Raw genomic sequence first — 57,671 nt, 5'->3', positions numbered from 1 at the left:
TTTCACAGCCTGATTTGCGGCAGTAAAACTTATAAGAAAGATAGGAGGTAACGGAATGAATGAGCAGGTGCTTATCAATATGCTAAGTGAGCTGGATGCAGGTTCTCTTAATGAGAACTTTACCGATAAGGATGTAAGAAGAAAAGACGGCAACATCTTTAAAAGGGCATATTTTTATATCAGAGTTCTTGGAAGAAAAGAAGACCTTGCCGGTGACAGTATTCTTATGAAACATTGGGATGAATACATGGAAGCTGCCGAGGAACCTCTTAACCAGGAAGATAATGTGCAGGAGAATTCTTCGGAATGGGGTTTCCCCATTCATGTATTTAAAAGAGAAATCAAAAACATAGTAAAACTGGTATCGGCAATAATAGCAGCAATCCTTGTAATTGTTGGTCTTCTTCTTGTAATCATAAAAAGAAGAAAAGGTATAAAAGTCAGTCTAAAGAAAATGCAAATCAGCTATTAATAAAATCGAGGTACAAAGTGTGAAAAATACGGTGTATTTTTCGCACCCCCTTATTTACGCAGTATTGCAAGCTTGCTTGCAATATGCACGGGAGCCAAGTGTGAAAGAAAATTCAAATATGAAAGGGTGCCACATACAACTACTTTCACACGTTTAATTTGTGGCAGTATCCCAGGCTGGCCTGGGATATGTAAAGGGTATAAAACATGTTGGAAAAAGTGATAGAAATCATAGCAAAACAGCTTACGGTAGACGCAGGTACCATTACGGAGAATTCTTCCTTTAAAGAAGATTTGGGAGCAGATTCCCTGGAATTGTTTGAATTGATCATGGCAGTGGAAGAAGAATTTGACTTAGAAGTACCTTCTGAGGATTTAAATACCATGGAAACTGTTAGTGACTTACTGACCTATTTAAAAAATAAGGGCGTGGAGTAAATGGAAAGAAAAATAGCATTATACACAGAAGTCTGTGATCTGCTTCATATAAAGTACCCTATTATTCAGGGAGGTATGGCCTGGGTGGCAGAACACAATCTGGCTGCCGGTGTATCGGAGGCAGGGGGACTTGGAATCATTGCCGCAGGTAATGCCACAGCAGATATTGTACGAAACGAGATCAGGCAGGTAAAAGAGAAAACCAGTAACCCCTTTGGTGTAAACATAATGCTTCTTAGTCCTCATGCGGAAGAAATTGCCCGGTTAGTAATAGAAGAAAAAGTGCCGGTGGTAACAACCGGTGCGGGAAATCCCGAAAAGTTTTTAAAGGATTGGAAGGCAGCGGGAATAACAGTGATACCCGTTGTTGCCTCCGTAGCTCTGGCTAAGAGAATGGAGCGAAGCGGAGCAGATGCACTTGTAGCAGAAGGCTGTGAAGCCGGAGGACATATCGGCGAATTGACGACTATGGCATTGATACCTCAGATAGCAGATGCTGTCTCCATTCCGGTTATAGCGGCCGGAGGAATCGGAGACGGCAGAGGCCTTGCTGCCATACTGATGCTTGGAGCCAAAGGTGCTCAGATTGGGACCCGGTTTGTGGTATCCCATGAGTCCATTGTACATGATAACTATAAAAAACGGATTATAAGCTCAAAAGATATTGATACCACTGTAACAGGGCGGTCTACGGGACATCCGGTAAGATCACTTCGCAATAACATGACCAGAAATTACCTCAAATTAGAAGAAGACGGAAAGAGTTTTGAAGAACTGGAGCTTCTCACACTTGGTTCCTTACGGAAGTCCGTAATGGAGGGTGATATAACCGATGGTTCTGTCATGGCGGGACAGATAGCGGGGCTTATCGCAAAGGAACAATCTTGCAAAGAAATCATAGAAGAAATGGTTTCAGAAGCAATAACTGTAATGCAAAAAGGATGGATTTAAGGATGGGAAAAACAGCCTTTCTATTCCCGGGGCAGGGTGCACAGTATGCCGGTATGGGAAAAGACTTTTATGATGACTTTCAAACCTCCAGAGAAATATATGACAAAGCCGAAGAATTACTTTCTATGGATATTAAAGGGCTTTGCTTTAACGAAAATATAAATCTGAACATAACAAGATACACACAGCCTGCTATGGCTGTCACCTGCCTTGCCATCCTGGCAAAAATAAAAGAGCTTGGCATGGATGCTGACTATTATGCCGGTCTTAGTCTTGGTGAATATCCGGCGGTCATTGCCTCCGGCGCCATATCCTTTGAGGAAGGAATTCCTCTTATAAAGGCCAGAGGAGAGCTGATGGAAAGTGCAGTTCCCGAAGGAAAGGGAGGAATGGCGGCGGTTCTGGGGCTTGATACAAAAGTAATAGAAGAGGTCCTTAAAAGAGCAGAAGGAACGGTTGCCGTTGCGAACTATAACTGTCCGGGGCAGACTGTCATATCAGGAGATAAGAAAGCAGTTGCGGAAGTATCCGAAGAGTTAATAAAGGCAGGGGCAAAAAGAGTCCTTTCCTTAAATGTAAGCGGTCCTTTTCATTCACCTATGCTAAAGGAAGCAGGAGAAAAACTGTCAGAAAGACTTAAGAGTGTAACGGTTAATGACCCGGTTATCCCCTATGTGACAAACATAAATGCCGGCATAATAAGAAACAGCGCTACCATTAAAGATATCCTTTCCCGCCAGGTATATTCTCCTGTAAGGTGGGAAGAAAGCGTCCGTACACTGTTAGATGAAGGAGTGGATCTTTTTGTGGAAATCGGTCCCGGTAAGACCTTGGCAGGATTTATCAGGAAGATAGATAAACAGGTTCTCACAGTTAATGTTGAAAAGACAGAGGACTTAAATAAACTGAAGGAGGTATTCTATGCTGGAAGGTAAAATTGCATTAGTAACCGGCGGAAGCCGGGGTATTGGAAAGGCCATAGCTTTAGCATTGGCGGAGAATGGTGCCACTGTTATTGTAAATTACTGCGGCTCAGAGGAAGCTGCAAAGCAGACAGTAAATGAAATTGTTACTAAGGGCGGAACAGCCTTTTTGTTAAAAGGGGATGTTTCAGATTCTGCAGAGGTAGATAAAATGTTTATCTACATAGCAGAGAACTTTAAAAGACTGGATATTCTAATAAATAATGCAGGAATTACAAGAGATAACCTGATTTTAAAAATGAGTGATAAAGAATTTGATCAGGTAATAGACTTAAATCTGCGTGGCGTTTTCTACTGCTTAAGACAGGCATCCCGTATGATGTTAAAGCAACGATACGGTAAAATCGTCAATATATCCTCTATTTCAGGTATACACGGTAATCCCGGGCAGGTAAACTACAGTGCGGCTAAGGCAGGTGTCATCGGTATGACTAAGACTCTTGCAAAAGAACTTGCATCCAGAAACATCAATGTTAATGCCATAGCTCCCGGTTATATCAATACCGATATGACGGCTAATCTGAAAGAGGAGTTTAAGAGCAAGGTATTGGAAGCCGTTCCGTTAAGAAGGTTTGGAGAAGGCAGTGATATAGCAGAAGCAGCAGTATTCTTAGCTTCTGATAAGGCCTCTTATATAACCGGTCAGGTATTATCCGTAGACGGCGGTATGGGAATTTAACAGTAAGACAGAGTGAAGGTGAATTTGGAGAGAAAGGATGCCACAGAAAAAAGCCTTCACATTCTTTATTTTTGTGGCAGTACTACAGACTGGTCTTAGGGCAGGCCTGCGGTATGTAATGGGTATAATAAATGAAAAAGCGCGTAGTTGTAACCGGAATGGGGATAATATCCCCCATCGGTAATAATGTAGAAGATTTTTGGCAGGGAATAAAAGAGCAAAGAATTCCCTTTGCTCCTATTACTTATTTTGATACCACGGAGTATAAAGTGAAATTAGCTGCCCAGGTAAAGGACTTTCATCCGGAGGATTACATGGATCCAAAGGCCGCCAAACGTATGGAGGATTTCTGTCAGTATGCGGTGGCAGCAGCTGGGGAGGCAATTAAAAATGCAGGGTTAGACCTTGAGAAAGAGGATACAACCAGAATCGGAGTGTGCGTAGGCTCTGGAATCGGAAGTCTCCAGGCAGTGGAAAGAGAGCATACGAAACTTCTTGAGAAAGGGCCTAAAAGGATAGCCCCTTTACTGGTTCCCTTGATGATATCCAATATGGCAGCCGGAAATGTAGCAATCCAGTACGGACTAAGGGGAAAGTGCACCAATGTAGTTACAGCCTGTGCCACAGGAACCCACTCTATCGGAGAGGCGATGCGTTATATCCAGTGTGATGAAGTGGATGTTTGTGTGGCGGGAGGTACGGAAGCAGCCATCAGCCCCATCGGAGTATCCGGCTTTTCGGCTCTGACTGCCATGACTACACAGACAGATCCAAAGAGAGCCTCTATCCCTTTTGATAAAGAAAGAAACGGATTTATAATGGGAGAAGGTGCAGGGGTTGTAGTGCTGGAATCCTATGAGCATGCAATTAACAGAGGAGCTACTATCCTGGCCGAAATAGCAGGTTACGGAGCTACCTGTGATGCGTTCCATATCACATCTCCTTCTGAAGATGGAGAAGGTGCGGCAAGAGCGATGCTGTTAGCTGTAAAAGAGGCAGGAATCAAAAAAGAAGAAGTGGATTATGTTAATGCACACGGAACCAGTACCCATCACAATGACCTTTATGAAACCAGGTCTATGAAGATGGCTTTTGGAGAACATGCTTATAATCTGGTTGTGAACTCTACTAAGTCCATGACAGGACATATGCTTGGTGCGGCAGGAGCCGTGGAATTCATTGTTTGCGTGAAATCCGTTATGGAAAACTATATCCATGCAACCGCAGGCTATGAGATTCCCGATGAAGAACTTGACTTAAATTATGCAAAGGACCCGGTGACGGACAGAGAGATAAACTATGCCATATCCAATTCCTTAGGTTTTGGCGGGCATAACGGAAGTATTTTGGTAAAGAAATATAGTGGGAGGTAACCTGTGAAAAAAGAAGAGATTCTTGAATTGATCAAAGCGGTTTCAGCAAGTAATATAACAGCCTTCCGCTACAAAGACAATGATGTGTCACTGGAGCTTGAATGTGAGAGAAACCTTAAAACAGAGGTTATTACCAATGTGAAGATGCCCTTACCAGAGGAAAGCAATTCGAAAATAGAGGAAGACTTACTGGTTATCAAGTCTCCTATGGTTGGTACCTTTTATACGGCGAAATCCGAAAAGAACGACCCTTACGTTCAGGTAGGTGACAGAGTAAAGAAGGGGCAGGCTGTGGGAATTATTGAAGCCATGAAGCTGATGAATGAAATAGAGTCGGAATATGACGGCATTGTCGAGAGGATTGAAGTACACAACAAGGATATGGTGGAATACGGTCAGGCACTGATATTCCTAAAGCCCCTGTAAAGGAGGGAAAGACTATCACATGTTAGATATCAATGAAATAAAGAAAATCATACCCCAAAGAAGTCCCTTTTTAATGGTTGACAGAATTGAAGAATTGGAACCCGGTAAACGTGCAATCGGGAAAAAATGTGTAAGCTACAATGAACCTTACTTTGAAGGACATTTTCCGGGGGAGCCGGTTATGCCGGGAGTTTTGATACTGGAGGCAATGGCCCAGGTAGGAGCGGTTGTCTGCTTGTCGCTGGAGGAAAATAAGGGTAAAAATGCTTACTTTGGCGGAGTGAATAAGGCAAGGTTTCGAAATAAGGTAATACCCGGTGATGTATTGACACTGGAGGTTGAGTTGATAAAAGGAAAGGGAAGTATAGGGGTAGCCTCTGCAAAGGCTTATGACGGTGACAAGGTATTTGCAGAAGCAGAACTTATATTTGCAATCAGCTAGGAAAGAGGTAGTGATGATAAATAAAATCTTAATTGCCAACAGAGGAGAAATCGCAGTACGGATTATACGTGCCTGCAGGGAAATGGGAGTATATTCTGTAGCTATATGCTCAGATATTGATAAGGACGCCCTCCATGCCCAATTGGCAGATGAAACCATCTGCATCGGGCCTGTATCCTCAAAAGACAGCTATCTGAAAATGGACAGAATCATAAGTGCAGCCTGTGCGGCAGGCGCAGATGCCATACATCCGGGTTTTGGCTTCTTATCAGAAAATGCCAGGTTCTCTGAACTTTGCAAAAAATGCGGTATCATTTTTATCGGACCTTCCGGAGAAATAATTGATAAGATGGGCAACAAGTCAGAAGCCAGAAGAACTATGATAGAAGCGGGAGTACCGGTGGTTCCGGGAACCAAAGAAGCGGTGGCTTCCGTGGAGGAAGGATTAAAAATCGCCGCAGACATAGGCTATCCGGTTATCATAAAGGCCAGCGCCGGAGGCGGCGGAAAGGGCATGCGTATTGTAAGGAAAGAAGAAGAGTTTGCAAAGCTCTTTGAAACAGCCGGACAGGAAGCAAAGAATTCCTTTGGAGATGACACCCTCTATATTGAAAAATATATTGAAGGGGCAAGACATATTGAATTTCAAATTCTGGCAGATAATTACGGCAAAGTTATACATCTTGGCGAGAGGGATTGCTCCCTTCAAAGAAGACATCAAAAGCTGATTGAGGAAGCACCGGCCCATCATGTGCCTCCGGAAATCAGAAAAGCTATGGGAGAAGCGGCGGTGAAGGCAGCTAAGACCGTAGGGTATCAGAATGCGGGAACCATAGAATTTATATTGGATAGCAGTAACAGGTTTTATTTTATAGAAATGAATACAAGAATTCAGGTAGAACATGGTATTACCGAGCTGGTAACAGGCATTGACCTGATAAAGGAACAGATTAAAATTGCTGAAGGCAGACCGCTTTTATTGTCCCAGGAAGATGTGGTAATGAAGGGGCATGCCATCGAGTGCAGAATTAATGCAGAAAATCCTATGAAAGATTTTATGCCCTGTCCCGGTACGGTTACTTCCCTTCATTTTCCCGGAGGCAATGGTGTGAGGATTGATTCTGCCCTTTATGCAGGCTATAAGATTCCCGCAGCCTATGATTCCCTCCTTGTTAAGTTGATGGTACACGATACCGACAGAGAGCAGGCTATACAGAAAATGCGTGGAGTGCTTGGTGAACTGGTAATCGAAGGAATTGACACAAACCTGGATTTTCTATATACGCTCATCAATCATGAAGATTTTAAAAATGGAAATACGGATACTGCCTTTGTAGAAAAGCTCCTGAAAGACAGGAAAGAAATGCCTAAGGCTATCTAAGAAAGAGGTCATCATGTTAAAGGAAATGTTTAAAAAAAATCTTGCAGACAGCAGTATGCAAAAAAAGCTTGCCCACCTTTACGATGCCCAGGTTCCGGAAGGACTTTTTGACAAATGCGATACGTGCAATGAAATTGTCTATCTGGAAGATGTAGTCCAAAACTTTTACATCTGTCCTGTGTGCGGTAATTATTTTCGCATTAGCCCCAGAACCAGGCTTAGTATGGTATTGGATACAGGAAGCTTTACCGAGTGGGATGTGAACCTTCCGGTAAGTGACCCTCTTTGCTTTCCGGGCTATCAGGAAAAATTAAATCATCTTCGTATGGCTACAGGGCTTGACGATGCTGTGGTGACAGGAAAAGGAACCATAGACGGAATGGAAGTAGCCATTGGAGTTATGGCTTCTACCTTTCTTATGGGCAGTATGGGAGAAACGGTGGGAGAAAAGATAACCCGCCTCATAGAAACAGCTACCGGGAGCAGGCTTCCGGTAATCCTTTTTTGCTGCTCAGGCGGTGCCAGGATGCAGGAGGGAATTGTATCTTTAATGCAGATGGCAAAGACTGCGGGAGCTATCAAAAAGCATGACGAAGCAGGGCTTTTATATATACCCGTGTTAACAGATCCAACAACCGGAGGAGTTATGGCAAGCTTTGCCATGCTTGGAGACATCATTCTGGCAGAACCCGGGGCATTGATCGGCTTTGCGGGGCCAAGGGTAATTGAGCAGACCATAGGACAAAAGCTGCCGGAAGGCTTTCAAAGTGCTGAGTTTTTATTGGAGCATGGATTTATTGATAAGGTAGTAAAACGGAATAAATTAAAACAAACCTTGTCTCTTCTTATCAAAAGTACGGAGAAGTCAAAATAAATACTGCTGATATGGAAAAGATAAAACAGGCACAAGATTCTGCATGAGTACGGTAGACTCCTGTGCCTGTATTTAGTAAAAGGATTAGAAGAAGGGAGCAGATTAGCATGGCAGCTGAACTGACAGCATGGGAACGTGTTGAAATTGCAAGAGGAAATGAACGGCCTACCAGCCTTGATTTTATCGGCGGTATTTTCAATAAATTCATAGAGCTTCACGGAGACAGGCAGGGAAGGGATGATGGAGCCGTCACCGGAGGAATCGCTGTGATAGAAGGAGAGTATGTCACAGTCATCGGCCTGCAAAAGGGACGTACTATAAAGGAAAATGCAAGAAGAAACTATGGGATGGCGAATCCTTCCGGCTACCGTAAGGCATTAAGACTGATGAAACAGGCAGAGAAATTTAACAGGCCCATCATCTGCTTTGTAGATACTCCGGGGGCCTATCCGGGAATAGAAGCGGAAGAAAAGGGACAGGGAGAGGCAATTGCCAGAAACCTGTTTGAAATGTCAGGGTTAAAGGTCCCCATTCTTAGTATCATAACAGGGGAAGGGGGCAGCGGCGGTGCGTTGGCTCTTGCAGTTGCCAATGAAGTATGGATGTTAGAAAATGCAGTCTATTCAATTCTTTCTCCGGAGGGTTTTGCGTCTATTCTTTGGAAGGACAGCAAAAGAGCGTCCGAAGCGGCAGAAGTTATGAAGATAACGGCACAGGATCTGATAAAATTAAAAATTATTGAAAAAATCATTCCGGAGGAAGAACCGGTTAATTTGACGAATATACAGAGCGTAACTGAAGCTTTAAGGCTTTCTATTCTCAATTTTCTCCATACTTATAAAGAAAAAAGCAGCGAGGAAATTACCTCACAAAGATATGAGAGATTTCGAAAAATGTAAGACAAAAAATAAATTTTCATCCTTACTTTTCCTGAATTTTTTATGTGTTCTTATTGCATACTAAAGATAAGGAAGGAGAAGTAAAAATGGATAATAAAATGAACAATCAGATAACCCATTTGTCCGGAAAAATGAAAGAAACTGCCGGTAAGATGGTTCACTCCGACCAGTTGGAGCTTAAGGGTAAGATTCAAACAATGGGGAGTGAAATCAGTGAAAAAGGGGAAGAAATAAAAGAAAAGGCTGCTAGTAAAGCCAACGAAATCATTGATAAAATTAAAAACGAGAGAGGAAGGTGATGATATGCCGGAAATCAGTAATATTATAATATGGATTATTTTGGGAGGTATATCCGGTTGGATTGCCAGTAAGATAATGAAAAAGGACAGCCAGATGGGTGCTGGGATGAATATTCTGGTGGGTATAGTAGGTGCCTTCATAGGAGGTTGGCTTGCCGGTATATTTGGATGGGGTCCTGCAACAGGCTTAAATATCTGGAGTTTTATTGTATCAATTGTTGGTGCGGTAATATTGCTCTTTATCATAAGTCTGTTTAAGCAAAAAGAATAGCAAACAGATGCAGGAAACAATATACGTAAGGTAGCAAAAACAGAAGGAGCCTTTCACAATAAATAATGTGAAAACTCCTTCTGTTTTTATAGTTCTTTATGTTCTATCGGATAGCTTGGTATAGCCTTTTAATTTGGACACGCTCTTATAAGCCGGGCGGATAATCTTACCGGCATTAATAAGCTCTTCCATGCGGTGGGCACTCCAGCCTGAAATTCTTGCAATAGCAAAGATAGGAGTATACAGCTCAAGCGGAAGGTCTAGCATGCTGTACACAAAACCGCTGTAAAAGTCTACATTGGCACTGACACCTTTATAAATCGGACGTTCCCTTGCAATAACTTCCGGAGCCAGCTTTTCAACCATATTGTAAAGCATATATTCCTTCTTGCGGCCTTTTTCCTCGGAAAGCTTTTCTACGAAGCTTTTAAATATTTCGGCTCTGGGGTCGGAAATGGAATAAACAGCATGCCCCATACCATAAATAAGACCGGACTTATCAAATGCATCTTTATTAATCAGAGAAGTCAGATAGCCCCGTACCTCATCTTCATCCTCCCAGTTCCTCAATGAGTTCTTCATGTCTTCAAACATCTGTATAACCTTAATATTTGCACCGCCGTGCTTAGGCCCTTTTAAGGAACCCAGGGAAGCAGCAACGGAGGAATACGTATCCGTGGCGGTTGAAGTTACTACGTGTGTAGTAAACGTGGAGTTATTACCGCCTCCGTGCTCTGCATGAAGCACCAGAGCAACATCCAGGATTTTTGCTTCTAAGGGAGTGTATTTGCTGTCCGGCCTTAGGAGATGAAGAATTAACTCCGCAGTAGAAAGATCAGGGTCAGGGGTGTGTATATACAGGCTTTGCCCGTCGTGATAGTGGCTGCATGCCTGATAGCCGTATACGGACAGCAGAGGGAATAAGGAAATAAGCTGAAGCGACTGCCGCAGTACATTGGGCAAGGAAATGTCATCAGCTTTATCATCATAGGAATACAGGGTAAGGACACTTCTTGCCAGCGTATTCATCATATCTTTACTGGGGGCCTTCATAATAATATCTCTTACAAAGGATGTGGGAAGAGAACGATATTCGCCAAGAAGTCTTTTAAAATTGCTAAGTTCTTCTTTCGTAGGAAGCGTACCAAATAACAGCAGGTATGTAACCTCCTCAAAGCCGAACCGGTTTTCTTCAATAAAACCCTGTACAATTTGTTTTACATCAATACCCCTGTAAAAAAGCTGCCCTTCACAAGGAATATATTCAGATTCTACGATCAGATGGGAACGTACTTCTGCAATTTCTGTCAGACCGGTTAACACACCCGCACCGCTCACATCCCTAAGCCCTCTTTTTACCTGATACTTGGAGTAAAGAGAGGGATCAATTACACTGTTTTGGGTACACAAATCGGAAAGTGCCAAAATTTCAGGTGTAATACTGGAAAAATCAATATTACTCATAACAGCCTCCTTTGGGTTATATTTTTTGTAGCACTATGTATTATTTTGCAGGATTAAGTATAATTTCAAATGAGTAAAAATCAGATTGAATTATGATGAAAAGATAATACATAGATAATAATATACATTCTAGCATAAAAAGGAAGATATCACAAGCAGGAACAGGTAAAAAATATTTACCTGCTATTTATAAATATACATCAATGAAGTGAAAAATAATAAGAAAAGGTCCTCCTGTCAAAAGGCAGGGGAATTTTTTTGACCAATCAGCACATCTGGATTGTCTGCCATATCAAAAAATTATGGGATTACTATTGAAACATAGATTACAAATCCAATGGATGCGGTAATGGTTCCAACTGGGAACCGGCTATCTCTATTCCATGACGAAAAAAGGTCTTGAAATAAAATATCTGCAATAGTTCTTATCTTTTGAACCAAAGCTGCAAAGAAGGAGAATGGTTCTGATTTGTTTCTCTTGGAGGAAAAGGTAAGATAGATAAATCTACATAGGAGGACAATATGGCATTAGCTACCTCAAGAAAGACCAGTAGTTACAAGGCGCCAGTGAGCACAGCATCAACTGCCTATAAGGAACCTACGAGCATCACTTCAACGGTAAGCAGCAGTAGGCCGAGCGGAAGTTCTACTCCCGGAACCAATCCTCCAAACAAAGTGGATACCACATTAAAGGAAGATAAGGCGTCCAATAAAGTTCTTGATGTATTTCAAACAAAAAGCTTGCAGCACTTAGTTTGCTATTTGTTCAAATGAGATTTGCATTGCATTTTTATGGCAAAGCAAGTATGATAGAGATGTAACCGCAGTAGGGTTCATCTCCCTGATTTATGGAAATATTAGCAGAGAATCAGGACTAAGTTTAAGCGGACAAGTTTAGAGATGAAAACAAGCGATTTATATGGATAAGGGATTGACAGGAGGTAGTATGTTATTAGATGATTATATTTATTTTAAGATAGGTAAGACGAAACATATTGCATTAATTGCTCATGATGGCAAGAAACAGGAACTGGTAAAATGGGCCGACAAGAACAAGGATATATTAAAGAACCATTTTCTTTGCGGTACCGGAACGACTGCAAGGCTGATATCCGAACAGACAGGATTGCCGGTAAAAGGCTATAACAGCGGCCCTCTGGGCGGTGACCAGCAGATAGGCTGCCGAATCGTAGAGGGTGGAATTGATTTTGTGATCTTTTTGTGGGATCCGCTGGAATCACAGCCCCATGACCCGGATGTAAAGGCACTTCTTCGTATAGCGGTTGTTTATGATATTCCAATTGCAAACAATCTGGCTACGGCGGATTTCCTTCTTGCATCGTCACTGATGAATGATGAGTATGACAGAAAGGTTGAGAATTTCAATAAGACCATGAAGGAAAGAATTGAGAAATTCTCCGAACCAAAATAAGGCAGAACAGAAATATCATTTTCCTTTGCCTTAGCAGAAAGGTGTGGTGGGAATGAAAAAGATTTGTTTTTTTGATACAAAACCTTATGATAAGACCTATTTTGATATGTATAAAGAAGCATTTGACTTCGAGATTGATTATTTCGAGCCGAAATTAAATGCGGATACTGCAATTATGGCCAGAGGCTATGAAGCAGTAGTTGCCTTTGTAAATGATACCATTGATGCAAAAACGATTGATATCCTTTATGAGGGAGGCGTAAGGCTTATTGCCATGCGCTGTGCAGGGTATAATAATGTTGATTTTAAGGCCGCTTTTGGAAAGGTACATGTTGTCAGGGTACCGGCCTATTCACCCTATGCGGTGGCAGAACATGCAATGGCTCTTTTGCTTACTTTAAACCGGAAGATACACAGGGCATATAACAGGACAAGGGAACATAATTTCAGCCTGAATGGTCTGACTGGATTTGATTTGCACGGGAAGACTATGGGAGTTATCGGAACGGGGAAGATCGGAAGAATCTTTATTGACATCTGTAAAGGCTTTGGGATGGAGATTTTGGCATATGACCTTTATCCCCAGACAGAATCGGGACTTCATTATGTGTCCTTACAGGAATTATGTGAACGTTCAGATGTTATATCACTGCATTGTCCCCTGACGAAGGAAACCTGGCATATGATTAATAAGAATACGCTGCAGTTAATGAAAAAGGGTGTTTTCCTTATTAATACTTCAAGAGGTGCCCTGATAAACAGCGAGGACCTGTTTCATGCCATAAAGGAAGAGCAGGTAGGAGGAGCTGTCCTTGATGTATACGAGGAAGAAACCGAATTCTTTTACGAGGATTTATCCGGTGAGATTATAAAGGATGATATCCTTTCAGGCTTAATCTCCATGCCCAATGTCATAGTAACTTCACATCAGGCCTTTTTAACAAAGGAAGCGCTAAGCAATATTGCGGAAATTACCTTTGAAAATCTAAAAGAGTACTTTAAAGGAACAGGTCTTGCCAATGAAATATGCTATCGTTGTACAAAGTTTGGAAATTGTGATAAGACAGATAAGAATCGTTGCTTCTAAGTCAAGGTTGTAATAGATTTTATTTTATGCTATAATTTAAGTGTTTTATAAGGACAAAGTGTGAAAAATACAATACATTTTTCACACCTCCTTATTTATGCAATATCGTGTAGATTGCAAACAATCTACTTGTTTGCGATATACATGGGAGTCAAGTATAAAAGAAAATGAATTTAAGGAGGTGTTTTACATGAAGTACGAGTGCCCTTGCGGTTATATTTACGATCCAGAGACAGGCGATCCCGATGGCGGTATTGCACCCGGAACTGCATGGGAGGATGTTCCCGAAGATTGGGTATGCCCTGTATGTGGTTTAAGCAAAGACTCATTTACACCGATTAACTAAATTGATATAATTAAAAGAGCCCTTGCTTTCTACAAGTACGTGCTCTTTTTTCAATGAGAGGAAAAGGAGAAGCGAATGAAAGAATTAAAAGGAACAAAAACAGAAGCAAATTTAAGAGCTGCCTTTGCAGGAGAATCAGAAGCAAGAAATAAGTATACTTATTATGCATCCAAGGCAAAAAAGGAAGGCTATGAACAAATTGCAGAACTCTTTTTAGAAACAGCCAATAATGAAAAGGAGCATGCTAAGATTTGGTTTAAGCTGCTTCATGACGGTATGCCGGATACAAAGGAAAACCTTGCAGATGCCGCTTCCGGTGAGAATTACGAGTGGACCCAGATGTATGCGGAATTTGCAAAGGAAGCAAAAGAAGAAGGCTTTGACCGTGTAGCCTGGTTATTTGAAAGCGTAGCAAAAATTGAAAAGGAACATGAAGAAAGATATAAAAAGCTTTTAGCCAATCTTGAAAATGGTCTGGTATTTTCAAAAGATGGAGATACCGTTTGGCAGTGTGCCAATTGCGGACATATACATATCGGCAAAAATGCACCGGAGAAATGTCCCGTCTGTGAACATCCCCAGGCTTATTTTAAAGTGTTGGCAACCAATTATTAAACAGCATCTGTTATGTGCCTGATGGGCAGAAAGGTTGGATTATATGAAAAAGGAACCAAGATTTTTTAAATGTAAGCACTGTGGAAATATAGTGACATTTTTTCATGAGTCAGGTGCGCCTTTAACCTGCTGCGGTGAAGTAATGCAGGAATTGATAGCCAATACAACGGAAGCGGCTACGGAAAAACATCTTCCTGTTGTAGAAAGGGAGGGTAATACAGTAACGGTTAGTGTCGGAAGTGTAGAGCATCCCATGACGGCGGAGCATTTTATTCAATGGATTTATCTGGAGACAACAAAGGGTTTACAGGCACGTTTCTTAAACCCTGGTGAGAAACCGGAAGCTGTTTTTGTATTATCGGATGAAGAACCGGTTGCGGCATATGAATACTGCAATCTTCACGGACTTTGGAAAACAGAAATATAATAAAGTTTTCATTAGACCGGCCTTTCGTATAAAGACGAAACGGCCGGTATTTTATATGCACTTTTGTAGTATAATGAATAGGTAAGATGGGATTGACTTTCCGGTATTTTTATGAAAATATTAGTATAGATAAGATTATTTTTGCATATAGAAGCAGGAAATGAGGTAAGTATGTTAAATAAACAGGATGTAAATTACATATCCCACGCCTTTGCTTTTTGGGATAAGTTAAATGAGGGAGAAAAAAGCCGCATATTAAACAGTACTTTTCCGGTGCAATATGAAAAGGGAGCCAGAGTGCACAGCGGCAGTAATGACTGCATCGGAATCCTGTTAATTAAAAAGGGGGAACTTAGGGTCTATATCCTTTCAGAGGAAGGAAAGGAAGTCACATTATTCCGGCTGAGGGATGACAATATCTGCATCCTGTCTGCCTCTTGTATATTGGAAAACATTACGTTTGATGTGCACATCGACGCAGAGTGTGACAGTGAAGTGCTTTTAGTAGATGCTTCTGCCTATCAGCAGGTATGTTTAAAAAATATTTATGCCGATAATTTTACCAATAAGCTGATTATAGATGCGTTTTCAGAGGTTATGTGGGCAATGGAGCAGATTCTGTTTATGAGCTTTGATAAGAGGCTTGCCATCTTTCTTCTGGACGAAACGGCAAGGAGCGGGTCTGATACCATAGAACTTACTCATGAGCAGATAGCAAAATATGTGGGCAGTGCCAGGGAAGTGGTCTCCAGGATGATGAAATATTTTGCAGAAGAAGGAATAGTAGAACTGTACAGAGGCGGTGTCAAAGTAATTGATAAAAAGAAATTAAGGGGACTGGTCCCTTAGCATAAAGAAGAAAAGAGAAAAGATTGCCGGTTGGGGCAATCTTTTTTGGGTAGTATATCAATTGACCAGGAGTTTTAAAAGGATTCATAGTCCTCTAAACTGCTCGTACACCTTTAAGCGAGTGCAGCGTCCAGAACCTGCCTGATGGCATCCTTTGAGGGAACTCCTTCATGGAACTTATCGGAATCCACATAAAAAGTGGGAACATAAAAATAATCGTATTTGTTCGCAATATCAGGATGCAGCTCCTCGTCAATAAATTGAATTTCGATATCCTTGTAAGCAGGATTTTCGTGGAATAATTCCTCCAAAAAGGAGTGTGCTCTTCGGCAGTGGGGGCACCAACTTGTCTCAAACATAATAACATGCTTCATGCTACGTACCTTCTTTCGTGTTAAGTATTGTACAATTTGTTTATATAATAGCTTAAATTTAATAAAATTATGTATTTGATTGTATACAATTAAAATGATATACTATACTATAGCATTTTTTATGAAATATGTAAATAAGAAAAGTGATTTTCAAGATTCAGTAACGCAATAGGCTTCTTTAACAGTTGACTATCCGGTACTTTAAAGCTAAAATGTTCCTAGGATGAAAGAAGGAGGAAAGAGTGAAAGATAAACTTTCACTCCCCCTGATTTTGTACGCGTGCTAAAGCACGCAGATGGGAGCCAAGTATGAAAAATACGGTGTATTTTTCACACCCCCTTATTTATGCAGTATCGTGCAGAGTGCAAGCAATCTACTGGCCAGCTTGCGATATGCATGGGAGCCAAGGTTGAAAGAAAATATAAATGATAGAAAGGATGCCGCAATACGATTCTTTCAACCTTTTTATTTGCGGCAGTACCGCAGGCATGCCTGCGGTATGCAATGGGTATAAAAATGAAAATAACAGAAATAGCAGCAGGAACCTATCAACTGTCCATTGATGTGGAAAATATATTGTTTGAAGGCTTATGGGAAATGCCAAATGGTGTTACCTTAAATTCATATATCATAAAGGGAGAAAAGACTGCCATAGTAGACGGCGTGTGCGGCTGGGACGGAGTTCCGGAGAGCCTTTTCTCCCTGCTTAAGGAGATGGATATTGAACCATCCTCTATTAAATATCTTGTTGTAAATCACGTAGAACCGGACCATTCCGGCTGGATAGAAGCATTCAAAAAGATAAACAGTGACTTTCAGATTCTTTGCAGTAAGAAGGGAAAAGAACTCTTAGGAGCGTTCTATGGTCTGACGGATAATATCACGGTAGTAGGAGATAAGGATTCCTTTGATTTGGGAGAGGGACATGTTTTAAGCTTTGCGGAGATTCCCAATGTTCATTGGCCGGATACCATTGCAACCTTTGACCAGTCAACGGGCGTTTTGTTCCCTTGTGATGCTTTTGGTTCCTTTGGAAAATGCGATGGAAGAATCTATGCGGAGGAATTCAGCGCGGAGGAATTAAAAGAATATGAGAAAGAGACCTTAAGGTATTATTCTAATATTGTAGCAACCTTCTCTCCGCAGGTTAAGACAGCCATCAAGAAAGTCAGGGAAATTCCAGCAAAACTTATAGCACCGGGACACGGACTGATCTGGAAGGATACAAAAGCAATAATTGATGCCTATGAGGCTTATGCCGATTATCAGAAAGGACCGGCCAGAGAAGAGATTGCATTTATCTGGGGTTCCATGTATGGGATGACGGAGCTTGCGGTAAAACATGCTCTTAAAGTACTTGAGAAAGAAGATATTACAGTACATGTTCATAGAGTACCGGAAGATTCCTGGGGAACGGTATTAGCCTCGGCCTGGACCGCAACAGGAATTATTCTTGCCATGCCCACCTATGAATTTAAGATGTTTCCGCCAATGAGTGCCGCACTGGAGGAATTAGGAAAGAAGAAGGTATTAAACCGCAAGGTATTCCGTTTCGGTTCTTACGGATGGTCAGGCGGAGCGGAAAGAGAATTAGCGGATATTACCACAAGGCTTAATATGGGCTGGGAGTTCTTAGAACCCGTTGAATTCGCAGGAACACCGGGGGAAGAAGATTTGCAAAAAATTGAGGTGCAGATAAAGGAACTTGTAAAGCAGGTAAAAGAAGCCGTAAAGAATAAGTAAGATAAAGCACATTGCAATATGTCAGCCTAAGCAGCAGAAAATGAGCTGTTAAGCTACATGGAGGTGGAAAGCTGGCTGCCGGGCAGCAATACTTATCGGCAGCCAGTTTTTTATAACCGCGCTATCATGAGATTAAAAAAAATCCAGGCTGAAAATTGCAGCTTAATTCCTTTAAAAATAATGTTAAGGGCCTCCTCCATGGCTTGGGAGGCTTTTAAACCATTCTCTATTAAAAAATCATAGTCAGTAAACATATCACTGATTCTTTCCAGCATAGCAGATAAAACCCCGAAATGGACCTCTTTCTTTATAATTCCTTCCTGGGCACCCTGCTCTAATAAATCTTTCAGTGCGGACAGCTTGAACTGTTTCAGGTTCTCAATTTCCTGCCACTTCATCTACTGTGAACTTTTTCAGACCGTACCGTTGGATAAGCTGTACTACGGTATCTAAAATTCTATCTTTCAACATTACACCTTCGCTTTCTGAAATGAATTTTTCTTAGTATCGACAGCTGCTAAAAATATACCAATACAGCTGACACCAATAAGCAGCAGCCATGACAGTCTTTCGGACACTCCCCATACAGCCCCTGTTACAACAGCACCGGCAAAGCTGCCGATATACTGAAAGGAGTTGAAAATACCATTACCGGTACCACGCAGTAAAGGGCCGATTGCAAAGGCAAGTGCTGCGGCTGGAGAGGTGAAGGCGCCGAGAATACTTAATGTTTTGGCACGGTGGCGGCCTTCTGCCATGCCTGCGACTCAGGAATAGCCGACGCCGATAATCGCTCCGCTTCCCTGTAAGGTGCGGGCGAGGATTAGTATGCCAAAGGGAATCTGGAAAATAGCCTGCATCAGGCCAAAAGCACCTATGGCCAGGCCTGTCAGAAAGGGAGTATAGCCGGTAAGACCCTGGCAGAGATGTCAATCAAAAAAGAAATAATCACAGCTATAGAAAACGTTTTTAATAAAATTAAGTGGAATAATGAGGAAATATGTTCTTGTTATACTGCTAAATGGTATACAAAAGCCTAATACATGAATGAAATGCACTATAAATGCACGAAGATGATTTATAATGCGCGAACTACATCAAAAATATGGTGTAAATATTGACATAAAAATGTTTTTATTATTGCCTTTCATAAGAAAGCATACTATAATTATATTAATGTATAAAATTTAATGCATCATAAAGGGAAAGGAAAGGAACTTACATGAAAAACTATTATCTGGACGGGAATGCCTATGTTCTGGAAGATTATCACAGACTTCCTCCATTTTCGAGTTTTCTTCCCGGGCTGGCCGGTATCAAGGGTATCCCCATGTGGGTCTATTATACCAACAGAGGACAGGGAGTAAACAGCTTTGGAATACATCACAAGAATAATGCCATTATGGAATTTAATCCAGCCAATACAGCTTATGAAAATACGGCAATAAAAGGTTTCCGTACCTTTATACGAAAAGGAAGTACTGTATATGAGCCTTTCTTTTCCGGCATAACAAAGGCAAAGCGTAAGTTCTGGATTCACCAGAACAGCTTTGAGATAGAAGAAACAGATGATGAGCAGGAGCTGAAAATCCATATAAAATATTACGTTCTTCCTTTGGAGGACATCGGAGCTCTGGTGCGAAAGGTGGAGATTACCAACCTTTCACAAAAAGAGCAAGAATTAGAGGTTTTAGACGGATTGCCTAAGATTATACCCTATGGCATGAAGAACAGCGAGTACAAGGAAATGTCCAACCTGTTAAAGAGCTGGTCCGATATAAAGAATATCGGGAATAATGTACCTTATTATTCCATGCGCTCCTCCAGTGATGATTCTGCGGAGGTTTCAGAGGTGGAAGGCGGCTATTATTACCTTACGGTCGCAGGAGGAGAGGTTGTTCCGGTAATCTACGATGCAGAAGCTATCTTTTCCTATGATACTACCTTTATGCAGCCGGTTCGGTTTTATGAAGAAGGAGTAGAAGGAGTGCTTGGGGAGGAACAATGCTTTGCCAATAAGATGCCCTGCGGGTTTACCCCTTTAAAGAAAAAGCTTGCAATAGGAGAAAGCTTTACTTTCCATACTATGATAGGATTTGCCCAGACGACAGACCAGATAAACGGCAAGCTTGCTAAAATAAAGGAAGAAGGTTTCTTTGAACAAAAGGAGATTCTGGCAGATGAATGTTGTGAAGAGCTTACAAAGGATGTAAGAACGGTAACAGGCGTGCCTTTATTTGACAGTTATATAGAATACAGTTATTTGGATAATTTCCTAAGAGGGGGATATCCTTTTGTGTTCGGAAAAGATGATAAGAAGTCGGTTATCCATCTCTTTAGCAGAAAGCATGGAGACCCGGAGAGGGATTATAATTTCTTTTCCATCAACGGAGAATATTATTCCCAGGGAAACGGAAACTTCCGGGATGTAAACCAGAACCGGAGAAATGATCTGCTCTTTCATAAGGAAGTAGGCGACTTTAATATAAAGACCTTTTATCAGCTGATCCAGATAGACGGCTACAATCCCCTGGAGGTAAGGCCCTCCACCTTCCAGATAAAAGAGGAAGAGCTTGAAAAAGCAGAGGATTTCCTAAAGAAGGCGGCACCAAAGGAATGGCAGGTGCTTCTTGAGACAGCGAAGAACCCGTTTACACCCGGTAAGATAGCAGGTACTTTGGCACGCTACTTAATAGAGCTTACGGTATCGGAGGATGATTTCCTGACTGAGCTTTTGGCATATTGCAGACAAAACATTGAAGCAGGCTTTGGCGAAGGCTATTGGAGCGACCATTGGGACTACAATCTGGACTTAATTGAGAATTATTTAAAGATATATCCCGAGAAAAAGGAAGCTCTTCTGTTTGAGGATAAGGCCTACCGTTATTATGACAGTCCCGCAAGGGTTCTTCCCCGCAGCGAAAAATACGTAATAACAAAAGTCGGGTTAAGACAGTATGGTGCCCTGGTTCATGATAATGAAAAGGAAAAAAGGACGGACTTTGTCAAAAAAGGAACCAATTGGCTTAAAGATAAGAGCGGCGAATATGTAACAACTACCCTGATGGCAAAGCTTTTGAACCTTTCCCTGATTAAGTTTGTAACCCTTGATCCGGAAGGTATGGGAGTTGAAATGGAGGGAGGAAAGCCCGGCTGGAATGATGCCATGAACGGGCTGCCCGGATTATTTGGAAGCGGTATGCCGGAGACTCTTGAATTAAAGAGGATGCTGGAATTTGTCTTAGGGGCATTGCCTTTAAAAAGTCAGGTTTCCCTTCCGGCAGAGGTATATGACCTTTTCATCAAAACAAAAGAACTGGTAGATAAGCTTGAAAGTGGAAGTATAGGCCAGTTTGAATATTGGGATAAGGCCAGCTCATTACGGGAAGGCTTTAGGGACAGAGTCCGCTTTGAACTGGATGGCGGGGAAATCCTTATGGCTGCAAAAGATGCGGCTTCCATTATAGAAAGTTTCTTAAAAGTAGTAAAGAAAGGCATAGAGAAGGCAAAAAGTTTCGGAAATGGTATGATGCCTACGTATTTTACTTATCACGCAGATTCCTATACCGCTTTGAAAACACAGGACGGTGAAGAAATTATAACGCCTTACGGACTTCCGGCCGGCAGAGCCGAAAGCTTTCAGGCGGTCATGCTTCCTTTCTTCCTGGAAGGTCCGGCAAGGTATCTGGCCTCAGAAGAATGTGAGGAGGAAGCGGAGGCACTTTATCAGAAGGTGAAGGAAAGCGGCATCTATGATAAGAAGCTTAACATGTATAAGACCAGTGAGTCCCTGGAGAATATCTCTATGGAAAACGGAAGAATCAGAGCTTTTACCCCCGGCTGGCTGGAAAGAGAAAGTATCTTCCTTCATATGGAGTACAAATATTTATACGGTATGCAAAAAGCAGGCCTATGGGAGAGGTTCTATGAGGATATAAAGAACACCCTGATTCCATTTCTGCCGCCTGAAATGTACGGAAGAAGCATATTAGAGAACTCCTCTTTCCTGGCTTCTTCAGAGAATCCCAACAAGGAGATTCATGGAAGAGGATATGTAGCAAGGTTAAGCGGTTCTACAACAGAGATTTTATCCATGTGGAGCCAGATGTTTATCGGCAGCAGAGTATTTACGCAGGAAAAAGAGGGATTGGCACTGCATTTGGAGCCAAAACTCCCTGCCTGGTTTTTTAATGAGAAAAAGGAGGTTTCCTTTACCTTTTTATCAGGCTGCACGATTACTTATAAGAATCCTGCTGGAAAGCCTACTTACGGCAAAGACAGAGCAGTGATATCCCATATCATAACAGAGGATGGGGAGAGGATAGAAGGAAGCAGTATCCTAGGAGAGACTGCCGGAAGAATCAGAGAGGGCAGCATGAGGAAGCTTATTGCCTACTTTGTATAACAGAAGAGTTTATTAAAGGAGGATATGATAAATGGAGTTAATCGTTACCACTTATGAGAACCAGGAAAGGATAACCAAGGTTCTTGACTTGGAACTGCCCGAGGAAAAAGGCGCCGCCATGAATGTGGTGAATCTGTATCCTGATATTGAATACCAGACCTTTCACGGTTTCGGCGGAGCAGTAACAGAAGCAGCGGGCTATTCCTTTTCCAAACTTGAAAAGGAAAAACAGGAAGAGGTCTTAGAAAACTATTTTGGAGAGGAGGGGCTAAGATACCACTTTGTCCGCACCCATATTGACAGTTGTGATTTTTCTTTAGATAACTACACGGCGATGGATGACCCTGATGACAGGGAGATGAAGTCCTTCTCCTTAAAGAGGGATGAGGAATATATCCTGCCTCTGTTAAGAAGAGCAAAAAGTGTAAAGGGAGAGGACTTCGATCTGATGTTAACTCCCTGGTCACCGCCTGCCTTTATGAAGACGAACAATGACAGGAACCACGGCGGTAAATTAAAAGAAGAATACAAGGAATTCTGGGCAGAGTATATCTGCCGCTATATTAAGGAATATGAGGCGCTTGGCTTTCCGGTTAAGAGGCTTACGGTTCAGAATGAGCCGGATGCCGTCCAGACCTGGGATTCCTGCAGCTTTAACCCCGAAGAAGAGAAGGAATTCTTAAGGGACTATCTCTATAAGGCATTGGTTAAGAATGGACTTTCCCATGTTAAGATCAATATCTGGGATCATAACAAGGAAAGACTGTTTGAACGGGCAAAAGCTGTCATTGACGAGGAAACTGACAAGATGATTGATGGTGTGGCTTTCCACTGGTATACGGGGGATCACTTTGAAGCAATCAGCCTGACGAAAGACGCTTTTCCGGGAAAAGAGCTAATCTTTACCGAAGGCTGTGTGGAATACAGCCGGTTTGATGCCGGACAGCTAAGAAATGCCCAGATGTATGCCCATGATATCATTGGAAATTTGAATGCCGGAATGACTGCCTTTATCGATTGGAATATACTGCTTGATGAAAAGGGTGGACCAAATCATGTGAATAATTTCTGTGATGCCCCAATTATGGTAAATACAGAGGATGGCAGCTATGAAGAAAAACTGTCCTTTCACTATATCAGACATTTCAGCCGTTATATCGGCAGGGAAGCTAAAAGAATTGCCCTTACGAAATATACAGATAAGCTGGAAATGACTGCTTTTAAAAATGCCGACGGCTCTGTTATATTAGTAGTACTGAATAAGCAGGAAGAGGATATGCCGGTATCCGTAAGGATAAATGGATTAAATACTGAGTTTTTGGCTCCTAAAAGCTCTATTGTGACAGCTGTCATAAAATAGAACGAAAGCCAGGTGCTTTTCCTACACATTTCCCATTGAAAAGCACTTGCTTTTTTATAGGGGATTACGTTATAATGGACAGGAAGTTAATGTATATTTTGTCGCTTTACAAGGAGAAGTGGGAGAACTTTATGTCAGAAATTCAAGGAATAAATCGTCTTACAACTACTGCAAGTGCTGCAGCTTCCCAAGAGAAGAAAGTGAGTTCATCACAGGATTTTTCTTCCTTTCTTGGAGAAACCGTGAGTCTGGATGAGATTTTTAACGAAGCAGCAGACAAGTATAATGTGCCGGTGAATTTATTAAAGGCTATCGGTAAACAGGAATCGAATTTTAAACCGGATGCGGTTTCCAGGTGCGGGGCGCAGGGAATAATGCAGCTAATGCCAAGAACTGCCGCTTCACTGGGTGTAACTGATTCCTTTGACCCAAAACAGAATATCATGGGTGGAGCCAAGTATATATCGCAGCTTCTTGATAAGTATGATGGAAATGCCTCTCTGGCCCTGGCAGCCTACAATGCAGGCAGCAATAATGTGGCAAAATATGGCGGAATACCACCTTTTAAAGAAACACAAAATTATGTGAAAAAGGTTATGGGTTATATGCAAGAGGGAGTAAGTGCGGGCAGTACTGTAACGGTGAAATCCGGTACGGATTCCTCTACGAATCTTCCTAATATTGCACAAATCAAGAATAATTTGGTAAGAACGGAAACGGAGGATGCGCCGGAAAATAATATCCTGGAAGAACTTTTTTCTTATGATGATTATTTGAAATTCATGGAGATTTTTATGGAAGAGAATAAGAATGATAAGGAAGAGGATAAGGACAGCTATTTTTCCAAGGCAATCAGTTACAATGCTCCGGTTATGAATCTGTTTAATAATTAGTCGAAAGTGCCTGTTCCTTTTATTTGCATTGCAATAGAAAGGGAATGGGCATTTATTGTATTATTTCTGAAATAAAAAGGAGAATCTATGAGACAAATCGGCGATGTTATCAATGCTATGATTGAGTATTATTCAGGGGATGTAAGAAGAATTAGCCATTTTCTTAAGGTTTATGCTTATGCAAAAACGATTGGTGAATTGGAAGGTCTTGACCAGGAGACCAGGGAGATTTTAGAGGTTACGGCAGTTGTTCATGATATCGGTATCAAGGTAAGTGAGAGAAAATATAATAGCAGCGCAGGAAATTACCAGCAGATTGAAGGCCCTATTGTAGCAGACCCCATGCTTTTGGAACTTGGCTATGAAAAAGCTTTTGTCAAAAGAGTATGTTATCTGATCGCCCATCATCATACCTATACCAATATTACGGACAAGGATTATCAGATTTTAGTAGAAGCAGATTTTCTCGTGAATCTGGACGAGGATAAGGCATCCGAGGAGACTATCCGGAATGTATACCGTAATATTTTCAGAACAGAAACCGGAAAGGCAATTTTTAAGAATGTCTTTCGTTTAAAGCTGCAGGCATAGGCTTATGATAAGTTTAAGACCGCATCACGGCATGTGCATCGGACAATTTAAGGGCTTTGGCTACAGTGAAGGGTTTGTAAGGAACATGACCGAGGTCATCTGTGAACTGGAGGAGTCCCCGGATGCTGAAATTAAACTGGTATCAGGAGGCGACAGCATCTGCAAAAGCTGTCCTCATTATAAGGAAGAGGGCTGTGCATCAGGACAGAAGGTTATGGACTATGACAGGAAGGCTTTGATGTTTTGCGGCCTTAAAGAAAATGAGGTGCTTACCTGGCGTGAATTTAAACGACTTGTAAAGAAGCATATTCTGGCTGAAAATAAATTGTCTGAAGTATGCTGTAATTGCAGCTGGCTTTCTCTTTGCCTTGAATGCCAGGGCTTTCGGTATGAGAAGGAGGAAGAGTCTCTGAACTAAGGTGCAGGCTTGGAATTCATACAAAACAAAATAGAATTGAATAAGGGTGTATTATAGTATGGCACAATGTGAACCGTTTACAAAAAAGGTTGTCCATATTATAATGCACCCTTTTGTATTAAGAAGGGTCCCCTTGAACAAAAAGCACAAAATTATCCGGTTTTTAGCTCTGTCATTATTGATTAGTGACAAAAGGTATTTTCATTAAGTTGAATAATTGGGAGGGAATCCTTTATAATAAAAATATCTTAAGAAAAGATTGGCCAATCGCTTCTTAATATGTCATATGCGCTATTCATTATGATTTAAAGAGAGGGTATGAAATGAAAGAAAAAGTTCAATCATTCGGCAGAGCTTTAAGCAGTATGGTAATGCCTAACATCGGTGCGTTTATTGCATGGGGGCTTATAACCGCATTATTTATTCCAACCGGCTGGGCTCCCAATGAAAAATTAGCCGAGCTTGTAGGCCCTATGTCCACCTACCTTTTACCGTTACTTATTGCCTATACCGGCGGTAAGAATGTCGCTGGAGTAAGAGGCGGTGTTATGGGTGCTATTGCCACTATGGGTGTTATAGTAGGAGCAGATGTGCCGATGTTTTTAGGAGCCATGATTATGGGACCTTTAGCAGGCTACATAATTAAAAAATTTGATAAATTAATAGAAGGTAAAGTAATAGCGGGCTTTGAAATGTTAGTAAATAACTTTTCCATTGGTATTTTAGGAGGTATACTTGCATTAATCGGTTTTCTTGGCATCAGTCCGGTTGTAGCCGGACTCAATACCTTTATGGAAGCCGGTGTTGGTTTCTTCGTAAATCATGGAATTCTGCCTTTAGTAAGTTTATTTATTGAACCTGCTAAAATATTATTCTTAAACAATGCGGTAAATCACGGTATCTTATCACCGATGGGTATGCAGCAGGCTTCTGAAACCGGTAAGTCCATCTTCTTCTTACTGGAAGCCAATCCGGGTCCTGGACTTGGAATACTTCTTGCTTACTGTATCGCTGGTAAAGGAAATGCCAGGAGTTCCGCACCGGGAGCAATTATCATCCACTTCTTAGGTGGTATTCATGAAATTTACTTCCCTTATATCCTTATGAATCCTATTCTGATTCTGGCAGCCATGGCAGGCGGAGCCAGCGGAGTATTTACCTTAAGTCTCTTTAAGGCAGGCCTTGTAGGACCGGCATCACCCGGAAGTATTATTGCTGTACTTGGCATGACAGCAAAAGACAGCTATCTGGGTGTAATCCTCTCCGTAGTGATAGCCTGTGCCGTATCCTGCCTTGTAGCGCTTCCTCTTTTAAAAGCCTTTGGCAAGGAAGAAGATTTGGAAGCCGCCCAGAAGATGATGAAGGAAATGAAGAATGCTTCCAAGGGTATTGTAGATACTGTAGCAATAAAGGGTGTTAAAAATATTGTATTTGCCTGTGATGCAGGAATGGGTTCCAGTGCTATGGGTGCCACCATATTACGCAAGAAGCTTGCGGCAGCCGGTCTTGATTCCATTAAGGTAGTCCACGCATCCGTTTCTTCCATACCGGAAGATGCCCAGGTGGTGGTAACGCATGAAGAATTAAGAGACCGTGCAGCACATAGCTGTCCGAATGCCAGGCTTGTGTTAATTAAAAACTTCATGGCAGCACCGGAATATGATTTGTTAGTGGAAGAATTGAAAGCTTAATATTCTGCTTAAAATAAAGAAGAGAACAGGGGATGGCAAAACACCTTAGCGGATGTCTTGCCAACCCTTTGTTCCTGATTTTGAAAGTATAGGAAATTCAATTAAGTAATGGAAAGAGGGTTTGATATGATGTTATCTCCGCGCCTCATACAGTTGTTTACAATACTTCTTAAGGAAGATAAGGTAGTCCCTGTCAAAAAGCTGGCAGAAGATGTTAAGGTAAGCAAACGGACCGTTCAAAGGGAATTGGATAATACGGAAGGGTTCTTAAAAAAATACGGACTTCGTCTGAATACCAAAGCAGGTACCGGTATCTGGCTGGAGGGGGAGAGACACAGTAAGGAACTATTGTTGGAAGAATTAGAGTCCAATGAAACGATAGATTACATTAACAAAGAGAAGAGAAGAACAAGTCTGATCCTTGAGATTCTAAAGGACAGGGAGCCTAAAAAACTCTATTATTACAGTAATATACTAGGTGTCAGCGAGGCAACCATCAGCAATGATATGGAGACCATTAAGGAATGGTTTGACCGGTTTGAACTGACACTGATACGGAAACAGGGATACGGAGTAACGCTGGAGGGGACAGAGAAAAATTACCGTCTGGCAGTGAAGCGCTTTTTGGATGAAAACCCGGAGAATGGAGACATCAAACTGGCAATCGGCGAGAAGAAATGGTCCGTTCTGGGGGAGTTTTACGAAAAAGAAAACAAGGGTATTTTTCAGTTAATAGATTATAACATTTTAAAACAGGTGCTGCTATGCCTTGGAAGTATCAGGGATAAAAAGCTTATTAAGCTTACCAACAGTTCTTACTGTTCCCTGGTGCTTCACATTACTATAGCAATTATGAGAATAAAAAATAAAGACATCCTTCCTGCGGATGCAAAGGCAGCGGATAAAATCATGTATCACGAAGACTATGCCCTTGCTTTAAGAATAGCGGAGTCCCTGGAAAAGGAATTCCATATAAGAATACCGGAGGCGGAAATTGCATACATTCTGCTTCACATCAGCGGTTCTAAGATCCAGTCCATTGACCTTAACGGAGACAAGGATAATGACAGGGCGGTAAGCGAAGAATTGCTGGAATTAATCAACGAGATGGTGAATGTCTATGACCGGGACAGCTCCTATGAGTTAAAGCAGGATGAAGAATTTATAATGGGACTGCTGGCCCATCTAAAGCCTACCTTTATCCGGCTGAAAAATGGGCTTTCTATCACAAATCCCCTGCTTTTGCAGATACAGGAGACCTATCCTGATATCTATGGGAAATGCAAGGCTGTGGGAGAGTATATTGAGAAGAAATATGGATTTTCTGTGCCGGAGGATGAAATCGGCTACCTTGTAATGCATTTTGGTGCGGCAGGTGTAAGACTTTTAGATAAGAAAGAAAGTCTTCGTAAAGTAGACTTAGGAATTATCTGCGTCAGCGGCATCGGTATCTCAAGACTAATGCATTCAAAGCTTAAGAACTTCCTAAGGGACCGTGTACAGATATATACCTACGGCAAGGAGGACTTATCACCGGGAGTATTAAAAAATCTTGATTTTATGATATCCAATGTAGAATTGGAAGAAGCGGGAGCAGATGTTTTAATGGTAAGTCCTCTGCTTACGGACAAGGAATTAAAACAGATTGATGAAAAAGTCAAACTATATGCAAAAACGCCAAAGAAAAGCGGCACAGACAGTGAGTTTTCAAGGCAGCTCGAGCATATTAATTTCTTTATCAACCAGATTAAGGGAATTCTTAAGGATTTTCAGTTTATGAAGGTAAGCGATACCATACCCTTTGAGGAACTGCTGGTTGCCGTTTCAGAAAGAATTTCACCTTTTAATGCAAATCGGCTGACTATTCAGGAGGATATTAAGAGAAGGGAGAAAATCTCTTCGCAGATAATTCCGGAATATGGCTTTGCCCTGCTGCACTCCAGAACCGGAGGCGTAGTAAAACCTAATTTCTCCCTATGTGTCACAAAAGACAGGACCCCTTTTTTGGATCCCTATTTTAAAGGTATCCGGGCCGTGGTAATCATGCTGATTCCGGAGGACGACGAAGCAAAGGTTAACGGAGATACTATGGGCTTTGTAAGCAGCCAGTTAATTGAGGACACTAAATTTCTGAATCTTATCTTTAAGGGAGAGCAGGAAGAAATCAGAGATTACCTGGAAAAGATATTAAGGCTGTATTTTAAACAATACTTAGAGACAGTTTGATGAAAAAGAAGTAAGAAAAATGTCTTCATAGTATGATGACAAAGTCATGTTTGCTTCAATTGAACCGGTATCAGGGAAGGCTTATAATGGAGACAGAAACAGCTCATACAGGAAAGGATAGATTACGGTGGAACTATTATTAAAAAATAATATTGAGATTAATTGCAAAGCAAAACCCAAGGAACTGGTAATCCGTGATATTGGCAGGAAACTATATGAAAGCGGATATGTGGAGGCAAGTTATATTGAAGCAATGCTTCTAAGGGAAGAGTCCTTTTCCACTAATATCGGAAATGGGATAGCCCTTCCCCATGGTATTGAGGCTGCCAAGAAGAGCATTAAACAATCCGGTATAGCGGTTATGGTATTTCCGGAAGGAACGGACTGGGGAAGTGAAAAGGTGAAATTGGTAATAGCCGTTGCGGGTATAGGAGAAGAGCACCTTGAGATTCTTTCCAATATCGCAGATAAGCTCTCCGATATTGAAAATGTCATAGAAGTAATTAACAGCGGTGTAGATAAAATCTATGAAATCCTTACGGGAAAATAAGAAAGGAAAGTGAAGAACCTATATGATAGTAACAGTTACGATGAATCCGGCAATTGATAAAACGGCAGAATTGGACCAATTGGAAAAAGGGAGTTTAAACAGGTTGAAAAACTGTCTTTCCGATATCGGAGGCAAGGGGATCAATGTGTCTAAGACCATAAAGGCCATGGGCGGTGAATCCATAGCCACAGGATTTTGCGGGGGAAGTACCGGAAAGCTCATAGAAGAAAATTTAGAGAAGCTTGGAATAGAGAGCGATTTCGTTCATATAGGCAATGAAACAAGGGTAAACCTTAAGATTGTAGAAGGGAAGGGGATTGTAACAGAGCTTAATGAGCCCGGACCCTTTGTAACGGAAGAAGAGCTTAATGCCCTGACGGAAAAACTCAAATTCTATGCCGGCGAGGATACCCTTTTCGTATTTGCCGGCAGTATTCCAAAAGGGATTGAGAAGGATATTTACTTAAAGCTGATTCCATTGGTAAAGGAAAAAGGAGCAAAGGTATTTCTGGATGCCGACGGTGAGCTTTTTGCCCACGGTCTGGAAGGCGGTCCGGATTATATCAAACCCAACAGAACCGAATTGGAAGGGTATTATAACAGGGATTACAGAGTGACAGAAGAGGAACTTCTGGTCATGGGAAAGGATTTGTTAGCAAAGGGCAGCAGCCTTGCAACCATCTCCTTAGGGCAGATGGGAGCCTTATTCCTTACAAAAGAACATACCGTGAAATGCCCGGGAATTAAAGTAGAAGCTCATTCCACAGTGGGCGCCGGAGATGCAATGGTAGCAGCTCTGTCCTACAGCCTGGATAAAAAGGATGATTTTACAGAATCCGTAAGGCTTGCCATGGCAGCCTCCGCAGGTGCCGTTACAACCCAGGGAACCAAGCCGCCAAGTAAGGAACTGATAGAAGAACTGAAAAACAAGGTGGAAATCGTGCAGCTGTAAAGAGGAATCAATGCGGCGGAATAGAGAGGTAGTATATGAGAACAAAAGCAGTAAGAATGTATGGAGAAGATGACTTGCGTCTGGAGGAGTTTGAACTTCCCGGGATTAAAGAAGATGAGATATTGGTAAAGATAATGAGTGACAGCATCTGCATGTCTACCTATAAACTGGTAAAGCAGGGAAAGAAACATAAAAGAGCACCTCAGAACATAGATACCAATCCGGTAATCATCGGACATGAATGTGCCGGTGTAATAGTCGAGGTGGGAAAGAAATGGGAAGGAAAATATAAGGCAGGAGATAAATTTGCCTTACAGCCGGCCCTTAATTACATGGGTAAGTTAGATTCTCCCGGTTATTCCTATGAATTTTGCGGCGGTGCCTGCACCTATTGCATTATGCCCCATGAAGTAATGGAACTTGGCTGCCTGCTGCCCTATAACGGTGAGAGCTATTTTGAGGCATCCTTGGGAGAGCCCATGAGCTGTATTATCGGAGGCTATCATGCTAATTACCATACCAACAAGCAGAATTACCACCATGATATGGGAACCAAAAGGGGCGGCAATATCCTGATACTTGGCGGCTGCGGACCTATGGGACTTGGAGCAGTCAGCTATGGACTCTACACAGAGAATAAACCTAAACGAATCGTAGTAACCGATATCAGTGAAGAGAGAATCAAGGAAGCAGAAGAAAGAATTACAAAGGAAGAGGCCAAAGAAAAGGGAATAGAGTTACTCTATATCAACACAAGCCTTTTACAGGAGCCTGTGAAGGAATTGATGGAGTTAACAGGCAACCATGGCTATGATGATGTATTTGTATACGTTCCAAACAAGTCGGTCGTAGAAATGGGTGATGCACTCTTAGCCTTTGACGGCTGCATGAATTTCTTTGCAGGACCTTCCGACAGCGGCTTTACCTCAGGAATCAACCTGTATAATGTACATTATACCAGTGCTCATATTTTAGGAACCACAGGAGGAAATAACGATGACCTGCTGGAGGCTATTGATCTGGCAGCCAGGGGAGAGATAAGGCCTGCTGTTATGGTAACCCACATCGGAGGAATTGATTCTATAGCAGAAGCAACCATAAATCTTATTTCTATACCCGGAGGGAAGAAATTAACCTATACCCAGTTCGATATGCCTTTGACTGCCATAGCGGATTTTGAAGAGCTTGGAAAGAAAGATAAGCTTTTCCTTAAATTGTCCGAGTCCGTGAAACGGCATAATGGCTTATGGAACAGTGAAGCGGAGAAAATACTTTTCGCCCATCACGGCATCGAATAAGAAGCAGGGAGGATAAAGCGTGGTTAGTCAGACATTTATCATAACGAATCAAAACGGGTTACATGCAAGACCCGCCGGTGAGCTGGCCAAGATAGCCAGTACCTGCAGCTCGGATATTATGCTAAGAGTCGGGGAAAAGAGAGTGAATCCCAAAAGCATTCTAAATATCATGGCGGCAGCCATACGGTGCGGTACGGAGATTGAAATTGAGTGTACCGGAGCGTCGGAAGAAGAGGATTTAAAAAAGCTTTGTGAAGCAATTGAACAGGGTTTAGGTGAGTAGAGAAAGGGAGGAGATCCATGAAGGTGCTGAAAGTGAACCAACCTGCCTCCGCCGGTATTGCTATGGGAAGAGCAGCTCTTTATAAGCCAAAGATAAGAAAGATAGCTGAAAATACCGTAGATACAAATGAAATTCCTCATGAGATAGAACGTTTTAAAGAAGCCGTATTAAAGGCAGAAGCACAATTAAAGGAGCTGTCCGAGGCAAATCCCATATTTGCAGCCCATCTGGAAATGGTAAAGGATAGTACTCTTCATGAAGCTGTTATCTTAAAGATTGCAGAGGAAGGCCAGAATACAGAGAAAGCAGTATTTGGAGCCTGTGAGGAGTTAATCACCATCTTTGGAGCTCTTGAAGACGCATATATGAAGGAGCGGGCCGCAGATATTAAGGATATCAGGGAAAGACTTCTTAACAACCTGACCGGAGTAAGTGCGGCTTTCCTGACTTATGGGGAAGATGCCATACTGATAGCGAAAGATTTAACACCCTCTGATACCGCCTCTCTTGACCTTTCTAAGATAAAAGGACTTATCACCAGGGATGGAGGAATAACAAGCCACGTTGCCATCCTGGCAAAAAGCCTTTCCCTTCCTGCTCTGGTAGGTGTAAAAGAAATAATGGAGGAAGTGCGGGAAGAAGATTATCTGATACTGGACGGTTATAACGGGGAGATTCTAATAAATCCTGACGGGGAGATACTTGATAAATATAACCTTCTCTTAGAGAAACACCTGGAAGAAAACAGATTGAAAAGGGAAGAGGAGAGTCTGGCCGGTAAAACCACCGATGGCAGGGAAATCCATCTTTTTGCCAATGTAGGAAATACCGGGGATGTGAAGAAGGCAGTTAACTTTCAAATAGACGGCATCGGCCTGTACCGCAGTGAGTTTCTTTATCTTAACAGCAGCTATTTCCCCACAGAGGAAGAGCAGTTCTTAGCTTATAAAGAATCGGCCTTGCTGTGCGGCAAAGAAATTACGATACGTACTCTGGATATCGGAGGAGATAAAACACTTCCTTATTTTCCGATGGAAAAGGAGGATAATCCCTTTCTTGGCTGGCGGGCAATCCGTATTTCCCTGAACGAGAAAGAAATGTTTAAGAACCAGTTAAGGGCAATCCTAAGAGCAAGTGCCTTTGGAAAGATAAAGATTTTATTTCCAATGATTATATCCTTACATGAGCTCCTGAAAGCAAAAGAAATCTTAAAAGAATGTATGGCGGAACTGTCAGAACAGGGTATCTCCTATGATGGCAGTATAGAGACAGGTGTCATGATAGAAACCCCTGCCAGTGTCCTGTGCGCAGAAGAGCTTGCCGCGGAGGCGGACTTCTTTAGTATCGGAACCAACGACCTGACCCAGTATCTCCTTGCGGTGGATAGAGGCAATGCAAAAATTGCAGAGCTTTATAATTCCTTTCATCCTGCTGTTCTAAGGAGTATCCGTCTGGTAACACAGGCAGCCCACCGGTATGGGAAAAAGGCAGGAATGTGCGGCGAATTCGCAGGAAATGAAAAAGCAACAAAGCTTCTTATCGGTCTTGGACTGGATGAACTAAGCATGACGCCTGCAAAAGTTGCAGATATAAAATACACCCTTCGAAGAATCTCCTATGAGGAAGCTAAGAGCCTGGCAGAAGAAGCCTGTAAACAGACTTCTGCCGAAGCGGTTATCAGAGTACTGGAAGAGAATTAAACAGATTTATAATTGCTGCTATTATCTTATAGATACCGTGAAGAGGCGAATCTATAGAATAATAGCAGCAGTTTTGTATAAGTGCCATATTTAATGTTTAAGAAAAAATCACATGTTTTCTTTCATAAAGTACCGTTTTGCCGAAAGAGTAAGAGATAGCCCTAAAATTGATATAATAAAACCCGGAGAATAAATGGACTGTTTAGTCAGCTTAAATAATAAAATAACCGACATTGACAGAAAAAACATATTATAGGCTATCATCAGCCAATACCCCCATTTTTTAAGTCTCAATAATCCATAAGAGATTGTTATGAGAATTAAAGTTGCAAATATTCGATATGAAACATTGAAAAGAGTGGGTTCAGGGGTAATAACTCCAAAACGTTTAGTGAAATTTGGGAATAAGGAAACTATCAATAAAAAAGCATTTAAAAAATTCAAATCAGCAATGTATTGTACTAAAACAGGTCTGTTCTTTTTCATATATCCTACCTTCTATGTTTTTACTTCCTATACGATAATGAATAACGGTGAATTACTTTCTAAAACTAATACTATACCAGAAGCTTGAAATTTACCATATCAAATAATAATTTTTCGAAGTTCTTGCTATCTTCCCATTCCGGTATTACAATAACAATAAATGAATAGCGGGGTGTAAAGTCAGGTTTAAAACATGCGAAGGAATGGAGAACAAATATTATGAGCAGTAAGCAAAAAGAAATACTGGTATCCGGTTATGGACCGGTTAATGGGGAACCGTCCATAAGAATGTATGAACTGTCAGAAAACAATACCGTAGATAAGATCGCCTGGAAAGAATACGCAAAAGAATCTTCCTACCTTTGTACCTGGAAGGATATGTGCTTTGCGGTCAGGGAAGAGAAGGACAGCGGAAGTATTCTTTGCTATCAGAGGGTAGGAGAAACCTATGTATTGCGTCATGAATTGGATCTGCAGGGCGGGGAGCTCTGCCATCTGCTTTATGAGCCTGACTGTGGGGTTTTGTATTGCTCCTTTTATGGGACAGGCCATGTGGCAGCTGTTAAGGTGGAAGACTACCATTTTACCGAAATACTTAATTTCATCAAGCTGCCGGTGAATGAGGAAAATGGCTTGACAAGAGCACATTGCTGTGAAAAGGAACCACAGGGAACTATGCTTTTGGTTGCAGGGATTTCCCAGGACAGGGTATTTGTATTTGAGACGGATAAGGGAGAAATATTATCTGATATTCCGGTTAGTGAGATTGTATTAAATAAGGGTGCCGGTCCCAGACATCTTAAGTTTTATCCGATTTTAAATTATCTCTATGTGATAACTGAATATTCCAATGAAATTTATGTATACCTGTTTGAAAAAGAAGATAATAAGCCGATCTTTACCCGTATTCAGGTTATCAGTACCCTCTCGGACTGGTTTGGAGGGGTAAGCTATGGTTCCAGTCTTGCCATATCGAAGGACGGAAGATTTTTATATGCAGCAAACCGGGGAGCAGATACCATTGCCGTATTTGACATTAATCCTGGCGGACTGCTCTCAAAGAAGCAGGATATTAGCTGCAAAGGAGAATATCCCAGGCATATTGCTCTTTCAGGGGATGACAGATGCCTTATGATCGCGAATCAGAAATCCAACCAGATAGTATTGTATGCAGTGGATGAGATGACCGGAAAGTTACAGGAGGTCATACAAAGACTTGATTTTAACAACCCTTCCTATGTAGAAGAGATATAAGAGGCGGTATTATACAGCCGCTTGCTTTTAGAGAGCAGTATCCCAAGAATATGAAAATAAACGAAATGAAAGAAGGAGAAGCTATGAGCGGGCAATTTAAAAAACTGGTTACAGAAGCAAGATCTTTTCGAAGATTTGAAGAAGAGAAAGAAATTAGCACGGAATTGTTAAGTGAGCTGGCGGATTTAGGAAGGCTTTCTCCAAGCGGGGCAAATCTTCAGCCTTTAAAATACATATTAGTAAGCAAAGAGGAAGTAAGAGAGAAGGTTTTTGCCTGCCTTGGCTGGGCAGGATATCTAAAGGATTGGGACGGACCTGTAAAGGGTGAGAGGCCCGCCGGTTATATTATTCTGTTAAGAGATAAAGACATTGCTGTTAAGCCTGGAATGGATGAAGGAATTGCTGCCCAGAGTATCTTCCTTGGAGCTGCCTCTATGGGAATAAAGGGCTGCTTTATCGGAAACATAAAGAAGGCAGAGCTGGCAAAAGAGCTTGCTATACCGGAAAAATATGAGATAGAGCTGGTTATTGCCCTGGGATATCCCAGAGAGGAAGTAGTAATTGAAGAAATAAAGGAAAACAATATAAAATATTGGAGAGATGAAAAGGCAGTCCATCATGTACCTAAAAGAACTTTGACGGAAGTCATAGTGCAGACCTTTTAATTCCCCTAAACAATTAAGGTCCGTTCCTGTTTCAGGTGGCTTGTATCATTGAAAGATTCAAGCACCGGATCATCCGGGCTGCGGAAACTAAGCTTTGTAATGGCGGTGTTACCAACATAAAAATGGTGGTACATCGTCATTTTCCATTCAAAGAGACCGATAAGGCCTGCCTTTATAATAGCGCCATGGGCAACTAATAAGACCTTTTGGCCGGCATGGTCAGCTGCAATGGAAAGTATCGCAGCAGCAGCCCTGTTACTGGCATTACGGATAGATAAATCACCGCCCATCAGGGGGCAATCCTTTTCATCGTTCCTCCAGAGGGCAAATTCCTCCGGGTAGCTATTTTTAATCTCATCGAAAGTAAGGCCTTCCCAGGCACCGAAATTAATTTCCCTCATTTCTTTGCAGGGCATTACTTTAAGTCCTGTGCCTTCACAAAGGATATTTGCCGTTTCGGTTGCTCGGATCAGAGGGCTTGCATAAATAGCCTGGAAGTCCGGTTTAAGAGAGGCTTTTAGGGCCAATGCCTGTTTTCTGCCCTCCTCCGATAGTTCTATATCCGTACTGCCCTGGAATTTTCCAAGCTTATTCCAAATGGTTTCGCCATGTCTTATCAATAAAATTTCTGTGCTCATAAAATTACCTGCCTTCTATAATCATCATGCATGTCAGTATGTTCGAACTCTGTTAATTGTATCACAGCAGTTACAGAAAAACAACCACACCGGCTGCCATGGCAGAAGAACGGTGTGGTTGTTTCTATGTTTTACTATGTTAAATTACTAAATATATACTAATTAAATTTTATGGTATAGTATCCGGAAGTAGCCTTACTTGCTTTTGTTACTTTAATATAATAGGTTCCTGCGGACATGCCGTCTTTTGAAGCATATACACCGCCGTCGTTCTGGTATAAACGGAAGGTGCTGCCGATTAAGATAAGTCTGTCATTTGCGGGAATTATCTCAAATTTTATGGTATCACTGGATTTTGCATATACGCTTAAGCTTAAGACTTGCTTCTTGGTCAATTTAACTTTATACCAGTCTGCTTTACTTGTGCTGTCCTCTGCCAATGCCAATCCCTTTATTGTCTTGCCTTTTCCGATGGAAACTGCTTTGGCTTTGGAAGTGTTGCCTGCGCTTTCTTTCACAGCGGTGAAAGTATAGCGTAATTTGTAATCATAAGAAGATTTGGTAACAAGGTAATAGGTACCTTTTTTAACAGCATAATAGGCAGTGTATTTATTATAGCTGCTAAGATACATCTGATCGGTGAGCGCTTTCTTGCTGCTGTTGGTTAAGGCTACATAAACAGAACTGGTTGAATCATTCAGAGGAGCAGCTTCCACTGTAATATATCCGGGAGTGCTTATTGTGACCTTATTGTAAACCAGGCTGTCATAAGAAAATGAATGGGTGCCAAGCCATACTTTATTTTTCAGAGCCTTGTTTTCACTGCTGAAAGAATAAGGAGTAGCGGTTACAACTGCATCAGTTGTTGCATAGCTTGGTATTTCTAATTTTAAGTAATAAGTTCCTTTTGCAGGAACATCAACATCTAAATCACCACTTAAAGTGCCGGAGCTTAGATATTCGGAATATCCAACGGCGGTGGTACAAGCCTCATCCTTGAATAATGCGATAGTAACTGATTTTTCAACGCTTGTTCCTACCAGGTCAATCTTTAACTGCCCCTTATAATCCATATTGACCGGTACGATCAAAGATTTTGTTGATACGGGGATTGTAAGGTCATAACTTTCAAAGGAAGAAGTATCTTCATCACCGGTAACTAATGAAGCAGGTTGAATTGTATCATAAGTGCTGCCGGTATCTGTTGCTTCAGAAGCCTTTACGTTCAGGGATAGTAATCCAAGACAAAGGCAGATTGCAAAGAAGCCAGATAATAATCTGAGTTTTTTCATAAGTTTTAGTCGTCCTCTCATTTGTAATTTATAAGATACTTAAAAATGTATTACTTTAGATAGTAATACATTAATTAGAGTTTATTATATATTAAAATTTAACAAAATACAATTATATTCTGTAAAATCCAACATAAAAATTGTAATTTAAAACAGTATTAAAATCTTTCATTGCACCCTAATTTCTCCTATGCTACAATGAAAAGATGAAGATACTTGTTTGGGAGGTTAAGATGATATTACCCATAAAAAAAGACCAGCCTATATCATTAAAGAAAGCGCTTTTGGTAGTGACAGTAATATGCTGGACGGTTCCGATTATAGTATTCATGGTCTTTATGTTTTCCTATTACAGAAACAATATCGTACGAAAAACAGAAGTCCTGATGGAGGAGAGCCTTAAGAATTATACTTCCTTTCATAGCCAGAAATTAAATGAAGCCATTGAAAGTTCAAAGAAAATATCCTATGACCTGGTACTGGAAAAGGCATGGAGAAAATATGAGAATAAAGAAATGACAAGTTCCACTTTTTATAAGGATGTTATCGGTAATTTAAAAAGCAAATACATTAATGACAACCGCTTTGTCATGACTACGTTTTATTTGGTTGATAAACCGGACAGTCTCTTTTATGTTACGAGGGAGCAGTCTAATTATCAGCAGACATATATCCGGGAAGTAAAGCGTTTTGCAGAAGCAATTACCCATCAGAACACTTCGGATGCCCATGTGAAGATTATAAACGGGAAGATATACATTATCCGAAACCTCTACACTACCAGAAATTATACAAAATTCGGGACATTGGTGCTTGAGCTTAACACGGATAAGCTTTTTGAAGGCATCAATATGAATAATGATTATGATTTAGCCTTTTTTGTGAATGAGCCCGGTGAGATGATTTATTATAATAGCGGATTGAAGGAACAGGGAGAGAGGGGAGTATTAAAACAGCTTAAACTCAAGTTCACCTACGAGAATAACCGTAAGACCATAAAAGCCGAGGACAAGGTTTATCAGGGCATTGTCTATCAGCAGAAATTTGATGATTACTATTACGGAGCGGTCCTTATAGCGAATAAAGATGTAATCTTTAGTGAGATACACGTCATGAACAGTCTTATATTATTTAATATACTTATTATCATACCTGTTTTTGTCTATATGCTTTATTTTATATCCCATAATATCGCAAAGCCTATGGAGCGTATGGTAAAGGCGGCTAAGAATATTGAAGGCGGTAAATTCGGATGGCAGATAAAGGGTGAGGCTATGCCAAACCAGGAATTTGCATACCTGTCGGATTCCTTTAACCGGATGTCTTCCGAGGTAAAATATCTTTTTGACTATGCATATAAAGAGAAATTGGCGAGAAAAGAAGCAAAAATCCTTGCTCTTCAGTCCCAGATCAATCCTCATTTTCTCAACAATACCCTGGAAATGATGAACTGGCAGGCCAGAATGGCCGGGGATGATGATGTTTCAAAAATGATAGAAGCATTGGCTGTTCTTCTTAACCAGAGCATGGGAAGGGAGAACAGGAAACTAAGTTCCCTGGCGGAAGAACTAAAGGGAGCAGATGCCTATATATATATCACCTCCATGAGATTTGGAGACCGTATCCGGTTCGAAAGAGACATTGATGAAAATCTATTGCAGATACAGATTCCGCAGCTGATATTACAGCCGCTGCTGGAAAATGCGGTAGTACATGGCGTATATACCGTCAAAGGAGGAGTTATCAATCTTTCTGCTTATCAAAATGAAGGAAAGATTATAATAAAAGTTACAAATACAGGAGAGCTGTCAGGGGAAGAGGAAAGAAAAATTCAGTCATTACTGGAGAACGGCAATGCCGGGATGTTTGAGGGAAAGGGAAAGCATGCATCCCTCGGAATACGAAACGTTAACGAACGCATCAAGCTTATTTTTGGAGAAGACTATGGACTAAAGATTTATTCGGAAAACGGCGTGGTTATTTCAGCTATAGAAATACCCTGCGACTGGGAGGAAGAAGGTGAAAATGTAAAAATAACGCAAATAGGGAAGAATGAGGAGGGGTAATTTGGCCAAAAAGCGAAGGTATATGGAACCGGGCAAGATAGAACAAATAATGTCAAGATAGTAGAATGAAATACGGCACTGGAATAGATATAATTCAATTTGTAAAGAAAGTTTACATAGATACAGCTTGTAAACTTGCTTTATTAGGGAGGAAAATTATGAAAAAAAAGGCTAAGTGGTTAGCGCTATTTTTAACCATAGTTTTAGCTCTTTCTTTTGTAGCGTGTAGTAGCAAAAACGGCAGTAAATCTGATAATAGCAGGAATACGGGGGTAACGCCTGCTGATAAAAAAAATCCGGTAACACTTACTACAGTTTCCATGTTTGGCGGAACGGATCCGAACGCTCCGAATTATCAGGCAATTATCAGTCAGTTTATGAAGGATTATTCTTACATAACCATTGAAGATGATTCCCAGGTATCTGACCAGGATTGGAAAACCAGAATTGCCGCTGACTTTGCAGTGGGCAATGAACCGGATGTAATACAATATTTTATAGACGCCAATGCAAGTGATGTTTTAGCAGCAGATAAATTTGTAACAATAGATGAAATTCGAGCAGAGTATCCTGATTATGCAAAGGACACTCTGGATTCTGCCTTAAAGGCAGCAGCAAATCCCGATGGAATAGAAAGGGCAGTTCCGACCACCGGATATTGGGAAGGCTTATACTGCAATAAAGACCTTTTTAAAAAATATGGTCTTGAACTTCCTACTACATGGGATAACCTGCTACAGGCAATAGCAACCTTCAAAGAAAATAATATTATTCCTATTGCAGTTTCCCTGAATAATGTTCCCCATTATTGGGTTGAAGCCCTAATACTGTCCGCAGCAGGTTCCGAAGGCTATACGCAGGTTCCTGAAACTGTTCCGCAGGATTGGTGTACGGGACTTGCTATGATTAAGACATTAAGGGATATGGAGGCATTTCCAAAGGATACGGATACAATTGATAATGATTTCGCAGGAGAGCTTTTTAAGTCGAAGAGAGCGGCTATGAAGCTTGATGGTTCCTGGTTTCTAAGCAGTATTCCTGACAAGCAGAACACGGTTATTACAGCAGTGCCCGTAATGCCCGGCGGAAAGGCTAAGGAGGGTGAAATCATCGGGGGTATATCTTCCGGTTTTTATATTACCAAGAAAGCTTGGGAAGACCCTGATAAAAGAGATGCCGCAGTCAAGTTTGTTATGGCGAATACCAACAAAGAGGGCGTAACGAAATACTGGAACGGAAGTGGGCAGGCGGCTGTATCAGCCGATCCTATTAAGGATATGACACCTCTTGCAATTTCGGGATTTGAATACAGTAACAAGGCATCAGTTACCTTGCTGCCCATTGATTCCAGAATCTCGCAGGAGGCATATAATACTTTGATTGCCGGTATTGTTGACATTTCTACGGGAGCCAAGACACCGGAGGATTTATTAAAGGAAGTATTGGATATTAATGCAAAGCAATAAGGTATAACAAACAGAAGGGGATTGTTGCAGATAGCTTGGTTTGTTGAATTAGGCTTGATGCAATGTCCCCTTTTTTAAATACACAAAAAGCAGCACAGGAGGCAGCAATGCTTTACAAAAAGAAATTTCCTCTGGTCATCTTTCTGATACCGGGACTTATACTGATATTTTTATTTCTATATTGGCCTTTTATTGAAAATATCAAAAACAGCTTTTATGATATAACCAATTTCGTAAAAATGCCAGGTAAAGAGTGGACGTTTATCGGAGTGGAGAATTATAAAAAGCTGCTTACGGATTCAAAGCTAAGGATAGCTTTTGCCAATTCCATCAAAATGATGGGGCTTGCTGTGGTATTTCAAGTGGGCATTGCTTTGGGACTTGCGATTTTTGTAAGCTGGTTAAGAAGAGGAGAGAATTTCTTTCGCACGATATATTTTTTTCCTATTGTTATTTCAGCAACTGCAATAGGTCTGATATTCAAGCTATTTTATAACTATAGCGGAGGGATGTTAAACCAGTTCCTGGAGGTTATAGGGAAAGACCCGGTAAACTGGCTGGCTCCCGGGAGAGCCTTTACTATGATAGCCATTCCGATAATCTGGAGTTATGTGGGATTCTATTTTGTAATTCTTTTGACCGGATTAAATGCTATTCCGGAGGAATTATACGAAGCAGCAAAGGTGGATGGCTGTTCAAAGGTTAAGCAGGTCCTTTATGTTACCCTTCCTATGATGAGAGGAGTATTTTGCACCTGTATCATATTGGCTGTAACAGGAGCATTAAAGGTATTTGACCTGCCCTGGGTCATTGCCCCAAAGGGAGCGCCCCAGGGAAGGACCCATTTCCTTGGAACCCTGATGTATGAGCAGACCTTTACCATCGGAAATGTTGATTATGGTTCAGCTATTGGTTTTGTTATTGTGATATTTGGGCTTTTGGTGTCCTTAGCTGTAAATGAATTGTTAAAGCCGGACGCAAATTTGTAAGGAGGATCTATCTTGAAAAGCAGCGGTGATGCAAAGGAGCATAAGAGATTTTCCATAAGGAAGACAGTGACTTATCTTATACTGGCCTTATGGGCTGTGACAACGATTTTTCCTTTTGTGTGGGTTATTAACAATTCCTTTAAGCCTTCTGCTGAGGTTGTTAATACTTCCTTTTCGCTGCCTAAAAAGTTCATCCTTACTAACTATGTCAATGCGTTTGGCAAGCAGGATATTTTGGAATCCTATAAAAACAGTCTGGTAATTTCAGGAACAGTAATGATAGCCGTGATGTTTCTCGCTACCATGATGGCTTTTGCTATGACAAGATACCGCTTTAGAGGAAAAGCCATAGTCAATGCCATTATTCTGTCAAGCCTTATGATTCCCGCTTTCTCTACGATTGTACCTGTCTTTAAGAAAATGGCCCAGTTTGGTCTTTTAAATCTTCCCGTCAGCGTGATCCTGCCGCAGGTAGCAGGAAATCTAAGTTTTGCCACTGTAGTGATGATGGGTTTTTTAAGAGGGATTCCTCTTGAAATGGAAGAGGCTGCCTATATGGAAGGAGCAGATGTCTTTAAGGTATTTACCCGGATTATCATGCCGCTTTCCAGGCCTTCTATGGCGACAGTTGCAATCTTTTGCTTTCTATGGTCTTATAATGATCTATTTACCCAGCTTATAATGATTAGGAGGCGTTCAGGATTTCCTATCAGTGTCTTACTCAATGAAATCAGTTCCAGATACGGAACTGATTATGGACTTATGGCATCAAGCGTTACTTTGATTATAGTACCGGTCCTTATAATTTACGCATTCTTGCAGAAATACATTATTAAAGGATTGACAGCCGGAGCTCTTAAGGGATAAAATATAAGAACAAATAAATGCCCGAAATGGAGAAATACTATGTTTAAGGTTATGATTATTGATGATGAACCCATTATTGTGGAAGGGATCAAGAAGATTGTACCCTGGGAAAAATATGGGTGCCAGATCATAGCAACTGCCAACGATGGTATTGAAGGAGGGAGGCTAATCAGAGAGCTTAAGCCGGATATCCTGTTCTCGGACATCTCCATGCCAGGAGTGGATGGACTGACTATGGTTGCCGCTTTACGGTCTGAATTTCCCAATATTAAGATTAGTATATTAACAGGATACCGTGATTTTGATTATGCCCAAAAGGCAATCAGCCTTGGTGTAAGCCGGTATTTATTAAAGCCCTCCAACCTTGCGGAAATCGAAGAAGCAATTGTTGCCATGACGGAAGGGATGATTCCTTCGGAAAATGAGGACGAGCCTAAAAGGGAAGAGGCGGAGGAAGACTGCGAGACCAAGGCAGCAAGCAGCTTTATCGTATATAATGCCGTTCAATATATGGAAGAAAATTATAACCGGAAGATTACTTTGTCAGAGGTGGCAGAAAAGACATACATCAGCCAATGGCATTTAAGCAAGCTTTTAAATAAGAATATGGGACTTAATTTTTCGGAGATTTTGAATAATATAAGAGTAAAGGAAGCGAAAAGGCTTCTGATGAATTCCTCCATGAGGATAGGAGATATTGCATGGGAAGTGGGATTTACGGATATTGCACATTTTTCAAAAGTATTTAAAAAACTGACAGGATTATCAGCCAATGAATACCGTAACAGCATTCTGGTGAAGAAGATGATGGATGCAGAGAAAAAGTAAAGAGGAATAATAAAAAGACTGCTTTACCCTTTAAGGTGTTAAAGCAGTCTTTTTTTACATTATCTTATATACATTTGTTTAAATTGCATTGTGGCAAAAGGCTGCTATACTGTCAAGGGGAATGTCGCAAACAGAACCTACGGAACGGAATCCGTTATAATTTCCGCAGTTGTTGTTATTTATGTCGCCGCAGCAAGAACTACCAAGCGGGCAGGCGGGAGCAACGCCCTGTCTTGAATCAATGCGACAGGTATCGCAGGTTACAGATAACAGAACACCTGTAAAACCGCATCCTGAAACGCCTCCACTTGTAGTAAAGATAATAACCGTTTGCCCAATATAGTTACAAAGATGTCTGGCAAAACTTACGTTATTTGTTAATCCGTTACTTAATCCGGGATTAAAAAAATTATTTGACATAATGAATCCTCCTATTCCATTGAGATTATACGGCATTGTGACAGAAGGCTGCGATCTTATCGATAGGAATATCGCATACGGAACCTACTGTATAGGGCCTCTGGCAATTATTCTCAGGATAAAGGTTAGTGCAGCAGGAACTGTTCGGTCCTCCGATAGGATTAGCAGGTGCACTGCCAAAATCCGTTACCAGCTGGCAAAATTCATTGTTTACGCCAAAGAGAACACCTGTAAAGCCGCATCCGGAAACACCACCGCTCTTTGTAAATATCGTAACTGTTTCACCGATATATCTGCAAAGTGTAGAAACTAAGTTCTGGTTTGAATTAAAACCTCCACATGCCATAGGAATTCCTCCTTAAAAATTTATTAGGTCATTCGACTGTTTATCGTTTATAACCTTACTTTATAATATGGCTTCTGACACATAATGTGACATGAAATGATAGAAAATTACAAAAAAATTTAAAAATATTTTTCCATATTATGTAACTGCATCACAGACTTTAGCGGGAAATTGATTATAATAAGGATATAAACAATAAAGGAGTGTATCACATGGGTGTATTAAAGATAACAAAGGAGAACTTTAAGAAAGAGGTTCTGGAATCGGAAAAACCGGTTTTATTGGATTTTTGGGCATCCTGGTGCGGCCCCTGTAAGATGGTATCACCGATTATTGACCAGGTAGCAGAAGAGAAGAAGGACACGATTAAGGTCGGAAAGATTAATATAGATGAAGAGGAAGAATTAGCAGAGAAGTTCCGTATTATGAGCATACCTACGTTGGTTGTTATGAAAGAAGGTAAGGTAGTTGAGAGCACCGTAGGAGTAAAGCCCAAGAAAGCAATTCTTTCCCTGTTGTCGGAATAAAAACCCCAAAAATAAAAACTGCGGTCAATTGAGGGAAGCTCATTGAAACCGCAGTTTTTTTATATTGTAGAAAATTACGTCCTATAAGATAAATTAACAGCTGTGTATACATGTAGATATTTCCTTATAGCTTTCAGAGGGAGTTCTTAGAATATTCCATATCTCCCGTTAATATAATGAATCAAGCTTATAACTATAATGGAAAGGCTGCATACAATTTGGAATCAAATGAAATCAGAAATAAACTAAATAATTATCAAAAAGAGATTATTCATTACAGTCAGATGCAGACCTTCAGCAGAAACCTCTACGAAAAGAATTACTACCAGGGTCTTATGCAAAACAGAACGGATAACTTTGCTGCAGAATTGGAGGAAATGTTACTTTCCGAAAGTTTGGCAGAAAACGATACGGAAGATAGAGTATTTACCTTAAGCGAGCTCTCTTATTTTGATGGCAGTGAGGGGAGGCCTGCGTATGTGGCAGTAAACGGAAAGGTGTATGACGTAAGTAATATAGCAGCCTGGGGAGGCGGAACACATTTTGCGGGATTGCGGGCAGGAAATGATTTATCAGGTCAATTTGCGAGCTGTCACAGAGGTATGGCTGCAATGCTTGATCAGCTTCCGGTGGTGGGAACCATTGCCTTGGAGGAATAATTGTTAATAGGATAATTGAAACCCACATATAAATTAGTATAGATAGAACAGGTGGAGTATATGACAGAGGCGGATAGGTATAAGATAACCAGTAACGATTATACGGATATTCTTGCGGAAGGATATGAAAGAATCAATAATCTTGAAAGCTCAAGTGATTATGCGGTAAACAGGATAACCAGTGACTATGCGGTATACCATATACCCGCATCAAGGCTGACGATAGACAGTACCCAGACATTCGGATATGCGTATATACCTAAATGCTATGGGCTTATGAATCTGTCAAGCAGTGAAGCATCCGGGATAGTCAGAGTAAGGGATAATCCTGCTCTGGAATTAAGAGGACAGGGTGTATTGGTCGGCTTTATTGATACGGGAATAGATTATACCAATCCGGTGTTCCGGTATGCAGATAATACCTCTCGAATAGCTGCCATATGGGATCAGGGAATAGAAAGCGGCAGATACCCGGAAAATTTTTATTTTGGAACGGAATACAGCCAGTGGGATATTAATACCGCTCTGTTAGCGGATGATCCTTACAGGGTTGTGCCAAGCAGGGATATAAGCGGGCATGGTACGGCATTAGCAGGGATAGCAGCCGGAAATGACAACGTATCTGATAATTTTTCGGGAGTTGCACCGGATTCGGAAATTGTAGTAGTGAAATTAAAAGAAGCAAAACAAAATATAAAAGACTTTTTTTGCATTCCTCCTAATGTGCTGTGCTATCAGGAAAATGACATCATGCTGGGTATCCAGTATCTAATGGATATTTCAACAAAATTGGACCGCCCTATTGCCATTTGTATTGGGATTGGTTCCTCACAGGGAGCCCATGAGGGGGAAAGCGTTTTGTGCCATTACCTGAATGACGTAGGAAAGCTTCCCGGAAAATCGGTTATAGTAGCGGGCGGAAATGAAGGCAATACCAATCATCATTATTATGGGCAGATAAATCCAAGCACGGATTTTGATGTGGTCAATTTGAATGTAGGAGAGAAAGAAGCAGGCTTTACCATGGAGCTATGGGGATTTGCTCCTAATATTGTAGCACTGGAATTGTATGCACCTGAGGGCAGTCTGGTGTCAAGAGTATCCGGAATATTCCTGCAAAGAAGTACGCAGATAGTAAACCATAGGGGGACTACTATTTATATAGACAATCAATTTAGCGAAGAGCGGACGGGAAATCAACTGATTATGTTCCGGTTTGTAAGTCCAATCCCTGGTACATGGAGAATGGTAGTATCCGGAAGCGGAGATTTGCTGCTTCGGTATCATATATGGCTTCCAATCACCAATTTTCTTACGGCGAATACATATTTTATTAATGGAAATAAAGATACTACCTTATCAATTCCGGCTAATGCCAGTAATACATTGGCTATTTCTACCTATAATCATCAGAACCAGAGCCTTTATTATTACACCGGGAGGGGATTTACAAAAAACGGAGGGCTAAAGCCTGACGTTGCTGCTCCGGGAGTAAATATAACGGCACCTTCCGTAAATGGCGGTTTTTATGACGCTGCGGGAAGCAGTGAGGCAACGGCCCATGCCACAGGTGCAATTGCTTTGATGCTGGAATGGGGAGTGGTCAAGGGAAATATCACCAAACTAAATAATATATTGCTAAGACGGCTTATAACAAATGGGGCAAGGCGATTGCCGACAGTAACATATCCGGACCCGGGCTGGGGATTTGGAACACTGGATATCTACAGGGCCATAATGAAGTATTATCAGGACAATTAAAACAATACAAAAAGTGTATAAAAAAACAGCCAGGGAAAGGAAAGCCGGAAGGTAAATGGCTCCTTTCCCTGGTCTATTAAGGTCTTATGTGTTCACTGAATTGGACAGTAAGCCCGTTTGGATCTTTTACATAGATAAAACGGATGGTGGGATTAGGCTGGATCGGACCTGCTGCAATAGGAATATTTTTCTCTTCCAGTACTTTAATAAAATCATCCAAAGGTTCAGCCAGAAAGCCGATGGATATATCCTTACCGACTTCAACGGCCTCGCCGTCCTTATGCCAGATCAATTCCAGCTTTGTTTCACCGGAACCTAAAAAAGCAATTTCCTGATTAGGACCCGCAGAAAAACGTCTTTCCAAAGGAAGACCGGCAACCTCCTGATAGAAATACAGAGACTCTTCCAGATTATTTACATGAACAGTACACCAGCTAAACTGCATATCTTACCTCTTTTCTTATAAATTCTTGTTTTATTTGAAGTTATTTCTATTATAATTCGGGATGAAAACCATTGCAATGAGCTAATTTAACAGAATATAAAGGTATAGTTCTTCCACGAATAAGGTGTTCAGTCCTATAGGACGTCCTGGTTGTAGTTGTCGTAAGCAGAGATAAAGCCCGGATTATTCTCTTTTTCCATAAGACGCCAAAGGCTTCCATAGACATTGGTAGCACTGACGACAAAGCTTGGCAGTTTTTTATAATCAATATTTATACATTCATAAGCACCTGCTTCTTTAAAATAATCTACTACCTCCTGTAAGGTTTTGCAGGCAAGGTTAAAATCGGTTTGTGTAAGACACCAGATAATCCATCCGCTTGCAGTTGCCCAATAAGCGCCGTTTTGATATTCTTCCTTCTCTATTCGGATAAGAAGCTGTTCCCAATACTCTCCCTTCATAAGATGGCGGATTTGTCCCTTATAAACATATTCGCTGTAATGGTCTGTCAAAAAGCTTAAGACAGTCTTTTTACGTTCCTCACTTACAGGAAAACCGATGTAAAGCATATAGGCATTGCCCCAGATATCTAACTGCCTGCAGGCATTAGAAGCGGCAAAATAAATTCCGGCGGACAAGTCCAGCAGCAGGTCTATATTATTTATGATTTGTTTGGAATGCAGGGCATACCAGACCGTATTTTCCCTTGTGTAGCAAGAAAGCATTTCTTCCATAAAGCAGCAGGCACGCCAGAATAAAAGGGATTCCATAAACAGATAGCCGGTTTTTGCAACTGTATCCGTAAAACCGTAGGGAGAATGAGGCTTATCAGCGGGATTATATACCAGCCCATTTTCACCCAAAGGGATAATATGCAGGCCTGTTTCCAAAAAAGGCAACCATTCCTTGAAAAGATTTCCGAAATCTTCCCGGGGCATCCGTTTGCTTAAGCTATAAATTGTAAAAACCAGAAAAGGAGTATTGTCCAGATTGGCTTCTCCTATTGGCTTGCCAAGTTCGCCGGCAGCATAAGCGGCAGTGCCATTTCCATAGATACGGTCGGGCATCCAGCCATCCTCTCTCCTTCCCATAATGGAATAATTAATACATTGAATGATATCCTGCACTGGTATATGGTTTCCTGCATACTCAACCATATAAGAAAAGTCACGCAGCCATAATGCATCATAGCTGGAGATTCCATCGGGGGTATATAAAACGGTGCTGTCAAAAGCCTTTGTCCGGCTTCCTTCTATTAATGATTTTGACAAAGTGTTTAAATAGTCCAGTGTTTTTGCACTTGCATTCATTGAGCATCCTCCTGTAAATAAAATAAATAGTAATTTTCTGTAGTATAACATAGAATAAGAGATAATAAAACATTATTTATAAAAACATTTTGTAAAAAAGTTTTGTAAAAATACTTTACAAAAGAAAAACCAGATGCTATAATTAGGACATGTTAGAGGAGGGAGATGAAATTGGTGCTAAAAAATACTACGAAGGTATTAAAGGAAGCAAATAAGTATCTTGTAATGCAATGTATTCTTAATTGTGAACCAATAACAACGGAGGAAATTGTTAAAAAAACATTGGTTAGCAGGCCTACAGTATTGGAAATACTAAAAGAATTAACAGAAGAGGGTTATATTTTAAAAAACGGCTATTCCGAATCTACGGGAGGTCGGTCGGCTGCTCTAATTAATGTAAACAGAGACTCTTGTTACGCAATAGGGGTGGATTTTGAATTTCCTAAAGTGCGTATGGCAGTTTCTAATATGAAAGGGGGTATCGTCCAGTCGAAGGAAATTAAGTTTACTCTTAATGAGATGCCCGAGGTTATTAAAAAGAAGCTTATATCTGAGATTTATCTGCTGTTGGATAGGGCGGAAATTACGCTGGATAAAATAGTTGGAATTGGATTGGGACTGTCGGGATTAATTGATAAGTCAAAAGGAGAATCCTTACGGATTGAACGTATTAAGGGCTGGCACGATGTAAATATTCAAAAAGACCTGGAAGAGGTTTTTAAGGTTCCGGTTTATATCAGTAATGATGTCCACTTATTAAGTCTTGTAGAAAAGAAAAAATATATGACACTTGAACAGAATGATTTTATTTACATCGGAATCAGGTCCGGTATCGGCAGTTCCATCTTTTATCATGGAAAGATGTTAAGCGGCAATAATGGAAATGCCGGATTTATTGGACATACTACGGTAGATGCAAATGGCCCTATGTGCTTTTGCGGAAATCGGGGGTGTTTGGATGCGTTTTCCGGTGAACTTGCCATGAATGACCAGTATGGGAAGATTTGCAGAACGATGGGGATTGACTTTGATGAGGAAAAGTATTTTACGGTACAGCAATTTATAAAAAAGGCGAAAGAAGGAGACAAAGCCTGTGCCAGTATTTTGAATCAGGCCGGTTTCTATCTTGGAGTAAGTATTGCTAATATGGTAAAGACATTGGAGGTGCCTTCCGTAATCATTGGAGCCTGTCAGGGAATTGAGGATTCTATTCTGTTTGATACGGTAAAGACAACAATAGATTCACTTATGAACAGAGAAATGAAGGAATGCTTTTCTATTCATCCCGGAAAGCTGCCGGAGGAGGAATACCCTCTTGGAGCCTGCTATTACGTATTTGAACACTTGTTTGAAAAACCGAAGCTGTCATTGGCTATCGATTGATGTACTTAACTCACATATAATCCTTATGGGTTATAAATAAAAACTATATATAGGAGGTTTACTATGAAAATGAGAAAGGGAATAGCGTTGCTTATCTGTTTAGTTCTTATAGTTATAAGTGCAGCAGGGTGTGGCAAAACTTCCGGTACGGAAGAAAAGAACAATAAGGAAACGGCAGACAACACGGGCAAAGAAACGAATACGGATAAAAAGGTTAAACTTGAAATTTTATCCTTAAAGACAGAGGAAGGGCCCAAAAAAGCTTTTGAAGAAATGTTTAAGGGGTTTCAAAAAGATCATCCCAATGTAGAATTTGATATACAGTCTATGACATCGGATGAACTTAAAACAACTTTGCGTGCAAGGGCAGCATCAGAGGAAATGCCTGATATTATTACATGGATGAAAGAAGTTGAACCGGAATATCTGGCGGATTTATCAGGAGAAAGCTTTATCCAGAACCTGAATGCGGATTCTGTAACAGCAGCCAATGCCATTTATGATAAGGGTACTTACGCCATGCCCGTTGATAATGGGTATATCGGGCTATATTATAATAAGGATGTTTTGACAGCGAATGGTTTGGAAGTACCTAAGACAGTCACAGAGCTTAAAAAAGCATGCGAAACCTTAAAAGCAAATGGGATTACTCCTTTTGCATCCAGTTTAAGTGATCTTTCAGTGCCGTATATGTCCTTGATTGCACTATTTTCTGAAACTGTATTTGGGGCAAATCCCGACTGGAGTACACAAAGAGATGCAGGAGAGGTTAGTATTCAGGAAGACAGCAATTGGAAAGCCGCATTTGATTTACATAAGGAATTCGTGTATGACTATAGTGATCGTGATGCGGCATACAATCAGACCTATGACGACTGCGCGGCATTGCTTGCCAATGGGAAAGTTGCTTTTTACGGCAATGGTTCATGGGCCCTTTCAGGTATCAGGGATGTAAAACAGGATGCGAATATTGGTCTTATGGCTTTTCCTATTTCTGACAATGAAAAAGATGCTAAGCTGCTTTGCTTCCCGGACACGTCCTTATCAATTTGTGCGGGGTCTAAAAATGCAGATGTTGCAAAGGAATTTTTAGCATATGTTGCTTCTGCGGACGCCGGTAAAATATGGTCTGAAAATGTAAAGGTTTCCTCTACCGTAACCGGTGTCAATGTGGATTATGATCCCATTGCAACTGATATTAACTATTACCTGACAAACAATTTATTTACTCCTTATGGAGACCGTGTTTTAAGAAGTGTATTTACAGATAAATTATGGGAAATTTATTCTTACTATATGCTGGGCGAATATGACTGGAACACACTGGCAAAAGAGCTTGACAATGCTTGGGACATTGCAATGAAAGCCCAATAAAGGATTTGAAGAATGGGCATGTGTAATGGTATCTGCTATTACACATGCCACTATTATTAGGTGGTTAGGTTGAAAAATAAATTTTTCAACTACGTATTCAAGAATATCAAATCAGAGATTTGATATTCACCAAAGAGGTTAATATGAAGAAAAAAATGAAAACCAATTTATTTTATGGATTATTATTATTGCCTGCACTGGTACTGTTTGTCCTGTTTTTCATTATACCGGTAGCCCAAAGTACCTGGCTTTCCTTTACGGATTCTTTCGGAATGAAATCCACCTATCATTTTATCGGGCTTGATAACTACAAGGAAGCACTTAGAGATTTAAGTTTCCGCAAAACGATTGGGGCTACATCAAAATATGCACTTATCAGTGTGGTCGTTGGCAATATTTTATCCTTGATTCTGGCTTTGATTCTGGACTCTAAATTAAGGTTGAAAAATTCATTGCGTGCTGTATTTTTTATTCCGAATATCATGAGCCTGCTGGTTGTAGGATATATCTGGAACTTTGTATACACCTCTGTATTTCCTGATGTCCTGGAAGGACTGGGAATGAAAAGTTTTGCGATTTTAGGAAGCAAAACCCTGGTTATTCCGGCATTGGCCATAGTTGGAATCTGGAATGCGGCAGGTTACTATATGGTAATTTATATTGCGGCACTGCAGGGGATTTCAGAGGATTTAATTGAAGCAGCTAAAATAGACGGTGCGGGTACCCTGCGGTTATTGTTCAATATCCGCTTGCCTCTGATTGCTTCCACTGTTTTTACCTGCTTGATTTTATCCATTGCTGCTCATATGAAGGTATTTGAATTACCATATACCATGACTTCGGGAGGACCTGTAGGGGAATCCACTACAATGGTATATAAAATCTATACTACGGCATTTAACGCAAACCGCAACGGTTATGCTTCTGCCCAGTCCATTATCATGTTTATCATTATCGCAGCGATAACCTTGATATTAAACTATATCATGAAGAAAAGAGAGGAGAAGCTGTAAATGAATTGGAAAATAGGTAAAAAACTATTATATGCGGTAAAAGTAATACTTATCTGGATTTTTGCAGCCATATTTTTTGCACCTCTTTTGTTGGTAATAGTGAATTCGTTTAAATCAAAAGGCGAAATAATGACTTCTGCGATCAGTCTGCCAAAATCCTTTTATCTGAATAATTTTGTAACCATTGTTACGGAATCTAACTTTGTTTCTTCCTTTCTCACCAGCCTTATGGTTGTGACGATTACGACAACTCTGACAGTTCTGGTAGCTGCCATGGCCGGCTATTCTCTTGCAAAATGGAAGAATAAAGTTGCGGGATTTCTCATGACTATGATAATGTGTACTCTTTTTGTACCATTCCAGGTATATATGGTGGCAATGATTGTAGTAGTAAAAGATTTGGGACTAACAGGTAATCTGTTTGGTCTCATAATGGTTTACGTTGCTTTAGGAATGCCGGTTCCGATTTTTTTGTGCCGCAGCTATGCGGTAGGAATGCCAAAAGAGATTGAAGAAGCTGCTATTATTGATGGTTGTTCTAACTGGAGTATGTTTTTTCGTATAGTATTACCCTTAATGAAGCCTATACTGGCTACAGTAGCTGTGTTAAATGCATTATGGGTATGGGGAGAATTTTTGGTGGCATTTTTAGTATATGGAAATGCAAAGCCAATGACATTGCCGCTTTCACAAAGATACTTTTATGGGACATACAGCAATCAATGGAATTTGATACTTACTAATTTCTTAGTTTCAAGCATACCGGTTATTCTATTTTATATAGTGATGCAAAAGCACATTGTAAAGGGAATAACGGCCGGTGCGGTGAAAGGTTGAGAAGAATGTTAAAAATATTATCTCCGTCAATGATGTGTGCAGATTATGGATGTTTAAAAGAGGAAATTAATAGGCTTGAAAAAGCCGGCGCCACAAGGTTTCATATAGATATTATGGATGGAAGCTATGTGCCCAATTTTGGTATGGGTATGCAGGATACGGAACTGATCTGCCAAATAGCCCAGATACCTGTTGAGGTACATCTAATGATAAAGAACCCGATAAATTATGTGGAAAGGTTCATAGCTCTTGGGGCAAAAGTTATATATATACACCCGGAAGCAGATGTACACCCGGTTCGGACTCTATTGGAAATCAAAAAACTCGGGGCAGTTCCGGGGATTTCCATTAATCCGGGAACCTCCCTTGAATCCATAAAAGATATTTTGTATTATACGGAAAGTATATTGGTTATGACGGTTAATCCCGGATTTGCCGGACAAAAATTTTTAAAACCGGTTAAAAACAAGGTTGAAAATCTTGTAGCTTTGAAAAAAGAAATGCCTCTTGAAATTATGATTGATGGTGCATGTTCACCGGAGATGATTAAAGACCTTTGGGAGATGGGAGCAGACGGTTTTGTTTTAGGAACCTCTGCGTTATTCGGTAAAAAGGAAAGCTATTCTGATATAATTAATCACCTGCAGGCAGTATAAAAAGGATAATAATCAGATGGACAATAGAAACAGGCATTTTAGGAAGGTGAACAGAAAATGAAACGTTGTATTGGAATTGATATCGGCGGAACCAAAACAAACATAGGCATTGTGCAGGAAGATGGAAGTGTTCTGGCCCGGAAAAAGCTTCCTTCGGATACTTGTGGCGGAATCGTTGCATTTGTTGAGACTATATATCGAGAAACCATGGATTTGCTTCATCAAAACCGGTTAAAATTAGACGAAATGGAAGACATCGGAATAGGGATTCCCGGTACGGTGGATTCTTTTACCGGTATGGTAGAATTCAGTCCTAATTTATTCGGAACAGATATCAAGGTCGGTACTGTTTTTGAAAAAAAGTTTGGAAGAAAGATTACGCTGATTCAGGATTCCTGGGCTGCGGCATGGGGAGAAAGGCTTTTTGGAGCAGGTAAGCTTTATGAAAATTTTTTCTGCGTTACTTTAGGTACAGGAATCGGCTGTGGTATCATATACCAGGGCGGGATACTAAAGGGAACCATGCAGTCTGCGGGAGAAATCGGGCATACAACTATTATTAGGGGCGGCAGGAAATGCAGCTGCGGTAATTATGGATGTCTGGAATGCTATTCCTCGGGAACCGGTATATTAAAACAGGCAATGGAGTTATTCCCGGAGAAACTTAAAGGAGAGGAAAGCTCTGAAAGGGTATTTGAGCTGGCTGATGAAGGTGATAAGGATGCCATTGATTTAATCGAAGATGCGGTAGACAAGCTGGCCTTTGGACTTGCTATGATGGTTAATTTACTTGCTATTGACACTTTCTTAATTAGCGGAGGATTATGTGTACATAAGAAAAGGATTATTGATCCGCTGCCTTCTCTAATTGAAAAATACGGATATGATTCCTGGGCACGTAAAAAAAAGATAAAGGTAGTCCAGGCAGAGTTAGGGAGTGATGCGCCAATGATAGGAGCTGCGTTTATTAACGCTGAAAATGACAGGAAATTCAAAAATAAGAAAGAATTGATTTTTTTTTCACCCATACCCAGAGATGCTATTTGGGGAGGCGCTTTATTAAAAGAGTATTTTCATTATGACAATTACGGGAATCAGGTGGGACAGTCGTGGTCCTTTAGCGGTCAGAAAAGCGCATCCAATGCGGCTGTCAATGAAGAATATAAGGGGCTTACCCTAAGAATGCTCTGGGAGCAAAGACCGGAGCTTTTTAACAGCAGTTTTTCAGAATTTCCATTTATTATATCATTAGTTCTGCCGGTGGATGATTTGAGTATTCAGGTTCATCCGGATGCAGAATATGCAAGAAAAAAAGGATTTCCTTCCGGCAAAAACGAAGCATGGTATTTTATAGAAGCAGAAGAAGGAAGCAGTATTGTATATGGACATAAGGCAGAAAATGAAAAGGATTTACGCAAATATATAAATGAGAAAAAGTGGGATTCACTGATTGAACAAAGAGCAGTGCACACTAAGGACTTTGTGTACATTCCGGCAGGAACGCTTCATGCCTTAAAAAAGGGCAGTATCGTATATGAGGTTCAGCAGGCGGCCGATATCACTTACCGGTTTTATGATTATGACAGGAGAGATAAGGAAGGCAAGGCGAGGGAGCTGCATTTGGAAGAAGCAATTGCCTGTTTGTCTTATCAAAAGGCAGGAGAGGATAAACCGCCGGTCATATTAAAAGAGGAAAAAGAGTGCAGGATAATTCGCTATCATAATGATGAAAGTTTTTGCATTACCCAAATAGAAGTACATGGAAAATCAGATACCAGCTTTGCGAAATACCAGTTGGCTACTGTTATCAGGGGAAAAGGAACGGTGGAAGGAAAGGCAGTATCGATAGGAGAGAGCTTTTTGATACCGGCGGATTATGGAAAAGTAATACTGGATGGGGACATGGATATTATGCTGACTTCAGAAAAGGTATAACTAAACTAATTGCCTCCAAGCTCATGTTTGGCTTGTAATATTTTGATGATGTTAGTATAATCAAGTAAATAGATATCAGAGTAAAATACTTGAAATAATATTTGTAATAATTGTCGTCGACCTCCGGTGATGTAAAATTCACGGGAGATCGACGACAATAAGAAATTAAAAGAAATGCTTGTTTTTCATGATGTTACTTGAATTTAGAAAGAAATCTGGTTATAAGAGTGTGGCTTATCAATTAAGGAAAAGCCTGATATTA

At 40.9% G+C, this 57,671-nt stretch carries 60 protein-coding genes; 50 read left to right on the top strand and 10 right to left on the bottom strand.

Features of this window, described 5'->3' with window-relative positions; all coding sequences use genetic code 11:
* Positions 1-55: 55 nt before the first annotated feature.
* From BUF11_RS16855 to BUF11_RS16795, 13 genes are all read left to right on the top strand, one after another.
* Positions 56-472 (top strand): hypothetical protein, encoded by a 417-nt coding sequence (locus tag BUF11_RS16855; protein ID WP_073590035.1) that lies wholly within the window; start codon positions 56-58, stop codon positions 470-472.
* A gap of 206 nt (positions 473-678) precedes the next feature.
* Entirely contained in the window at positions 679-909 is a 231-nt protein-coding gene (gene acpP / locus BUF11_RS16850) for an acyl carrier protein (RefSeq protein WP_073590034.1), read from the top strand.
* Complete coding sequence (gene fabK / locus BUF11_RS16845) at positions 910-1,860, top strand: enoyl-[acyl-carrier-protein] reductase FabK (protein WP_073590033.1); 951 nt, start codon at positions 910-912, stop codon at positions 1,858-1,860.
* 2 nt (positions 1,861-1,862) lie between these two features.
* The gene (fabD, locus tag BUF11_RS16840; protein ID WP_073590032.1) at positions 1,863-2,795 is read left to right on the top strand and encodes an ACP S-malonyltransferase; all 933 of its coding nucleotides are present in this window, start codon (positions 1,863-1,865) and stop codon (positions 2,793-2,795) included.
* A complete protein-coding gene (gene fabG / locus BUF11_RS16835) occupies positions 2,782-3,522 on the top strand; it encodes a 3-oxoacyl-[acyl-carrier-protein] reductase (RefSeq protein WP_073590031.1) in 741 nt (246 codons plus the stop codon). The genes fabD and fabG overlap by 14 nt, the downstream gene beginning before the upstream one ends.
* Positions 3,523-3,653: 131 nt before the next feature.
* The gene (fabF, locus tag BUF11_RS16830) at positions 3,654-4,895 is read left to right on the top strand and encodes a beta-ketoacyl-ACP synthase II (protein ID WP_073590030.1); all 1,242 of its coding nucleotides are present in this window, start codon (positions 3,654-3,656) and stop codon (positions 4,893-4,895) included.
* 3 nt (positions 4,896-4,898) lie between these two features.
* Positions 4,899-5,321, top strand: coding sequence for an acetyl-CoA carboxylase biotin carboxyl carrier protein (locus BUF11_RS16825; protein WP_073590029.1), 423 nt, complete (start codon positions 4,899-4,901; stop codon positions 5,319-5,321).
* A 19-nt stretch (positions 5,322-5,340) separates the two neighbouring features.
* Positions 5,341-5,763 carry a 3-hydroxyacyl-ACP dehydratase FabZ gene (gene fabZ / locus BUF11_RS16820; RefSeq protein WP_073590028.1) on the top strand — a complete coding sequence of 141 codons (423 nt, stop codon included), beginning with the start codon at positions 5,341-5,343 and terminating at the stop codon, positions 5,761-5,763.
* A gap of 13 nt (positions 5,764-5,776) precedes the next feature.
* Entirely contained in the window at positions 5,777-7,144 is a 1,368-nt protein-coding gene (locus tag BUF11_RS16815) for an acetyl-CoA carboxylase biotin carboxylase subunit (protein ID WP_073590027.1), read from the top strand.
* Between the two features lie 13 nt (positions 7,145-7,157).
* Positions 7,158-8,018, top strand: a complete 861-nt coding sequence (gene accD, locus BUF11_RS25065; RefSeq protein WP_073590026.1) for an acetyl-CoA carboxylase, carboxyltransferase subunit beta — start codon at positions 7,158-7,160, stop codon at positions 8,016-8,018.
* A 107-nt stretch (positions 8,019-8,125) separates the two neighbouring features.
* Positions 8,126-8,917 carry an acetyl-CoA carboxylase carboxyltransferase subunit alpha gene (locus tag BUF11_RS25060; RefSeq protein WP_073590025.1) on the top strand — a complete coding sequence of 264 codons (792 nt, stop codon included), beginning with the start codon at positions 8,126-8,128 and terminating at the stop codon, positions 8,915-8,917.
* A gap of 86 nt (positions 8,918-9,003) precedes the next feature.
* Positions 9,004-9,216 carry a YtxH domain-containing protein gene (locus BUF11_RS16800; protein ID WP_073590024.1) on the top strand — a complete coding sequence of 71 codons (213 nt, stop codon included), beginning with the start codon at positions 9,004-9,006 and terminating at the stop codon, positions 9,214-9,216.
* 4 nt (positions 9,217-9,220) lie between these two features.
* Positions 9,221-9,487 (top strand): GlsB/YeaQ/YmgE family stress response membrane protein, encoded by a 267-nt coding sequence (locus BUF11_RS16795; protein WP_073590023.1) that lies wholly within the window; start codon positions 9,221-9,223, stop codon positions 9,485-9,487.
* A 96-nt stretch (positions 9,488-9,583) separates the two neighbouring features.
* Here BUF11_RS16795 and BUF11_RS16790 read toward each other — a convergent pair whose 3' ends face one another.
* Positions 9,584-10,951 carry a citrate/2-methylcitrate synthase gene (locus BUF11_RS16790; RefSeq protein WP_073590022.1) on the bottom strand — a complete coding sequence of 456 codons (1,368 nt, stop codon included), beginning with the start codon at positions 10,949-10,951 and terminating at the stop codon, positions 9,584-9,586.
* A gap of 522 nt (positions 10,952-11,473) precedes the next feature.
* On the opposite strand from BUF11_RS16790, the gene BUF11_RS16785 reads away from it, so the two are divergent.
* The 7 genes from BUF11_RS16785 (at position 11,474) to BUF11_RS16755 (ending at position 15,707) form a co-directional block, all read left to right on the top strand.
* Positions 11,474-11,725, top strand: coding sequence for a hypothetical protein (locus BUF11_RS16785; protein ID WP_073590021.1), 252 nt, complete (start codon positions 11,474-11,476; stop codon positions 11,723-11,725).
* Positions 11,726-11,897: 172 nt separating this feature from the next.
* Complete coding sequence (locus tag BUF11_RS16780) at positions 11,898-12,383, top strand: methylglyoxal synthase (protein WP_073590020.1); 486 nt, start codon at positions 11,898-11,900, stop codon at positions 12,381-12,383.
* 52 nt (positions 12,384-12,435) lie between these two features.
* Entirely contained in the window at positions 12,436-13,470 is a 1,035-nt protein-coding gene (locus tag BUF11_RS16775; RefSeq protein WP_073590206.1) for a 2-hydroxyacid dehydrogenase, read from the top strand.
* A 190-nt stretch (positions 13,471-13,660) separates the two neighbouring features.
* Positions 13,661-13,816: a rubredoxin gene (rd, locus tag BUF11_RS16770; protein ID WP_073590019.1), complete on the top strand. Its 156-nt coding sequence runs from the start codon at positions 13,661-13,663 to the stop codon at positions 13,814-13,816.
* Positions 13,817-13,891: 75 nt separating this feature from the next.
* Positions 13,892-14,431 (top strand): rubrerythrin, encoded by a 540-nt coding sequence (gene rbr / locus BUF11_RS16765; RefSeq protein WP_073590018.1) that lies wholly within the window; start codon positions 13,892-13,894, stop codon positions 14,429-14,431.
* 43 nt (positions 14,432-14,474) lie between these two features.
* On the top strand, positions 14,475-14,858 hold the full coding sequence (locus BUF11_RS16760; RefSeq protein ID WP_073590017.1) for a desulfoferrodoxin family protein: 384 nt from the start codon (positions 14,475-14,477) through the stop codon (positions 14,856-14,858).
* 171 nt (positions 14,859-15,029) lie between these two features.
* The gene (locus tag BUF11_RS16755; protein WP_073590016.1) at positions 15,030-15,707 is read left to right on the top strand and encodes a Crp/Fnr family transcriptional regulator; all 678 of its coding nucleotides are present in this window, start codon (positions 15,030-15,032) and stop codon (positions 15,705-15,707) included.
* A 113-nt stretch (positions 15,708-15,820) separates the two neighbouring features.
* Here the strand turns inward: BUF11_RS16755 and BUF11_RS16750 are convergent, their stop codons facing one another.
* Positions 15,821-16,081 (bottom strand): glutaredoxin family protein, encoded by a 261-nt coding sequence (locus BUF11_RS16750; protein WP_073590015.1) that lies wholly within the window; start codon positions 16,079-16,081, stop codon positions 15,821-15,823.
* A 517-nt stretch (positions 16,082-16,598) separates the two neighbouring features.
* Here BUF11_RS16750 and BUF11_RS16745 point away from each other — a divergent pair.
* Positions 16,599-17,825 (top strand): FprA family A-type flavoprotein, encoded by a 1,227-nt coding sequence (locus tag BUF11_RS16745; protein ID WP_073590205.1) that lies wholly within the window; start codon positions 16,599-16,601, stop codon positions 17,823-17,825.
* Between the two features lie 110 nt (positions 17,826-17,935).
* Here BUF11_RS16745 and BUF11_RS16740 read toward each other — a convergent pair whose 3' ends face one another.
* On the bottom strand, positions 17,936-18,223 hold the full coding sequence (locus BUF11_RS16740) for a hypothetical protein (RefSeq protein WP_073590014.1): 288 nt from the start codon (positions 18,221-18,223) through the stop codon (positions 17,936-17,938).
* Positions 18,224-18,295: 72 nt separating this feature from the next.
* Positions 18,296-18,583, bottom strand: a complete 288-nt coding sequence (locus tag BUF11_RS16735; protein ID WP_073590013.1) for a hypothetical protein — start codon at positions 18,581-18,583, stop codon at positions 18,296-18,298.
* A 464-nt stretch (positions 18,584-19,047) separates the two neighbouring features.
* Between BUF11_RS16735 and BUF11_RS16730 the strand changes: the two genes are divergently transcribed.
* The 15 genes from BUF11_RS16730 (at position 19,048) to BUF11_RS16660 (ending at position 36,597) form a co-directional block, all read left to right on the top strand.
* On the top strand, positions 19,048-22,230 hold the full coding sequence (locus BUF11_RS16730; protein WP_073590012.1) for a hypothetical protein: 3,183 nt from the start codon (positions 19,048-19,050) through the stop codon (positions 22,228-22,230).
* Between the two features lie 31 nt (positions 22,231-22,261).
* Positions 22,262-23,590, top strand: a complete 1,329-nt coding sequence (locus tag BUF11_RS16725) for a glycoside hydrolase family 30 protein (protein ID WP_073590011.1) — start codon at positions 22,262-22,264, stop codon at positions 23,588-23,590.
* A 131-nt stretch (positions 23,591-23,721) separates the two neighbouring features.
* Positions 23,722-24,483: a lytic transglycosylase domain-containing protein gene (locus BUF11_RS24955; RefSeq protein ID WP_278277152.1), complete on the top strand. Its 762-nt coding sequence runs from the start codon at positions 23,722-23,724 to the stop codon at positions 24,481-24,483.
* 87 nt (positions 24,484-24,570) lie between these two features.
* Entirely contained in the window at positions 24,571-25,074 is a 504-nt protein-coding gene (locus tag BUF11_RS16715) for an HD domain-containing protein (protein WP_073590009.1), read from the top strand.
* 4 nt (positions 25,075-25,078) lie between these two features.
* The gene (locus BUF11_RS16710; RefSeq protein WP_073590008.1) at positions 25,079-25,492 is read left to right on the top strand and encodes a DUF1284 domain-containing protein; all 414 of its coding nucleotides are present in this window, start codon (positions 25,079-25,081) and stop codon (positions 25,490-25,492) included.
* Positions 25,493-25,815: 323 nt separating this feature from the next.
* Positions 25,816-27,183, top strand: coding sequence for a PTS mannitol transporter subunit IICB (locus tag BUF11_RS16705; protein WP_073590007.1), 1,368 nt, complete (start codon positions 25,816-25,818; stop codon positions 27,181-27,183).
* Positions 27,184-27,309: 126 nt separating this feature from the next.
* Complete coding sequence (locus BUF11_RS16700) at positions 27,310-29,409, top strand: BglG family transcription antiterminator (RefSeq protein ID WP_073590006.1); 2,100 nt, start codon at positions 27,310-27,312, stop codon at positions 29,407-29,409.
* A gap of 127 nt (positions 29,410-29,536) precedes the next feature.
* A complete protein-coding gene (locus tag BUF11_RS16695; RefSeq protein ID WP_073590005.1) occupies positions 29,537-29,959 on the top strand; it encodes a PTS sugar transporter subunit IIA in 423 nt (140 codons plus the stop codon).
* A gap of 22 nt (positions 29,960-29,981) precedes the next feature.
* A complete protein-coding gene (gene pfkB / locus BUF11_RS16690) occupies positions 29,982-30,911 on the top strand; it encodes a 1-phosphofructokinase (protein WP_073590004.1) in 930 nt (309 codons plus the stop codon).
* Positions 30,912-30,946: 35 nt separating this feature from the next.
* Positions 30,947-32,209, top strand: a complete 1,263-nt coding sequence (locus BUF11_RS16685) for a zinc-binding dehydrogenase (RefSeq protein ID WP_073590003.1) — start codon at positions 30,947-30,949, stop codon at positions 32,207-32,209.
* Between the two features lie 19 nt (positions 32,210-32,228).
* A complete protein-coding gene (locus BUF11_RS16680; protein WP_073590002.1) occupies positions 32,229-32,492 on the top strand; it encodes an HPr family phosphocarrier protein in 264 nt (87 codons plus the stop codon).
* Positions 32,493-32,509: 17 nt separating this feature from the next.
* Positions 32,510-34,192, top strand: a complete 1,683-nt coding sequence (gene ptsP, locus BUF11_RS16675) for a phosphoenolpyruvate--protein phosphotransferase (protein ID WP_073590001.1) — start codon at positions 32,510-32,512, stop codon at positions 34,190-34,192.
* Positions 34,193-34,505: 313 nt separating this feature from the next.
* Positions 34,506-34,766, top strand: a complete 261-nt coding sequence (locus BUF11_RS23830; RefSeq protein ID WP_084558723.1) for a hypothetical protein — start codon at positions 34,506-34,508, stop codon at positions 34,764-34,766.
* Between the two features lie 131 nt (positions 34,767-34,897).
* A complete protein-coding gene (locus BUF11_RS16665; RefSeq protein ID WP_073589999.1) occupies positions 34,898-35,932 on the top strand; it encodes a lactonase family protein in 1,035 nt (344 codons plus the stop codon).
* A 50-nt stretch (positions 35,933-35,982) separates the two neighbouring features.
* Positions 35,983-36,597, top strand: coding sequence for a nitroreductase family protein (locus tag BUF11_RS16660; protein WP_242952395.1), 615 nt, complete (start codon positions 35,983-35,985; stop codon positions 36,595-36,597).
* Between the two features lie 5 nt (positions 36,598-36,602).
* Here BUF11_RS16660 and BUF11_RS16655 read toward each other — a convergent pair whose 3' ends face one another.
* On the bottom strand, positions 36,603-37,235 hold the full coding sequence (locus tag BUF11_RS16655; RefSeq protein ID WP_073589998.1) for a histidine phosphatase family protein: 633 nt from the start codon (positions 37,233-37,235) through the stop codon (positions 36,603-36,605).
* 158 nt (positions 37,236-37,393) lie between these two features.
* Positions 37,394-38,527 carry a hypothetical protein gene (locus BUF11_RS16650; protein WP_073589997.1) on the bottom strand — a complete coding sequence of 378 codons (1,134 nt, stop codon included), beginning with the start codon at positions 38,525-38,527 and terminating at the stop codon, positions 37,394-37,396.
* Between the two features lie 233 nt (positions 38,528-38,760).
* On the opposite strand from BUF11_RS16650, the gene BUF11_RS16645 reads away from it, so the two are divergent.
* The 5 genes from BUF11_RS16645 (at position 38,761) to BUF11_RS16625 (ending at position 44,743) form a co-directional block, all read left to right on the top strand.
* Complete coding sequence (locus tag BUF11_RS16645; RefSeq protein ID WP_073589996.1) at positions 38,761-40,593, top strand: sensor histidine kinase; 1,833 nt, start codon at positions 38,761-38,763, stop codon at positions 40,591-40,593.
* Positions 40,594-40,751: 158 nt separating this feature from the next.
* On the top strand, positions 40,752-42,059 hold the full coding sequence (locus tag BUF11_RS16640; protein ID WP_073589995.1) for an ABC transporter substrate-binding protein: 1,308 nt from the start codon (positions 40,752-40,754) through the stop codon (positions 42,057-42,059).
* 107 nt (positions 42,060-42,166) lie between these two features.
* Positions 42,167-43,048 carry a carbohydrate ABC transporter permease gene (locus BUF11_RS16635; RefSeq protein WP_139243441.1) on the top strand — a complete coding sequence of 294 codons (882 nt, stop codon included), beginning with the start codon at positions 42,167-42,169 and terminating at the stop codon, positions 43,046-43,048.
* A 12-nt stretch (positions 43,049-43,060) separates the two neighbouring features.
* Positions 43,061-43,915, top strand: coding sequence for a carbohydrate ABC transporter permease (locus tag BUF11_RS16630; protein ID WP_073589993.1), 855 nt, complete (start codon positions 43,061-43,063; stop codon positions 43,913-43,915).
* A gap of 39 nt (positions 43,916-43,954) precedes the next feature.
* Positions 43,955-44,743 (top strand): response regulator transcription factor, encoded by a 789-nt coding sequence (locus tag BUF11_RS16625; RefSeq protein ID WP_073589992.1) that lies wholly within the window; start codon positions 43,955-43,957, stop codon positions 44,741-44,743.
* 78 nt (positions 44,744-44,821) lie between these two features.
* On the opposite strand, the gene BUF11_RS16620 is transcribed toward BUF11_RS16625, so the two are convergent.
* Positions 44,822-45,163, bottom strand: a complete 342-nt coding sequence (locus BUF11_RS16620; protein WP_073589991.1) for a hypothetical protein — start codon at positions 45,161-45,163, stop codon at positions 44,822-44,824.
* Between the two features lie 25 nt (positions 45,164-45,188).
* The gene (locus tag BUF11_RS16615) at positions 45,189-45,509 is read right to left on the bottom strand and encodes a hypothetical protein (RefSeq protein ID WP_073589990.1); all 321 of its coding nucleotides are present in this window, start codon (positions 45,507-45,509) and stop codon (positions 45,189-45,191) included.
* Positions 45,510-45,721: 212 nt separating this feature from the next.
* Between BUF11_RS16615 and trxA the strand changes: the two genes are divergently transcribed.
* The 3 genes from trxA to BUF11_RS16600 all read left to right on the top strand — a co-directional run bounded on the left by trxA (position 45,722) and on the right by BUF11_RS16600 (position 48,456).
* A complete protein-coding gene (gene trxA / locus BUF11_RS16610; protein WP_073589989.1) occupies positions 45,722-46,036 on the top strand; it encodes a thioredoxin in 315 nt (104 codons plus the stop codon).
* 218 nt (positions 46,037-46,254) lie between these two features.
* Positions 46,255-46,695: a cytochrome b5 domain-containing protein gene (locus BUF11_RS16605; protein WP_242952394.1), complete on the top strand. Its 441-nt coding sequence runs from the start codon at positions 46,255-46,257 to the stop codon at positions 46,693-46,695.
* Positions 46,696-46,755: 60 nt separating this feature from the next.
* Positions 46,756-48,456 (top strand): S8 family peptidase, encoded by a 1,701-nt coding sequence (locus BUF11_RS16600; RefSeq protein WP_073589988.1) that lies wholly within the window; start codon positions 46,756-46,758, stop codon positions 48,454-48,456.
* A 76-nt stretch (positions 48,457-48,532) separates the two neighbouring features.
* Here the strand turns inward: BUF11_RS16600 and BUF11_RS16595 are convergent, their stop codons facing one another.
* A complete protein-coding gene (locus BUF11_RS16595) occupies positions 48,533-48,901 on the bottom strand; it encodes a VOC family protein (RefSeq protein WP_073589987.1) in 369 nt (122 codons plus the stop codon).
* A 134-nt stretch (positions 48,902-49,035) separates the two neighbouring features.
* Positions 49,036-50,211, bottom strand: coding sequence for a hypothetical protein (locus tag BUF11_RS16590; RefSeq protein ID WP_073589986.1), 1,176 nt, complete (start codon positions 50,209-50,211; stop codon positions 49,036-49,038).
* 174 nt (positions 50,212-50,385) lie between these two features.
* Between BUF11_RS16590 and BUF11_RS16585 the strand changes: the two genes are divergently transcribed.
* From BUF11_RS16585 to BUF11_RS24450, 6 genes are all read left to right on the top strand, one after another.
* Positions 50,386-51,594 (top strand): ROK family transcriptional regulator, encoded by a 1,209-nt coding sequence (locus BUF11_RS16585; RefSeq protein ID WP_242952402.1) that lies wholly within the window; start codon positions 50,386-50,388, stop codon positions 51,592-51,594.
* Positions 51,595-51,657: 63 nt separating this feature from the next.
* Positions 51,658-52,968, top strand: coding sequence for an ABC transporter substrate-binding protein (locus tag BUF11_RS16580; protein WP_073589984.1), 1,311 nt, complete (start codon positions 51,658-51,660; stop codon positions 52,966-52,968).
* A gap of 143 nt (positions 52,969-53,111) precedes the next feature.
* On the top strand, positions 53,112-53,981 hold the full coding sequence (locus tag BUF11_RS16575; RefSeq protein ID WP_073589983.1) for a carbohydrate ABC transporter permease: 870 nt from the start codon (positions 53,112-53,114) through the stop codon (positions 53,979-53,981).
* Positions 53,982-54,818, top strand: coding sequence for a carbohydrate ABC transporter permease (locus BUF11_RS16570; RefSeq protein ID WP_073589982.1), 837 nt, complete (start codon positions 53,982-53,984; stop codon positions 54,816-54,818).
* Between the two features lie 5 nt (positions 54,819-54,823).
* Positions 54,824-55,474, top strand: a complete 651-nt coding sequence (gene rpe / locus BUF11_RS16565; protein WP_073589981.1) for a ribulose-phosphate 3-epimerase — start codon at positions 54,824-54,826, stop codon at positions 55,472-55,474.
* A 57-nt stretch (positions 55,475-55,531) separates the two neighbouring features.
* Entirely contained in the window at positions 55,532-57,409 is a 1,878-nt protein-coding gene (locus tag BUF11_RS24450; protein ID WP_175562088.1) for a type I phosphomannose isomerase catalytic subunit, read from the top strand.
* Positions 57,410-57,671 lie beyond the last annotated feature (262 nt).

This window comes from Anaerocolumna xylanovorans DSM 12503 (genome assembly GCF_900143645.1).
Classification (GTDB): Bacteria; Bacillota; Clostridia; order Lachnospirales; family Lachnospiraceae; genus Anaerocolumna; species Anaerocolumna xylanovorans.
This window is presented reverse-complemented; position numbering and strand designations above follow the sequence as displayed.

Excerpts from the sequence above, each read along its gene's own strand:
- BUF11_RS16855 (WP_073590035.1), top strand. The coding sequence starts at position 56 with ATGAATGAGCAGGTGCTTATCAATATGCTAAGTGAGCTGGATGCAGGT.
- acpP (WP_073590034.1), top strand. The coding sequence starts at position 679 with ATGTTGGAAAAAGTGATAGAAATCATAGCAAAACAGCTTACGGTAGAC.
- fabK (WP_073590033.1), top strand. The coding sequence starts at position 910 with ATGGAAAGAAAAATAGCATTATACACAGAAGTCTGTGATCTGCTTCAT.
- fabD (WP_073590032.1), top strand. The coding sequence starts at position 1,863 with ATGGGAAAAACAGCCTTTCTATTCCCGGGGCAGGGTGCACAGTATGCC.
- fabG (WP_073590031.1), top strand. The coding sequence starts at position 2,782 with ATGCTGGAAGGTAAAATTGCATTAGTAACCGGCGGAAGCCGGGGTATT.
- fabF (WP_073590030.1), top strand. The coding sequence starts at position 3,654 with ATGAAAAAGCGCGTAGTTGTAACCGGAATGGGGATAATATCCCCCATC.
- fabZ (WP_073590028.1), top strand. The coding sequence starts at position 5,341 with ATGTTAGATATCAATGAAATAAAGAAAATCATACCCCAAAGAAGTCCC.
- BUF11_RS16815 (WP_073590027.1), top strand. The coding sequence starts at position 5,777 with ATGATAAATAAAATCTTAATTGCCAACAGAGGAGAAATCGCAGTACGG.
- accD (WP_073590026.1), top strand. The coding sequence starts at position 7,158 with ATGTTAAAGGAAATGTTTAAAAAAAATCTTGCAGACAGCAGTATGCAA.
- BUF11_RS25060 (WP_073590025.1), top strand. The coding sequence starts at position 8,126 with ATGGCAGCTGAACTGACAGCATGGGAACGTGTTGAAATTGCAAGAGGA.
- BUF11_RS16800 (WP_073590024.1), top strand. The coding sequence starts at position 9,004 with ATGGATAATAAAATGAACAATCAGATAACCCATTTGTCCGGAAAAATG.
- BUF11_RS16795 (WP_073590023.1), top strand. The coding sequence starts at position 9,221 with ATGCCGGAAATCAGTAATATTATAATATGGATTATTTTGGGAGGTATA.
- BUF11_RS16790 (WP_073590022.1), bottom strand. The coding sequence starts at position 10,951 with ATGAGTAATATTGATTTTTCCAGTATTACACCTGAAATTTTGGCACTT.
- BUF11_RS16785 (WP_073590021.1), top strand. The coding sequence starts at position 11,474 with ATGGCATTAGCTACCTCAAGAAAGACCAGTAGTTACAAGGCGCCAGTG.
- BUF11_RS16780 (WP_073590020.1), top strand. The coding sequence starts at position 11,898 with ATGTTATTAGATGATTATATTTATTTTAAGATAGGTAAGACGAAACAT.
- BUF11_RS16775 (WP_073590206.1), top strand. The coding sequence starts at position 12,436 with ATGAAAAAGATTTGTTTTTTTGATACAAAACCTTATGATAAGACCTAT.
- rd (WP_073590019.1), top strand. The coding sequence starts at position 13,661 with ATGAAGTACGAGTGCCCTTGCGGTTATATTTACGATCCAGAGACAGGC.
- rbr (WP_073590018.1), top strand. The coding sequence starts at position 13,892 with ATGAAAGAATTAAAAGGAACAAAAACAGAAGCAAATTTAAGAGCTGCC.
- BUF11_RS16760 (WP_073590017.1), top strand. The coding sequence starts at position 14,475 with ATGAAAAAGGAACCAAGATTTTTTAAATGTAAGCACTGTGGAAATATA.
- BUF11_RS16755 (WP_073590016.1), top strand. The coding sequence starts at position 15,030 with ATGTTAAATAAACAGGATGTAAATTACATATCCCACGCCTTTGCTTTT.
- BUF11_RS16750 (WP_073590015.1), bottom strand. The coding sequence starts at position 16,081 with ATGAAGCATGTTATTATGTTTGAGACAAGTTGGTGCCCCCACTGCCGA.
- BUF11_RS16745 (WP_073590205.1), top strand. The coding sequence starts at position 16,599 with ATGAAAATAACAGAAATAGCAGCAGGAACCTATCAACTGTCCATTGAT.
- BUF11_RS16740 (WP_073590014.1), bottom strand. The coding sequence starts at position 18,223 with ATGAAGTGGCAGGAAATTGAGAACCTGAAACAGTTCAAGCTGTCCGCA.
- BUF11_RS16735 (WP_073590013.1), bottom strand. The coding sequence starts at position 18,583 with ATGGCAGAAGGCCGCCACCGTGCCAAAACATTAAGTATTCTCGGCGCC.
- BUF11_RS16730 (WP_073590012.1), top strand. The coding sequence starts at position 19,048 with ATGAAAAACTATTATCTGGACGGGAATGCCTATGTTCTGGAAGATTAT.
- BUF11_RS16725 (WP_073590011.1), top strand. The coding sequence starts at position 22,262 with ATGGAGTTAATCGTTACCACTTATGAGAACCAGGAAAGGATAACCAAG.
- BUF11_RS24955 (WP_278277152.1), top strand. The coding sequence starts at position 23,722 with ATGTCAGAAATTCAAGGAATAAATCGTCTTACAACTACTGCAAGTGCT.
- BUF11_RS16715 (WP_073590009.1), top strand. The coding sequence starts at position 24,571 with ATGAGACAAATCGGCGATGTTATCAATGCTATGATTGAGTATTATTCA.
- BUF11_RS16710 (WP_073590008.1), top strand. The coding sequence starts at position 25,079 with ATGATAAGTTTAAGACCGCATCACGGCATGTGCATCGGACAATTTAAG.
- BUF11_RS16705 (WP_073590007.1), top strand. The coding sequence starts at position 25,816 with ATGAAAGAAAAAGTTCAATCATTCGGCAGAGCTTTAAGCAGTATGGTA.
- BUF11_RS16700 (WP_073590006.1), top strand. The coding sequence starts at position 27,310 with ATGATGTTATCTCCGCGCCTCATACAGTTGTTTACAATACTTCTTAAG.
- pfkB (WP_073590004.1), top strand. The coding sequence starts at position 29,982 with ATGATAGTAACAGTTACGATGAATCCGGCAATTGATAAAACGGCAGAA.
- BUF11_RS16685 (WP_073590003.1), top strand. The coding sequence starts at position 30,947 with ATGAGAACAAAAGCAGTAAGAATGTATGGAGAAGATGACTTGCGTCTG.
- ptsP (WP_073590001.1), top strand. The coding sequence starts at position 32,510 with ATGAAGGTGCTGAAAGTGAACCAACCTGCCTCCGCCGGTATTGCTATG.
- BUF11_RS23830 (WP_084558723.1), top strand. The coding sequence starts at position 34,506 with ATGAGAATTAAAGTTGCAAATATTCGATATGAAACATTGAAAAGAGTG.
- BUF11_RS16665 (WP_073589999.1), top strand. The coding sequence starts at position 34,898 with ATGAGCAGTAAGCAAAAAGAAATACTGGTATCCGGTTATGGACCGGTT.
- BUF11_RS16660 (WP_242952395.1), top strand. The coding sequence starts at position 35,983 with ATGAAAATAAACGAAATGAAAGAAGGAGAAGCTATGAGCGGGCAATTT.
- BUF11_RS16655 (WP_073589998.1), bottom strand. The coding sequence starts at position 37,235 with ATGAGCACAGAAATTTTATTGATAAGACATGGCGAAACCATTTGGAAT.
- BUF11_RS16650 (WP_073589997.1), bottom strand. The coding sequence starts at position 38,527 with ATGAAAAAACTCAGATTATTATCTGGCTTCTTTGCAATCTGCCTTTGT.
- BUF11_RS16645 (WP_073589996.1), top strand. The coding sequence starts at position 38,761 with ATGATATTACCCATAAAAAAAGACCAGCCTATATCATTAAAGAAAGCG.
- BUF11_RS16640 (WP_073589995.1), top strand. The coding sequence starts at position 40,752 with ATGAAAAAAAAGGCTAAGTGGTTAGCGCTATTTTTAACCATAGTTTTA.
- BUF11_RS16635 (WP_139243441.1), top strand. The coding sequence starts at position 42,167 with ATGCTTTACAAAAAGAAATTTCCTCTGGTCATCTTTCTGATACCGGGA.
- BUF11_RS16625 (WP_073589992.1), top strand. The coding sequence starts at position 43,955 with ATGTTTAAGGTTATGATTATTGATGATGAACCCATTATTGTGGAAGGG.
- BUF11_RS16620 (WP_073589991.1), bottom strand. The coding sequence starts at position 45,163 with ATGTCAAATAATTTTTTTAATCCCGGATTAAGTAACGGATTAACAAAT.
- BUF11_RS16615 (WP_073589990.1), bottom strand. The coding sequence starts at position 45,509 with ATGGCATGTGGAGGTTTTAATTCAAACCAGAACTTAGTTTCTACACTT.
- trxA (WP_073589989.1), top strand. The coding sequence starts at position 45,722 with ATGGGTGTATTAAAGATAACAAAGGAGAACTTTAAGAAAGAGGTTCTG.
- BUF11_RS16600 (WP_073589988.1), top strand. The coding sequence starts at position 46,756 with ATGACAGAGGCGGATAGGTATAAGATAACCAGTAACGATTATACGGAT.
- BUF11_RS16595 (WP_073589987.1), bottom strand. The coding sequence starts at position 48,901 with ATGCAGTTTAGCTGGTGTACTGTTCATGTAAATAATCTGGAAGAGTCT.
- BUF11_RS16590 (WP_073589986.1), bottom strand. The coding sequence starts at position 50,211 with ATGAATGCAAGTGCAAAAACACTGGACTATTTAAACACTTTGTCAAAA.
- BUF11_RS16580 (WP_073589984.1), top strand. The coding sequence starts at position 51,658 with ATGAAAATGAGAAAGGGAATAGCGTTGCTTATCTGTTTAGTTCTTATA.
- BUF11_RS16575 (WP_073589983.1), top strand. The coding sequence starts at position 53,112 with ATGAAGAAAAAAATGAAAACCAATTTATTTTATGGATTATTATTATTG.
- BUF11_RS16570 (WP_073589982.1), top strand. The coding sequence starts at position 53,982 with ATGAATTGGAAAATAGGTAAAAAACTATTATATGCGGTAAAAGTAATA.
- rpe (WP_073589981.1), top strand. The coding sequence starts at position 54,824 with ATGTTAAAAATATTATCTCCGTCAATGATGTGTGCAGATTATGGATGT.
- BUF11_RS24450 (WP_175562088.1), top strand. The coding sequence starts at position 55,532 with ATGAAACGTTGTATTGGAATTGATATCGGCGGAACCAAAACAAACATA.